The 55,807-nt window shown below is 66.8% G+C and carries 52 protein-coding genes (2 of these 52 only partly in view); 22 read left to right on the forward strand and 30 right to left on the reverse strand.

What is annotated here, in order from left to right:
* Positions 1–1,029, reverse strand: the 5' portion of a protein-coding gene (locus ACWIGM_RS15950; protein ID WP_454026887.1) for an ABC transporter substrate-binding protein. Its footprint begins 30 nt before the window's first position; only the first 1,029 of its 1,059 coding nucleotides appear in the window; it begins with the start codon at positions 1,027–1,029; its stop codon lies off the left edge, out of view.
* A gap of 113 nt (positions 1,030–1,142) precedes the next feature.
* On the opposite strand from ACWIGM_RS15950, the gene ACWIGM_RS15955 reads away from it, so the two are divergent.
* Positions 1,143–1,847 (forward strand): TetR/AcrR family transcriptional regulator, encoded by a 705-nt coding sequence (locus tag ACWIGM_RS15955; RefSeq protein ID WP_454026888.1) that lies wholly within the window; start codon positions 1,143–1,145, stop codon positions 1,845–1,847.
* Positions 1,848–1,937: 90 nt separating this feature from the next.
* Here ACWIGM_RS15955 and ACWIGM_RS15960 read toward each other — a convergent pair whose 3' ends face one another.
* Entirely contained in the window at positions 1,938–3,251 is a 1,314-nt protein-coding gene (locus ACWIGM_RS15960) for an aspartate aminotransferase family protein (RefSeq protein ID WP_454026889.1), read from the reverse strand.
* A gap of 153 nt (positions 3,252–3,404) precedes the next feature.
* On the opposite strand from ACWIGM_RS15960, the gene ACWIGM_RS15965 reads away from it, so the two are divergent.
* Positions 3,405–4,190: a TetR/AcrR family transcriptional regulator C-terminal domain-containing protein gene (locus ACWIGM_RS15965; protein ID WP_454026890.1), complete on the forward strand. Its 786-nt coding sequence runs from the start codon at positions 3,405–3,407 to the stop codon at positions 4,188–4,190.
* A 9-nt stretch (positions 4,191–4,199) separates the two neighbouring features.
* Here the strand turns inward: ACWIGM_RS15965 and ACWIGM_RS15970 are convergent, their stop codons facing one another.
* Positions 4,200–5,249 carry a phosphotriesterase family protein gene (locus ACWIGM_RS15970; protein WP_454026891.1) on the reverse strand — a complete coding sequence of 350 codons (1,050 nt, stop codon included), beginning with the start codon at positions 5,247–5,249 and terminating at the stop codon, positions 4,200–4,202.
* Positions 5,246–5,377, reverse strand: coding sequence for a hypothetical protein (locus tag ACWIGM_RS15975; protein WP_454026892.1), 132 nt, complete (start codon positions 5,375–5,377; stop codon positions 5,246–5,248). Before ACWIGM_RS15975 ends, ACWIGM_RS15970 begins: the two co-directional genes overlap by 4 nt.
* A gap of 96 nt (positions 5,378–5,473) precedes the next feature.
* Between ACWIGM_RS15975 and ACWIGM_RS15980 the strand changes: the two genes are divergently transcribed.
* Positions 5,474–7,066, forward strand: coding sequence for an ABC transporter substrate-binding protein (locus ACWIGM_RS15980; protein ID WP_454026893.1), 1,593 nt, complete (start codon positions 5,474–5,476; stop codon positions 7,064–7,066).
* A 27-nt stretch (positions 7,067–7,093) separates the two neighbouring features.
* Here ACWIGM_RS15980 and ACWIGM_RS15985 read toward each other — a convergent pair whose 3' ends face one another.
* The 4 genes from ACWIGM_RS15985 to ACWIGM_RS16000 form a co-directional block, all read right to left on the reverse strand.
* Positions 7,094–8,599 carry a tripartite tricarboxylate transporter permease gene (locus ACWIGM_RS15985; protein WP_454026894.1) on the reverse strand — a complete coding sequence of 502 codons (1,506 nt, stop codon included), beginning with the start codon at positions 8,597–8,599 and terminating at the stop codon, positions 7,094–7,096.
* Between the two features lie 6 nt (positions 8,600–8,605).
* Positions 8,606–9,079 (reverse strand): tripartite tricarboxylate transporter TctB family protein, encoded by a 474-nt coding sequence (locus ACWIGM_RS15990; RefSeq protein WP_454026895.1) that lies wholly within the window; start codon positions 9,077–9,079, stop codon positions 8,606–8,608.
* A 76-nt stretch (positions 9,080–9,155) separates the two neighbouring features.
* Entirely contained in the window at positions 9,156–10,124 is a 969-nt protein-coding gene (locus ACWIGM_RS15995; protein ID WP_454026896.1) for a tripartite tricarboxylate transporter substrate binding protein, read from the reverse strand.
* The gene (locus ACWIGM_RS16000; RefSeq protein WP_454026897.1) at positions 10,121–10,867 is read right to left on the reverse strand and encodes a FadR/GntR family transcriptional regulator; all 747 of its coding nucleotides are present in this window, start codon (positions 10,865–10,867) and stop codon (positions 10,121–10,123) included. Before ACWIGM_RS16000 ends, ACWIGM_RS15995 begins: the two co-directional genes overlap by 4 nt.
* Positions 10,868–10,968: 101 nt before the next feature.
* Here ACWIGM_RS16000 and ACWIGM_RS16005 point away from each other — a divergent pair, with 101 nt between their 5' ends.
* Positions 10,969–11,874 (forward strand): dihydrodipicolinate synthase family protein, encoded by a 906-nt coding sequence (locus ACWIGM_RS16005; RefSeq protein ID WP_454026898.1) that lies wholly within the window; start codon positions 10,969–10,971, stop codon positions 11,872–11,874.
* A gap of 152 nt (positions 11,875–12,026) precedes the next feature.
* On the opposite strand, the gene ACWIGM_RS16010 is transcribed toward ACWIGM_RS16005, so the two are convergent.
* Positions 12,027–12,797: a siderophore-interacting protein gene (locus tag ACWIGM_RS16010; RefSeq protein WP_454026899.1), complete on the reverse strand. Its 771-nt coding sequence runs from the start codon at positions 12,795–12,797 to the stop codon at positions 12,027–12,029.
* Between the two features lie 180 nt (positions 12,798–12,977).
* On the opposite strand from ACWIGM_RS16010, the gene ACWIGM_RS16015 reads away from it, so the two are divergent.
* The 7 genes from ACWIGM_RS16015 to ACWIGM_RS16045 all read left to right on the forward strand — a co-directional run bounded on the left by ACWIGM_RS16015 (position 12,978) and on the right by ACWIGM_RS16045 (position 20,764).
* Positions 12,978–13,469, forward strand: coding sequence for an RNA polymerase sigma factor (locus ACWIGM_RS16015; RefSeq protein WP_454026900.1), 492 nt, complete (start codon positions 12,978–12,980; stop codon positions 13,467–13,469).
* 9 nt (positions 13,470–13,478) lie between these two features.
* Positions 13,479–14,450 carry a FecR family protein gene (locus tag ACWIGM_RS16020; protein WP_454026901.1) on the forward strand — a complete coding sequence of 324 codons (972 nt, stop codon included), beginning with the start codon at positions 13,479–13,481 and terminating at the stop codon, positions 14,448–14,450.
* 141 nt (positions 14,451–14,591) lie between these two features.
* Positions 14,592–17,006: a TonB-dependent siderophore receptor gene (locus tag ACWIGM_RS16025; protein ID WP_454026902.1), complete on the forward strand. Its 2,415-nt coding sequence runs from the start codon at positions 14,592–14,594 to the stop codon at positions 17,004–17,006.
* 5 nt (positions 17,007–17,011) lie between these two features.
* Entirely contained in the window at positions 17,012–17,935 is a 924-nt protein-coding gene (locus ACWIGM_RS16030; RefSeq protein WP_454026903.1) for an ABC transporter substrate-binding protein, read from the forward strand.
* Complete coding sequence (locus tag ACWIGM_RS16035; RefSeq protein WP_454026904.1) at positions 17,932–18,915, forward strand: FecCD family ABC transporter permease; 984 nt, start codon at positions 17,932–17,934, stop codon at positions 18,913–18,915. The genes ACWIGM_RS16030 and ACWIGM_RS16035 overlap by 4 nt, the downstream gene beginning before the upstream one ends.
* A complete protein-coding gene (locus tag ACWIGM_RS16040; RefSeq protein WP_454026905.1) occupies positions 18,912–19,961 on the forward strand; it encodes a FecCD family ABC transporter permease in 1,050 nt (349 codons plus the stop codon). Before ACWIGM_RS16035 ends, ACWIGM_RS16040 begins: the two co-directional genes overlap by 4 nt.
* Positions 19,958–20,764 carry an ABC transporter ATP-binding protein gene (locus ACWIGM_RS16045; RefSeq protein WP_454026906.1) on the forward strand — a complete coding sequence of 269 codons (807 nt, stop codon included), beginning with the start codon at positions 19,958–19,960 and terminating at the stop codon, positions 20,762–20,764. Before ACWIGM_RS16040 ends, ACWIGM_RS16045 begins: the two co-directional genes overlap by 4 nt.
* Before the next feature lie 109 nt (positions 20,765–20,873).
* Here the strand turns inward: ACWIGM_RS16045 and ACWIGM_RS16050 are convergent, their stop codons facing one another.
* Genes ACWIGM_RS16050 through rfbF form a run of 5 tightly spaced genes read right to left on the reverse strand, consistent with a single transcriptional unit; the run spans position 20,874 to position 26,830 of the window.
* On the reverse strand, positions 20,874–23,195 hold the full coding sequence (locus ACWIGM_RS16050) for a glycosyltransferase family 2 protein (RefSeq protein WP_454026907.1): 2,322 nt from the start codon (positions 23,193–23,195) through the stop codon (positions 20,874–20,876).
* 26 nt (positions 23,196–23,221) lie between these two features.
* Entirely contained in the window at positions 23,222–23,752 is a 531-nt protein-coding gene (gene rfbC / locus ACWIGM_RS16055) for a dTDP-4-dehydrorhamnose 3,5-epimerase (RefSeq protein WP_454026908.1), read from the reverse strand.
* The gene (locus ACWIGM_RS16060; RefSeq protein ID WP_454026909.1) at positions 23,749–24,984 is read right to left on the reverse strand and encodes a methyltransferase domain-containing protein; all 1,236 of its coding nucleotides are present in this window, start codon (positions 24,982–24,984) and stop codon (positions 23,749–23,751) included. Before ACWIGM_RS16060 ends, rfbC begins: the two co-directional genes overlap by 4 nt.
* Complete coding sequence (gene rfbG / locus ACWIGM_RS16065) at positions 24,984–26,069, reverse strand: CDP-glucose 4,6-dehydratase (protein WP_454026910.1); 1,086 nt, start codon at positions 26,067–26,069, stop codon at positions 24,984–24,986. Before rfbG ends, ACWIGM_RS16060 begins: the two co-directional genes overlap by 1 nt.
* Positions 26,054–26,830, reverse strand: coding sequence for a glucose-1-phosphate cytidylyltransferase (rfbF, locus tag ACWIGM_RS16070; protein ID WP_454026911.1), 777 nt, complete (start codon positions 26,828–26,830; stop codon positions 26,054–26,056). The genes rfbG and rfbF overlap by 16 nt, the downstream gene beginning before the upstream one ends.
* 165 nt (positions 26,831–26,995) lie before the next feature.
* Here rfbF and ACWIGM_RS16075 point away from each other — a divergent pair, with 165 nt between their 5' ends.
* Genes ACWIGM_RS16075 through rfbA form a run of 5 tightly spaced genes read left to right on the forward strand, consistent with a single transcriptional unit; the run spans position 26,996 to position 31,385 of the window.
* Positions 26,996–27,829 (forward strand): ABC transporter permease, encoded by an 834-nt coding sequence (locus tag ACWIGM_RS16075; protein ID WP_454026912.1) that lies wholly within the window; start codon positions 26,996–26,998, stop codon positions 27,827–27,829.
* 7 nt (positions 27,830–27,836) lie between these two features.
* A complete protein-coding gene (locus tag ACWIGM_RS16080; RefSeq protein WP_454026913.1) occupies positions 27,837–28,610 on the forward strand; it encodes an ABC transporter ATP-binding protein in 774 nt (257 codons plus the stop codon).
* Positions 28,607–29,602, forward strand: a complete 996-nt coding sequence (locus ACWIGM_RS16085; protein WP_454026914.1) for a glycosyltransferase family protein — start codon at positions 28,607–28,609, stop codon at positions 29,600–29,602. The genes ACWIGM_RS16080 and ACWIGM_RS16085 overlap by 4 nt, the downstream gene beginning before the upstream one ends.
* A complete protein-coding gene (gene rfbD / locus ACWIGM_RS16090) occupies positions 29,599–30,516 on the forward strand; it encodes a dTDP-4-dehydrorhamnose reductase (protein WP_454026915.1) in 918 nt (305 codons plus the stop codon). Before ACWIGM_RS16085 ends, rfbD begins: the two co-directional genes overlap by 4 nt.
* Positions 30,513–31,385 (forward strand): glucose-1-phosphate thymidylyltransferase RfbA, encoded by an 873-nt coding sequence (gene rfbA / locus ACWIGM_RS16095; protein WP_454026916.1) that lies wholly within the window; start codon positions 30,513–30,515, stop codon positions 31,383–31,385. Before rfbD ends, rfbA begins: the two co-directional genes overlap by 4 nt.
* A 13-nt stretch (positions 31,386–31,398) precedes the next feature.
* On the opposite strand, the gene ACWIGM_RS16100 is transcribed toward rfbA, so the two are convergent.
* Complete coding sequence (locus ACWIGM_RS16100; RefSeq protein WP_454026917.1) at positions 31,399–32,592, reverse strand: DUF5666 domain-containing protein; 1,194 nt, start codon at positions 32,590–32,592, stop codon at positions 31,399–31,401.
* On the reverse strand, positions 32,589–33,428 hold the full coding sequence (locus tag ACWIGM_RS16105) for a DUF6502 family protein (protein ID WP_454026918.1): 840 nt from the start codon (positions 33,426–33,428) through the stop codon (positions 32,589–32,591). Before ACWIGM_RS16105 ends, ACWIGM_RS16100 begins: the two co-directional genes overlap by 4 nt.
* Before the next feature lie 381 nt (positions 33,429–33,809).
* On the opposite strand from ACWIGM_RS16105, the gene ACWIGM_RS16110 reads away from it, so the two are divergent.
* On the forward strand, positions 33,810–33,953 hold the full coding sequence (locus ACWIGM_RS16110; RefSeq protein WP_454026919.1) for a hypothetical protein: 144 nt from the start codon (positions 33,810–33,812) through the stop codon (positions 33,951–33,953).
* Between the two features lie 54 nt (positions 33,954–34,007).
* Here ACWIGM_RS16110 and ACWIGM_RS16115 read toward each other — a convergent pair whose 3' ends face one another.
* The 3 genes from ACWIGM_RS16115 to ACWIGM_RS16125 are packed head-to-tail and all read right to left on the reverse strand — an operon-like array spanning position 34,008 to position 36,971.
* Positions 34,008–35,507, reverse strand: coding sequence for a tripartite tricarboxylate transporter permease (locus tag ACWIGM_RS16115; protein ID WP_454026920.1), 1,500 nt, complete (start codon positions 35,505–35,507; stop codon positions 34,008–34,010).
* Between the two features lie 7 nt (positions 35,508–35,514).
* On the reverse strand, positions 35,515–35,964 hold the full coding sequence (locus tag ACWIGM_RS16120) for a tripartite tricarboxylate transporter TctB family protein (protein ID WP_454026921.1): 450 nt from the start codon (positions 35,962–35,964) through the stop codon (positions 35,515–35,517).
* Positions 35,965–35,978: 14 nt separating this feature from the next.
* Complete coding sequence (locus tag ACWIGM_RS16125; RefSeq protein ID WP_454026922.1) at positions 35,979–36,971, reverse strand: Bug family tripartite tricarboxylate transporter substrate binding protein; 993 nt, start codon at positions 36,969–36,971, stop codon at positions 35,979–35,981.
* A gap of 244 nt (positions 36,972–37,215) precedes the next feature.
* Here ACWIGM_RS16125 and ACWIGM_RS16130 point away from each other — a divergent pair, with 244 nt between their 5' ends.
* From ACWIGM_RS16130 to kdgD, 3 genes are all read left to right on the forward strand, one after another.
* Positions 37,216–38,208: a Bug family tripartite tricarboxylate transporter substrate binding protein gene (locus tag ACWIGM_RS16130; RefSeq protein ID WP_454026923.1), complete on the forward strand. Its 993-nt coding sequence runs from the start codon at positions 37,216–37,218 to the stop codon at positions 38,206–38,208.
* Between the two features lie 51 nt (positions 38,209–38,259).
* Positions 38,260–39,186 carry a LysR family transcriptional regulator gene (locus ACWIGM_RS16135; protein WP_454026924.1) on the forward strand — a complete coding sequence of 309 codons (927 nt, stop codon included), beginning with the start codon at positions 38,260–38,262 and terminating at the stop codon, positions 39,184–39,186.
* A gap of 63 nt (positions 39,187–39,249) precedes the next feature.
* Entirely contained in the window at positions 39,250–40,200 is a 951-nt protein-coding gene (gene kdgD, locus ACWIGM_RS16140) for a 5-dehydro-4-deoxyglucarate dehydratase (protein ID WP_454026925.1), read from the forward strand.
* A 41-nt stretch (positions 40,201–40,241) separates the two neighbouring features.
* On the opposite strand, the gene ACWIGM_RS16145 is transcribed toward kdgD, so the two are convergent.
* The 11 genes from ACWIGM_RS16145 to ACWIGM_RS16195 form a co-directional block, all read right to left on the reverse strand.
* Positions 40,242–41,132: an NAD-dependent epimerase/dehydratase family protein gene (locus tag ACWIGM_RS16145; RefSeq protein ID WP_454026926.1), complete on the reverse strand. Its 891-nt coding sequence runs from the start codon at positions 41,130–41,132 to the stop codon at positions 40,242–40,244.
* Between the two features lie 45 nt (positions 41,133–41,177).
* Positions 41,178–41,951, reverse strand: a complete 774-nt coding sequence (locus ACWIGM_RS16150) for a FadR/GntR family transcriptional regulator (protein WP_454026927.1) — start codon at positions 41,949–41,951, stop codon at positions 41,178–41,180.
* An 83-nt stretch (positions 41,952–42,034) separates the two neighbouring features.
* Positions 42,035–43,219, reverse strand: a complete 1,185-nt coding sequence (gene mmsB, locus ACWIGM_RS16155; protein WP_454027017.1) for a multiple monosaccharide ABC transporter permease — start codon at positions 43,217–43,219, stop codon at positions 42,035–42,037.
* Positions 43,220–43,230: 11 nt separating this feature from the next.
* Complete coding sequence (gene mmsA, locus ACWIGM_RS16160; protein ID WP_454026928.1) at positions 43,231–44,760, reverse strand: multiple monosaccharide ABC transporter ATP-binding protein; 1,530 nt, start codon at positions 44,758–44,760, stop codon at positions 43,231–43,233.
* 99 nt (positions 44,761–44,859) lie between these two features.
* A complete protein-coding gene (chvE, locus tag ACWIGM_RS16165) occupies positions 44,860–45,921 on the reverse strand; it encodes a multiple monosaccharide ABC transporter substrate-binding protein (protein ID WP_454026929.1) in 1,062 nt (353 codons plus the stop codon).
* 114 nt (positions 45,922–46,035) lie between these two features.
* Positions 46,036–46,782 (reverse strand): siderophore-interacting protein, encoded by a 747-nt coding sequence (locus tag ACWIGM_RS16170; RefSeq protein ID WP_454026930.1) that lies wholly within the window; start codon positions 46,780–46,782, stop codon positions 46,036–46,038.
* Positions 46,779–47,888 carry an ABC transporter substrate-binding protein gene (locus tag ACWIGM_RS16175; protein ID WP_454026931.1) on the reverse strand — a complete coding sequence of 370 codons (1,110 nt, stop codon included), beginning with the start codon at positions 47,886–47,888 and terminating at the stop codon, positions 46,779–46,781. Before ACWIGM_RS16175 ends, ACWIGM_RS16170 begins: the two co-directional genes overlap by 4 nt.
* Before the next feature lie 35 nt (positions 47,889–47,923).
* Positions 47,924–50,404 carry a TonB-dependent siderophore receptor gene (locus tag ACWIGM_RS16180; protein ID WP_454026932.1) on the reverse strand — a complete coding sequence of 827 codons (2,481 nt, stop codon included), beginning with the start codon at positions 50,402–50,404 and terminating at the stop codon, positions 47,924–47,926.
* 107 nt (positions 50,405–50,511) lie between these two features.
* Positions 50,512–51,477 (reverse strand): FecR family protein, encoded by a 966-nt coding sequence (locus tag ACWIGM_RS16185; protein WP_454026933.1) that lies wholly within the window; start codon positions 51,475–51,477, stop codon positions 50,512–50,514.
* Between the two features lie 111 nt (positions 51,478–51,588).
* Complete coding sequence (locus ACWIGM_RS16190; RefSeq protein WP_454026934.1) at positions 51,589–52,113, reverse strand: RNA polymerase sigma factor; 525 nt, start codon at positions 52,111–52,113, stop codon at positions 51,589–51,591.
* Between the two features lie 124 nt (positions 52,114–52,237).
* Positions 52,238–53,566, reverse strand: coding sequence for an NAD(P)/FAD-dependent oxidoreductase (locus tag ACWIGM_RS16195; RefSeq protein ID WP_454026935.1), 1,329 nt, complete (start codon positions 53,564–53,566; stop codon positions 52,238–52,240).
* 326 nt (positions 53,567–53,892) lie between these two features.
* On the opposite strand from ACWIGM_RS16195, the gene ACWIGM_RS16200 reads away from it, so the two are divergent.
* Both ACWIGM_RS16200 and ACWIGM_RS16205 read left to right on the forward strand, forming a co-directional pair.
* A complete protein-coding gene (locus tag ACWIGM_RS16200) occupies positions 53,893–54,744 on the forward strand; it encodes a VOC family protein (RefSeq protein ID WP_454026936.1) in 852 nt (283 codons plus the stop codon).
* Between the two features lie 99 nt (positions 54,745–54,843).
* Positions 54,844–55,807 carry the 5' portion of an ABC transporter substrate-binding protein gene (locus ACWIGM_RS16205; RefSeq protein ID WP_454026937.1) on the forward strand. Its footprint extends 641 nt past the window's final position, so the window shows 964 of its 1,605 coding nt (coding positions 1–964); the start codon lies at positions 54,844–54,846; the stop codon falls past the right edge of the window.

A 55,807-nucleotide genomic window follows, 5' to 3' on the forward strand; every position in this document is an offset into this window, starting at 1 on the left:
GGTCGCCTGGTCGCGTGTCCGCGTCCAGAAATCGACGTCGACGAGGATCGCGCTCGCCTTGTTGGCCGGGAAGGTCGGCATGGTCTTCGCCACGGCGGGTTCGATCTTGTCGAGCGCGGCCGGCACCGTCGGTCCGTAGCCGGTGGCCCTGGCGAAGATCGCCTGACGCTCCGGCGCCAGCGCGAACTTGATGAACTCGCGGCAGAGATCGGCCTTGGGACCGCCCTTGAGGATCACCCAGCCTTCGGATTGCCAGAGCGCCTGCTCCCACATGATCGCCACTGGCGCACCGGCGTTGATCGCGGCCTGGATGCGGCCGTTCCAGCTCGGGCAGAAATCGACTTCGCCAGACTGCAGCAGCTGGGTCGACTGAGCTCCGGATGTCCACCAGGCGGAGATGTCTTTCTTGACCGCATTGAGCTTGCGGAAGGCGCGGTCGAAGTCGAGCGGATAGAGCTTGTCCGGCCCGGCACCATCAGCGAGCAGCGCCTGCTCGACGCTGTCGACCGGCGAGCGGCGCATCGCGCGGCGGCCTGGGAATTTGGCGACGTCGAGGAAATCGGCCCAGCTTTTTGGAACCGACTTCACCCGGTCGGTGCGGTAGCCGAGGACGGTCGCGACGACGTCGTTGCCGGCATAGAACGGCGAGCGGAAGGTGTCCGGCAGCGCCTGCCAGCTCGGCTCGCTCTCCAGCTTGAGCGGCTCCAGATAACCCTGCCCGTCGGCCGCGAGCTGATTGGCGACCTGGCGCGCCACGATCGACATGTCCCAGGTATAGGTCCTGCTGTCGACCATCTGCTTGATCTGGCCGATCGGGTCGTTGGCCCCGGTGATCGGCAGCACATCGATGCCCGTGGCCTTGGTGAACTCGCGACCATAGGCATCGTTGAACGAGGTGCCGATGCCGAGATCGCGGACGACGATGCGGCGTGCCTGCGCCCGGCCGATGTTCGGCATCGCCAGTGTCGAGGCAACGCCACCAAGCCCGGTGACGACATGACGGCGCGTCGGCTGCACAAGCTTTGGCATTGGTCGGATCCCCGTTTTATATTTTATGACATCGGTGTCAGTTTTTGAAAGCTGACACGTACGTTAGTTTTTGGCAAGATGCCTCATGACCAAAAAATCGAGACGAACCTGAGATGGCCAAGAGCGCCACAGCGGCCAGTCCGGCGATCGAAGCCTTGGGCAGGGATGGAAAGCCGGCGCCGCGCCTGACCGAGCTGCTCAAGGCCGAAGCGTCCGAAATCGGGCTGCGCAAGGGCGAGCGGACGCGCCGCCGGATCGTCTGGGCGAGCGCGGTTGCCCTGGAGCAGGCTTCCTTCGCGCAACTGTCGATGGACCGCATCGCCGAGATCGCCACCGTCTCGCGCGCAGCGCTCTATCAGTACGTCGCCTCGAAGGAGGAGGCCGTGCGGCTCGTCCTCCTCGCGCTGCAGGACCTGACGCTTGCGATGCCCAGTGGAGGGACCGTCGGACGCTCGCCACTCGAGGCAATCATCGCCACCAACCGCTACTACATCGACTATTTCGAGAAGAACGCTGTCTTCATGGAGCGTGTCCGCGAGCTTCGCGAGGTCTTGCCGGAGCTGATGGCGGAAAAGCAGCGCGTCAACCGCCGCTGGGCGGAGCGGGTCCTGGCGCATGCCGGGCTGCACCGCCCCTCACCGCTCGATCCAGTCCGGCTCAAGCTGCGCATCTTCGCCATGGAATGCATGGTCGACGACATCCTGCGCGAGATCTTCGTCATCCGGAATCCGGACATCATTGCAGCCGCGGCCGATCGCGAAGCGCTGATCCAGGAGCTGTCAGCGATCTGGTTCAAGGCCCTGTACGAGGCCGACTGAGGCGAACCATCGGCATGATCGCCGGCAATTCGATTTCAACGCGGCTCTCCCGGGAGGAAACCGCCCTGCCATAAACAAGGCCACACCCGCTCAGGTGAGCACATGCCTGCGCTCCGTGACGATGTCCTGCAATGCGGCCAGGAACTGCTCCGTCGCCGCATCGTCGACGGCCAGAGACAAGGCGATGAAGCCGCGACGGGCGAGATAGAAACCGCGCTCGAGCAGATCCAGGAAGACGAGCTCCTTGATGTGATCATCGCTGCCGGCGAGGTCGTCCGGCGTGTTCACAGGGCCGCGAAGGCCATGGATATTCATCAGCGAGCCCTGCCCGCTCGCCTGGAGCGCGACATCGGCCTTGCGAAAGACCTCGTTCAGGCGTTCTCGCAAACGCTCGCCGCGCGCGTGCAGCGCCTCAGCGATCTCCGGCGTGAAAACCTGCGTCAGTGCAGCGATGCCGGCCGACATGGAGAGCACGTTGTTGTTGAAGGTTCCCGCATGCGGCAGGGAGCCCGGCCTCTCGGGATCGTACATCGCCATGATATCGGCCCGGCCGCCAAAGGCCCCAAAGGACATGCCGCCCCCGATCCACTTGCCGAGCGTCACGAGATCTGGGTCGAGGCCGAGCAGGCCATGGGCGCCGCTGCGGCCGAAGCGTGAGGTCATCACCTCGTCGAGGATGAAGAGCCCTCCCGCAGCGCGCGTCTCTTCGCGCAGCATGGCGAGGAAATCCGGATGCGCGGGGATGCAGCCGCCCGATCCCATCATCGCCTCGGTCAGCACGCAGGCGAGTTCCGATGCGCTCTCCCTGATCAGGCGCACCGTTGCCTCGGCGTCGTTATAGGGCGCGACGATGAAATCGTAGGGCGCGTTGATCGGGATGCCGCCGCCGCCGAAATAAAGCAGGCCGCCATGGTAGCCGCCCCGGAACACCAGGACTTTCGATCGCTTGGTGAAGGCGCGGGCCGTAGCGATCGCCATCAGGTTCGCCTCGGTGCCGGAATTGGTGAAGCGCACCTGCTCGATCGCCGCAAAACGAGCGACCACATGCCGGGCAAGCTCAGCCTCGAACATATTGTGCCCGCCGAGATTGACGCCGCCGTCGAGCGCCGCGTCGATCGCGGCTCGGATAAGTGGATGGGAATGGCCGAACAGGCCAGCAGTGTATTCGCCGAGCAGGTTCACATAGCGGTGGCCGTCGGCGTCGGTCGCGACCGCTCCTTCGCCATGGGCCAGGCGCAGCGGGAAAGGGCCGTGGTAGAGCACGGTGCGGGTATTTCCACCCGGCATCACCTCGCAGGCACGCCGGTGGACGGCCAATGATTTCGGCCGCCGCTCCGCATAGCGCGTCCGGGCTTCCGCCAGCTCGTCCTCGACCGTCCTGTTCCGCCGCGCCGTATCCATCATCTGCCACCCGCCGATTTGCCTGACATGCCGCCTTCGTGGCGGCGCGGTCTCTTCGCGAGATAATTGTACGATGTACAATTTATTTGTCGAGAGCCTCCAACGAGGATTTGTCGTGCAAGGTATCGCGGCTTCGGTGCGGCTGCTAATTGCGAGATGCAGAGGAGCGGAGCCGGCTCGACCGCAGCGAGCGACGGGGAGGACATGCAGGAAGCCGAGCAACGCAAGCGACGGGGCCGCCCCAGGCGCGACGAAGTCGTCGCGCTCGATCGCGCACAGATCGTGGCGGAGGCGTTGCGGCTGATCGACGAGCGGGGGCTGGAGGCCTTCAGCCTGCGCGAGCTCGCGCGAGCGCTCGGCGTGTTTCCGACGGCGCTGTATTGGCACATGCCTGGCGGCCGCAATGCCGTACTCGGCGCGGTCGCAGCCACGGCGTTCACCGATGTCGTCCCTCCTGCCGAGGACGCGATTGGCAACTGGGAGAACTGGGTCCGCGCGCTTTTCACCCACTATCGCGACTCCCTACGCAAGCACCCCAATATCGCACCACTGCTCGGCGCCCAGATCGTCTCGAACACCGGCGTCGATATGGAACTCGTGGAGCGCATCCTCACGGCCCTGGAATCCGCGGGCTTTGGCGGCGAGCGGCTGGTCGATGCCTACAATACGGTGGTCGCGGGCCTGCTCGGCTATGTCACGCTGGAGCTCGCCCCCGGCCCGGCCGAGGATGCCAGCGAATGGGCCAAGGCCTTCGAGGCGGAGATTCGCGGCGTCGACGCCGGCCGCTTCCCGCGGCTCGCGCGCAATCTCGATGCGCTCGCCAACCGCGCTTTCATCGTGCGTTGGCAAGGCGGCGCCGAGAAGCCGATGACGCACAGCTTCGACTTCTATGTCGAGACGATCATCGCCGGGTTGCGCACGCTCTCACGCAACCCCGTCTGAGCTGCCCGGTCAGACGAAGGTCAGCAAGCGGCGCGGATTGCCGACCAGGATCGCCTCGATCTCGGCCTCGGTGAAACCGCGCGAGCGCATCAGCGGAACGATGTTCTCGAAGATGTGGGTATAGCCGTGCCCGCCGAAGCTGGCCAGCCGCGTCTTGTAGCAGATGTCGTGGCTGATCACGACGCGATCGAGATGGCCATGGTCGATCAGGCTGCGGATGAAGCTCAGGCGGCCGGCATCGTTCGGCATGTCGATATCGGCCCAGGTGTAGAAGGCCTGCTCCTGACCGAAGAGGTCGAACTCGATCACGCAGCCGGTATCGGCGAGCCGCAGCAGCGTGGCCTCGTCGAAGATCGTCCGGTCGATATGGCTGAAGATCACGCGGCCGATATCGCCGCCATGCGCCAGGACGAAGGCGGCGATCTCCTGCGGCTGCTCGACCGCGCGGCCGGGATGGATGTTGACGGCAGCGCCGGTCTCCTTCTGGGCGATCAGGGCGCCGCGCAGCACACGCTTCTCCAGATCGGTCCACGGCACCTGGCAGCCGATTTCGCCGATGATGCCGGCCCGCACCGAGGTGCCCCAGGCGCCCTCGAAGACCTGATCGATCATCTCTGCTGCGAAGCTGTCGATGTCGCGGTCGTCATTGGCCCGGTCCTGATAATCGTGGACGTAGTGGCCGCAGCCCATGACGATGGTCGCGCCAGTCCTGCGGGCGATCTCGGCTAGCCCGTCGGGATCGGGCCTCAGCCCGCCATTGCTGAGTTCGACGATGGTCCGCCCGCCGGCATCGACCATGGCCTGCACTTCCCTGGCGGCCGTATCGCGGCAGCGCAGGACGAGATTGCCAGGCACCTTCCAGCGCCCGTAGTTCATGCGGAAGCAGTTGCAGAGCGAGATCTCGGGACCCTGATCGGGATCGGCGGCCATCGCGGTCGTGCGGATGTCCCAGATCAGGTGCTCATGCATCAAGGTGGCGCCAAGACTCGCCGGATCGACGAGTCCGAGCACGCTCTGTGCCTTGCCGCGCAGGGCGGTGCGATCGAGACGCGGTGTCATGCGAGCTGTCCTCGGTTGAAGAGATCGACAGGGGGCCCGCTCATATGCGCCCAGGCAGCGCCTGCGAGGCCGGTGGCAGCGTACCCCGCGGCAAGGTCCTCGCGGGTGATCCCGAATTCGCCGCTCATATGCCCTCCCCGGTCTCGAATTAATTGTACGATGGACAATTAATTCGATGCATGTCAACCTGATCGACAATCGAGAGCAAAAAAGAGGGGGTGGAGATGAGACGGCGCGACTTTCTGGCCGCTTCGGCGGGGTTCCTTTCGGCCGGGATCGCCGGCAACGTGCGAGCGCAGCGCCGCGACCCGAAGGTTCTCAAATTCGTTCCTCAGGCGAATTTGACCTCGCTCGATCCGATCTGGACAACGGCGCAGGTCACGACGAACCACGGCTATGCCGTCTTCGACACGTTGTACGGCCTCGACAACGCGCTGCGACCGCAACCGCAGATGGCCAAGGGACATTCTGTTTCGGCCGATGGCCGCGTCTGGACGATCGAGCTGCGCGAAGGGCTGACATGGCATGACGGCCAGCCCGTGCTCGCGCGCGACTGCATCTCAAGCCTGCAACGCTGGGCCAAGCGCGATGCCTTCGGCCAGTTGCTCGATGCCATGGCGGACACATGGGAGGCGCCGGACGACCGGCATCTGCGCGTCGCGTTCCGGGCGCCCTTCCCGCTCTTTCTCGAAGCGCTCGCCAAGCCTCTGGGTCTCACGCCCTTCATGATGCCGGAGCGCGTGGCGAAGACCGATCCCTTCAAGCAGATCACGGAAATCGTCGGCTCGGGACCCTACCGCTTCCTGCAGGACGAGTACGTCTCCGGGAGCAAGGCGGCTTATGCCAGGTTCGGCGCCTATGTCCCGCGGCCCGAGCCCGCCGAGCGTACGGCCGGCGGCAAGGTCGCGCACTTCGAACGGATCGAATGGATCGTCATGCCGGATGCCGCAACGGCCGCGGCAGCCTTACAGACGGGCGAAATCGACTGGTGGGATCAGGCACTGCCGGACCTGATACCGGCCCTGCAGGCCAGCAGGAACGTCAAAGTCGCCATTCACGACCGGGCCGGCTTCATCGGCATGATGCGCTTCAACACGCTGCATCCGCCGTTCGACAATCCGGCCATACGCCGGGCGATCATGTATGCCGTGGAGCAGGCCGACTACATGCGCTCGGTCACTGGCGGCATCGACGACAACTTCCGCAGCTGCTTCTCGATGTGGCCATGCGGCACGAGCTATGCCGGCGAAGCCGGTGCCGAGGCGCTCAAAGGCCCGCGCGACCTCGATAAGGCCAAGACCATGCTGCGCCAGGCCGGCTACAAGGGCGAGCGCGTGGTCATCATCAGCCCGACCGACATCGCCAGCATCGGGCCGCTCGGGCAGATCACCGACGACCTCTTCCGCAAGCTCGGGATCAATGTCGAGCTGGTGGAAACCGATTGGGGATCGGTCGTTCAGAGGCGCGCCTCGCGCGAACCGGTCGAGAAGGGCGGCTGGAGCGTCTTCCACACCTGGTGGCCGTCGCTCGCCGTCGACAATCCCGCCATCAATCAGACGCTGCGCGGCCAGGGCGCCAAGGGCTGGTTCGGCTGGTACGAGAACGCGGCGGCAGAGGAACTGGCTGCAAGATGGCTGACGGCGAAGGATTCGGCCGAGCAGAAGGTGATCGCGGAGACGATCCAGCTCGACGCGTTCAAGCAGGCACCGATCATCCCGCTCGGCCAGTTCTTCATCCCGACCGCCTACCGCGCCGATCTGACCGGCTTTCTCGAGTCGACGATCCCGAGCATGTGGAATGTTCGCCGTATCGGATGATGCGCTGCTGTCAGTCTCTGGAGCAGCTCAGCCGCGGGGCACGTTCTCAAGCGTCCTGGTGCCTCTCATGGACGCAATGATCGTCCAGCCCACGATGGTGACCGTGATCGCCGCCAGCACCGCAGCGATCGGCCGATCGACCAGGCCGATCAGCCGGCCGTCCGACTTGATCATCGAGTTAATGAAATACTCCTCCAGCAATGGCCCGAGCACGACGCCGAGGATCACCGGCGCGACCGGAAAGCCGTTCTCCTCGAGCACGAAGGCCAGCACACCGAAGGCGAGCATGACGCCGACATCGAACAGCGAATTGTTGATCGCGTAGGAACCGACGATGGCGAAGAGCAGGATGATCGGCATCAGCACGCGCCGCGGCACGGAGAGGACGCGTGTCGCGATCTTGATGATCGCCCAGCCGAGCGGCAGCATCATCAGGTTCGCGATGACGAAGACCAGGAAGAGCGCATAGACGTTCTCCGGGTTGTTGACGAAGATCGTCGGCCCCGGCGCCATGTTCTTCATCATCAGCACGCCGATGGCGATCGCCGTGATCGAGTCGCCGGGGATGCCGAAGACCAGGGCCGGGATCCAGGCACCGGCGAGCGAGGAGTTGTTGGAGGCGCCGGCCTCGATCAGCCCCTCGGGATGGCCGGTGCCGAACTTCTCCGGCTCCTTCGAGAAGCGCTTGCTCATCGCATAGGACATCCAGGCGGCCATATCGGCGCCGCTGCCCGGCTGGATGCCGATGATGGTGCCGAGCGCGCTGCCGCGGATGAGCTGCCAGGGGTATTGCTTGGTCAGGCACCACATATTGGCGAAGATCGGGCCGATCTTCTGGACCACGGCATGCGGGGCGCTGCCGTCCGAGACCATGTGGCGCATCACCTCCGAACAGGCGAACATCCCGACCATCATCGGGATCAGCGAGACGCCGCCGAGCATCTCGGTGGATTCGAAGGTGAAGCGCGGCTGGCCGGCGGGATTGTTCATGCCGATCATCGCGATCAGCAGGCCGATCAGCAGCGAGATGCAGGCTTTCAGCGGCGTCGAGGAGCCGATGAAGACGGCGCCGCCGAGGCCGAGCATGACAATCCAGAAGAACTCGACCGAGCCGAAGCCGAGCGCGAAATCGGCGATGGCAGGAGACGCCACCATCATCACCGCCGTGCCGAACAGGCCGCCCAGCACCGAGAACCACAGGCCGATGCCGAGCGCGAGCTCGGGCTTGCCCTTCAGCGTCATCTGGTAGGAATCGTCGACATAGGCCGCCGAGGCCGGGGTGCCGGGGATACGCAAAAGGCAGCCCGGGATGTCGCCGGAGAAGATCGCCATGGTCGAGGTGGTGACGATCGCGGCGATCGCCGGCACCGGCGGCATGAAGAAGGTCAGCGGCACCAGCAGCGCCGTCGCCATGGTGGCGGAGAGGCCGGGGATGCAGCCGACGACGAGGCCGTAGATCGCCGAGGCGGTAATGACGAAGATCACATAGGGATCGAGCACCATCCCCAGCGCAGTGACATAGGCATCGAGCATGGCGGCTTACCAGCGGAATGGTTCGAGCGGGCCCCAGGGCAATTGCACGCCGAGGGCCAGATAGAAGATCGAGTGGATGACGAGCGCGGCCGCGAGCGAGAGCCCGATGGCCTGCAGCGGCCTGGTGCCACCCGCGAGGAAGAGCACGACGAGGATCAGTGGCGCACAGATCAGGAAGCCGAGCGTCTCGGCGAAGAGCATGTAGAAGATCACCGCTGCCGGCACGAGCAGCAGGCGCGGTAAAGCGCCGCCATTGCGTGCCCAGTCGGCGAGGCCGACCAGCGGACCGGCCTGCGTCGCGCGGGCGCCGTTGACGGCAAGGATCGCGGCGCAGAGCGCCAGCAGCCCGGACAGGATCAGCGGGAAGGCTGAAGGGCCGAGCGGCTGCTGCGACGGGTTCGGCAGGTTCCAGGAGGCGAACGCGACCAGGCCCGACAGGACAAGGAAGACGAGGCCTCCGAAGAGATCGTTGAACTTCATGGCGTGCTCGGCGTGCGCGATGGAAACGGGACGCGGCGAAGCCGCCGCGTCCTGAAACAGTCCGAAGAGCGATCGACTACTGGCGCAGGCGCAGTCCGAGCGCGCCCATGATCTCGCCGTTGTTCTTGTGCTGGGTCGCGAGGAAGCTGCCGAAGGCCGGGCCCTTGGCGAAGGCGTAGCCGAAGCCACGCTCGGCCAGGAAGGATTTGTAGGCTTCGGAGTTCGCGACCTTCTCCGTCGCTTCGACCAGGCGGGCGGCGACGTCGGCCGGCAGGCCGGCCGGAGCGGCGAGGCCGCGCCAGGTGCCGCCCTCATAGTCCTTGCCGATCGCGTCCTTGACGGTCGGCACGCTCGGGAAGGCGCCGATCTTCTCCTTCGACATCACCGCCAGCGACTTAACGCGGCCGGCATCGAACATCGGCTTGCCCTCGGGCAGGGAAGACGGGACGATCTGGACGCCGCCCGACGCCAGTTCCTGGAAGCCGGGCGCCGCGCCCTGGCTCGGCACCACGACGACTGCCTTGGGATCAATGCCCTCGAGCTGCATCAGGCCGGCGAAGGCAAGGTGATAGGCTGCGCCAGCCGCCATGCCGGAGAGCTTGTACTTGCCCGCCGGCTGCTTCTTGATGTCGTCGAGGGCGGCGCGCAGATCGGCCCAGGGCGCGTTCGCGGCAACGTTGAAGGCGGCGGAATCGAAGTTCACCAGCGCGATCGGAGTGAGCTTCTCATAGGTGAAGGGCGCGGTGTTCGACCAGTAGAAGGTCGTGACCTCCGCCGTGGCGAGGCCGATCGTGTAGCCATCCGGCTTGGCGTTGACGATCTCGGTATGGCCCACCACGCCGCCGCCGCCGGTGCGGTTGACGACGTTGACCGGCTTGCCGAGCTCCTTCTCAAGCCCGGCCGCGAGGATACGGGCGACCGCATCGGTGCCACCACCGGCGGCCCAGGGCACGACCAGGGTGATCGGGCGCTCGGGCCAGGCGGCGAAGGCGGGCATCGACACCGACGCGACGGTGGCGGCGAGCAGCAGTTTTGCGAGTTTCATGGCGTTTCTCCCGAGACGGTTTTCTTTTTGGGGCTGTTTCCATCCGCGAGAGCGGAGCTGGAAAGCATGTGACCGCGCGTGTAGCCGAGCACCTGCCGCATCGCCTGGCGGGCGTGTTCGGGCTGGCCGGCGGCAATCGCGTCGACGACCGCGGCGTGGTTGGCGAGGTTCCCGGCGAAAACGTCGACGGTAAAGTCGAACATCGCGCTCAGGATCGTGTCGATCGCGCCGCGGAAGCTGCGCAGGATCGGGTTGTTGGTGGCGTCGAGGATCGCGAGATGAAAACGCTTGTCGGCGGCGATGGCGGTTTGCGGATCGTCCTGGCCAGTTTCCATCTCGGCCAGTGCCGCGCGGATGCGGGCGAGGTCCTCCGGCGTAGCGCGTGTCGCGGCCAGGGCGGCGGCTTCCGGCTCGATGATCTCACGCGTTTCTTCCAGAGCGAGCAGCAGCGCACGGTCGAGCCCATCCTCGCTGCGCATCCAGCCGAGCACCTCGCGGTCGAGCAGCGTCCAGTCATGCTGCGGGCGCACCTGCGTGCCGTGGCGCGGGCGCACGGTGAGCAGGCCCTTGGCGACGAGGATCTTCACGGCTTCGCGGACGACACTGCGGCCGGCGCCGTAGCGCTCGGCCAGCTCCGGCTCGGGCGGCAGCACGGTGCCCGAGGCGATCTCGCCACGCACGATCGCGGCGCCGAGCGCCGCAACCATCGTGCCGATCTTTCCTGGCTTGCTGCCCCGCGCCATGACCCGTTTTCTCTCCCGCGGCAGGAAACTGTCACGTCCGGGGCTTGCATGCAAGCATTCATCTGATGTTTAACATCTGATCATTGAAGCGAGGCATGACCATGACCACTGAGACCGCGTTCACCGGCATCCATGCGATCCTCTACGCGCTGTTCGACGAGCAGGAGCGGCTCGACCGGCAGGCGATGCGGCGGCAGGCCGAGATCTGCCTGGAACACGGTGCCCATGGCATCGCGGCGCTCGGCCTGGCGACGGAAGTCTCGAAGCTGACCGTGCCGGAGCGGCGCACGGTGATGGAGTGGACCTCGGAGGATGTCGGGGGCGCGAAGCCGCTCGGCTTCACCATCTACGGGACCTCGGTTGGCGAGCAGGTCGAGCTGGTCAGGGCAGCGGAGGCAGCGAAGGCCGATTGGGTCATCCTGCAGCCGCCGATGGTCGGCAGCTTCGCGGCGATCGAATACATCCGCTTCTTCGGCCGGGTCGCGGACGCGACGAGCCTACCGGTCGCGATTCAGAACGCGCCGGCCTATATGGGCCGCGGCCTGTCGGCGGAGGATATCCGCAGCCTCGTCGCGCAGCATCCCAACATCAAGCTGGTGAAGGGCGAGGGAGCGGCAACCGAGATCCGGCAACTGATCGAGACCACCGAGGGCCGATTGCCGGTGATGAACGGCCGCGGCGGGCTCGAGCTGATCGAGAACCTGCGCGCCGGCTGCGTCGGCATGATCCTCGCGCCCGAGCTGATCGACCTGACCGTGACGATCTATGAGCGCTTTATTGCGGGGGATGAAGACGGGGCGGAACGCATCTACCGCGACGTGCTGCCGGCCATCGTCTTCATCATGCAGTCGCTGGAAAGCCTGATCTGCTACGGCAAGCGCATCTACGGCGCGCGTGCCGGCGTCACGATCCATGACCGGGCGCCTGCCATGAGGCCGACCGCCTTTGGGCTGGAACTCGTCCGCCGCTATGCAGAGCACCTCGGATCCTATGAAATCCGGGGCTGATCGGTCGTACCCAATGAAAATCGTATGAACGGGCCATGCTGCTGCCCGCTCACGCACGCTGGCAGGCTTGAAAGCCCGCCTGTTGCCAGCGCTGAAGCGCCGCGCCACCGGCGCGAGGCCACCGAGCGCTCGCGCCGCAGGAGCTCCCTGAGCTACCCAGCCATGTCCTGCGACCGGCTCCAATAGGCGACTAGCTTCTGGCGCCCGTCGACGAAGCAGGGCAGCGCTCGCGCCTGTTCACGCAGCTCGCGGACCGCCGATTTCTCGGCGGCGCCCCAGAGATAACCGCCCTCCCGTGTTCGCGGCGCATGCGCAAGCAGGCCGCCGATCCGGCTGTCGGCGATGCCATTGCCGCTGCCGGTGAGCCAGGTCACGCGCGCCCCGGGATGGTCCGGCAGGTCCTGGATATGCGCCTCGTCGGCAAGCTCGACGAAGATGTCGCTGAAGATCTCCGCCGGCGTCTGCTCAAGGATGCGGGCGACTGCCGGCAGGCCGGTCGCATCGGCGATCAGGAGTTGCCAGCGCAGATCGGACGGCGGCAGATAGAGCCCGCGCGGGTTGTTGATGACGATGCGCTCGCCGATTGATGCAGTCATCGCCCAGTCGCTGGCCTGTCCGCCGTCATGGACGACGAGATCGATATCGAGCTCGCGGCTCTCCGCATCGAAGCGGCGGACCGTGTAGGTGGAATAGCGCACGCGGTGCCGCTCCTCCGGGTAGGTCCAGCGGCCCTCGGAGTCGATCGCCGGCAGGACGAGTTCGCCGCTCTCCGGATCGGGAAAGAACAGGCGGATATATTCGTCCGGGATGCCGGTAGAGTGGAAATTCGCGAGACCTTCGCCGGAGAAGCTCAGCCTGACCATGCCGGGCGTCAGCATCTCGCGCCGCACCAAGGTCGCTTCATGGAAAGGGCTGCTGCTCATGCTCTCGCGGGTCTGGCTGGCGCTGGTCGTGGCGCTGCTTCTTCCATGTCGCGCGCCCGGGGGCAAGCGACTTAGGCATTTGATTTCTTTAGATTATCTCTAAATCATCGTCGTTGCTGCACACCGTATCCGCTGTTATGGACGCTTCCGGTGATGGCGTCCGCGGAGCCCTTTTCGGCCATGTCCACGAGCCTCGATGACATCGGGAGCCTCTATGCGCTGGAGCAACGCCGGCTCGAACGGCTGGCGGCACGCCGCGTTGGAGCGGCCAACGCCGCCGATGTCGTGCAGGACGTCTTCATCACGCTGTGGACGCGGGCACGCGAGCAGATCGGCTGCTCCTCGGCCTATCTGACACGCGCGACGCATTACACCGCGATTAGCCATTTGCGCGCTGAGCGTCGGCGGGCCAGCCTGCCGCAGCGCATTACCGAAGAGCAGTATGTCGCTCCCGCGGTTCTGCCCGATCAGGTCGTCGCGGCGCGGCAGGAGCTCACGCGGCTGAACGACACGATCGCGGCCCTGCCGGAGCGGACCCGTCAGGTCTTCCTGCTGAACCGGCTGCACGCCTGTTCCTATGAGGAGATCGCGGCGGCGCTCGGGCTGTCCTACAGCACGGTCGAACGCGAGATCGCGCGCGCCCTGCTGGCCTGCCGCGACGGCCTGCGCTAGTTCCGGACGATGTCCGACGAGCGGCAGATCGAGAAGCAGGCCATCGCCTGGTTCACGCGGATGAACGGCAGGCCGTCGGCAGCCGACCATGAGGATTTCGCGCGTTGGCTTGCCGCCTCGGCAGCCCATGAGCAGCACTACGCCAATGTGCAGCGGCTCTGGACCGATCTCGGCCCGCTCGCGGACGCCGTCGCGCCGCACGATGCGACAGCACTTGCAGGCCCCCTGCAGAAGATCGAGGAACTCCGGCGTCAGCGCCGAAGCAGCAAGGTCGCGGCGGGAGTGGTGCTCAGTCTGCTTCTGTGCGTGGCGATGGGCTGGCTCTGGCTGGAGCGCCCGCATCTTTTTCAGGATTGGCAGGCGGACTATGCGACGGCACGCGCCGAGCAGCGCAATCTGACGCTGGCCGACGGCTCGACCGTTCTGCTCGACGCCGACAGCGCGATCACGGTCGACTTCACCGCAACGGAGCGCCGGGTCGAGCTCCTCCGTGGCACCGCCTTCTTCAATATCACCCCGGGGCAAGTGCCCTTCGCTGTCGCGGCCCGTAATGGCGAAGCGCGCGTGCTTGGCACCCGCTTTGAGGTCGCTGCCGAGGATCGCGAAGTTAGCGTGACGCTGGACAGTGGCAGCGTCGAGGTTGCCCTGCGCGATGGCGGCGGCCGCCTTGTGCTGAAGCCGGGCGAAAGCGTCGCCTATGGCGCCGGTGGCCTTGGCGGTGCCCATGCCGTCGATCTCGCGGAGACCACGGCCTGGCGGCAGGGCCGCTACATTTTCACCAATGCCCGGCTCGCCGACGTACTCGAGCGGATCGGGCGCTATCGTGGCGGCCGCATCCTGGTGACCAGCGGCGCGCTCGCCGACCAGCGCGTCAGCGGCAATATCGCGCTGCGCGACGGCAATGCGGCGCTGGCGGCGGTGCAGTCCTCTGTCGGCTTCCAGGTCACCACGCTCGGGCGGCTGACGCTGGTCAGCCCCTGATCTGGGCGGCGCCTGAGTCCCGCAAACTTTTTTCTCGAAACGGTGAGGGTAGCGCCCGCTCCCGGACGACTAGGAGATGAGGGCAACGCGCGACGGGTGCGCGCAGCTGCCGACATCACCGGGTTTCGGGAAGGCTGGGGCATGAGCAAGGCAAGGCTGGGCAGGATGGGGCTCCTGCTGGCGACGACGATGCTGGCCGGCGCGGGTGCCGTGAGCACCGTCCGCCCGGCGCAGGCGCAATCGGCCTACAGCTTCGACATTCCGGCCAAGCCGGTGCGTGCCGCGATGAACGATATCGTCCGGGTGACCGGAATCGATGTCGTCTTCGCCGAGACTGCCGCCGCCTCGCGCCGGGGCAATGCGGTCCGCGGCTCGCTGACGACCGGCCAGGCGGTTGCGGCACTCCTGTCAGGTACCGGCCTGTCCTATCGCTTCAGCAATGCGACAACGGTCGAGATCTTCGATCCGGCAAAGCCGCAGCCGGGCGTCGGGAACGTGCCGGCCGGGGCCATCCCGCTCGATACGATCAACGTCACCGGCGCGGGCGTGCCGGGCCTGGCAGCGGTCTATCCCGGCGGCCAGATCGCCACCGGCGGGCAGCTCGGCGTGCTCGGCGCCAGGAGCGTCATGGACGCGCCCGTTACCGTCTCGAATTACACCGCCAAGCTGATCGAGGATCAGCGGGCGCAGTCGGTCGCCGATGTCGTGAAAAACGACTCGGCCATCCGCAATGTCGAGTCGACCAATGTCGGCAACGCCAACTATTTCGTCATCCGCGGTATCCAGATCGGCAATGCCGCAGTCGGCTTCGGCGGTTTGTTCGGTATCGCACCGAACGCACAGACGACGCTCGCCGGCATCGAGCGGGTCGAGATCATCAAGGGGCCCGGCGCCTTCCTCGGCGGGCTCTCGCCGAGCGGTGTCGGCGGCGTCATCAATCTGATCCCGAAGCGCGCCGGCGACGAGCCATTGACCCGCTTCACCACGACCTGGATCAGCAATACGCAAGTTGGCGGCCATCTCGATATCGGCCGTCGCTTCGGCGCGAACAAGGAGTTCGGCGTCCGGGCGAACCTGCTCTATCGCGACGGCGGCACACCGATCAGCCAGCAATCGCAGACCCTGCTCAATGGCACGCTGGGCCTCGACTACCGCGGCGAGGCGCTGCGGATAGCGCTCGATGTCGGCCACCAGATCCTGAACACCGACCGGATGAACAATACGGTGACGCCGCTCGCAGGGCAGCCCGTGCCGCGGCCGATCAGGCCCGACAAGAGCTATGTCTCGCCTTGGAACTACAGCAAGTTCGCCGACACCTACGGCATGCTTTCGGCCGAGTACGACATCACCCCCGATGTCACCGTCTACGCCAAGGGCGGCGCCAGCCGGATGGACTGGGACCAGGCAGTCGAGGCCGGCACGCGGCTAATGCCGAACGGCAATTTCACCGCAACCAGCGCGATCTACCAGATCGACATCAACCGCCATTCCGGCGAGACCGGCCTGCGCGGACGCTTCGTCACCGGGCCGGTCGAGCACGAGGTCGTGGTTTCGGCCAACACGCTTTATTCGGCCCGCGCTGGCGCGCCGCAGCCACCTTCCGTCGTGACACAGTCGAATATCTACAGCCCGCGATTCTCGGTGATGCCGTCGATCGGATCCCCGATCCGCTACAAGCAGAACGAAAGCACCTTCAGCAGCGTCTCGGTGTCCGACACGCTCTCGATCCTCGACAAGCGTGTGCAGCTCACCCTCGGGCTGCGCCAGCAATATGTGGAAGCCAAGACCTTCGCAGCGGTGACCGAGGCCGTGACCTCGCGCAACAAAAGCAACGCGCTGACGCCGATGGTCGGCCTCGTCGTCAAGCCGCTCGAGAACGTCTCGCTCTATGCCAGCTATATCGAGGGGCTGACGGTCGGCACCGTCGTCGCCAACACCTTCGCCAATGCCGGCCAGATCCTGCCGCCCTTCGTCACCAAGCAGTACGAGGCCGGCGTCAAGGTCGACTGGGGCACGATGCTGACCACGCTCAGCGCCTTCCACACGACGCAGGCCTCCGGCATCGCCGACACCGTGACCAACACCTTCAACGACAATGGCGAGACCCGTTATCGCGGCATCGAGCTCAACGTTGCCGGCGAAATCACTCCGGGCGTGCGGGTACTCGGCGGCATGACGCTGCTCGACGCCAAGCTGACGCGCACGCAGGACGGTCTCTACGACGGCAACACCGCGCAGGGCGCACCGCGCGTGCAGGCCAATCTCGGCGTCGAATGGGATCCGGGCTTCGTCCGCAACCTGACCCTGTTCGGGCGGATGATCTACACCGGCTCGAACTATGCCGACGCCGCCAACCTGCAGAAGCTCAAGGCCTGGACGACCTTCGACATCGGGGCGCGCTACAAGATCGAGCGCGCCGACGGCAAGCCGATCACGCTGCAGGCCAATGTGACCAACCTGTTCAACAAGGCCTACTGGACGACCTATCCGGGCTTCAACCTGCTCTATCCGAGCGAGGCGCGCATGGTCTCGGTGTCCTCGACCTTCGAGTTCTGAGCGGAGTGCGGGGCCGGAAGCTCTCGCGGCGTGCCTTCGCGGCCGGGGCGGCAGCGCTGCTAGGCGCACCCGCTGTAGCGGCCGCGCCAATTCGCCGGCAGGTCGAGACCCCGCTCGGCCGGCTCGATATCCCAGCCGTGCCGCAGCGGGTGGTCGCGATCGACTCGCGCATCGGACTGGAGCAGGCGCTGGCCTTCGATCTGCCGCTGGTCGGCTACAGCCATAGCCGGGCGCGGCCCTGGGTTCCCGTGCCGCCGAACGTGCCCTTCCTCGCCGCCCCGCCCGATCTCGAACAGATCCTGATGCTGGCGCCGGACCTGATCCTGTGCCCGGACAGCGCACCGAACTCCGATTGGTGGCCGCTGGCACGGCTGCCGGCGATCGCTCCCGTCCTGCCGAGCAATCATCGCACTACCTGGCAGGAGAACCTGACACGGCTGGGCGGCTGGCTCGATCGGCTGGAGGAGGCGGCACGGATCGTCGCGGCCCATGCAGAGACAGTTGCCGCGATCCGGCAGCGACATCGGCCAGCGATCGAAGGTTCGCTCGTCGCCGCTGTCCACTACGACGCGATCAAACGCCGCCTGCTGGTGCGTAGCGCCGGCACCCGCTACGGCCTCGTCATGCCGGCCCAGGTGCTGGCCGAGCTCGGCGGCCGCGAAGTCGCCGCCGACCGGCTTGGCCCCAATGGCGAGGTCGCGCTCGATTCCTTCGGCGATGTGCTCGGCGCAGTCGACGGCATCCTGCTGATCGACTTCGGCGATGGCGGGCCGCAGGCGCTGGCACGCGAGCCTCTCTGGCAGCGGCTGCCGGCGGTGAAGGCCGGCCGGATCGAGATCGTTGCCGGCAACTGCACCTTCGGTTCGCTCTATACGGCGCGCTATCTCGCCCGCGCCTGGGGCGGCCTGTTTGCGCGGCTTTCGGCATGACTGGCCACTGGCGCAGCACTCTCATCGCCGGCTTGCTGCTTGCGGCCGCGATGCTGGCGAGCCTGCTCGCCGGAGCAAAGCTGCTACCGCCGTCGAGCCTGCTCGACTTGGCGCAGGGGCGTGACGGCGAAACGGTGCTGATCCTCTGGCAATTGCGCCTGCCACGGCTGGCGCTTGGGCTCATCGTCGGCGCCGCCCTCGGTACGGCCGGCGCGATCATCCAGGCGGCGACGCGCAACCCGCTCGGCGATCCCGGCCTGCTCGGCATCAATGCCGGCGCGAGCCTTGCCGTCGTGACGGGCTCGGGCCTGTTCGGTCTTGCCCCGGCGATGACGGTCTGGCTCGCCTCCGGCGGAGCCGCGCTCGCCGCGCTCGCCGTGCATGCGATTGCCGGCGCGCCGCGCGGCCCTTCCGCGCCGATCAGGCTCACGCTAGCCGGCGTCGCTGTCACCGCCTTCTGCCTTGGTATCGGGCAGGCGATCGCGCTCGCCGATCCCGAGCGCTTCGACCTCGTCCGCAACTGGCGCGTCGGCGCCCTGTCCGGCGATGGGCTCGCGCTGTTGCCTGCGATCGCCCCGCCATTGCTTGCAGGGGCGGTGCTCGCGGCATTGCTCACGCCGCGGCTCAACCTGCTGGCGCTCGGCGAGGATCGCGCTGCGGCCCTTGGGCTCAATGTCGGCTGGACGCAAGCGGGCTGCCTCCTCGCCGTCGTCCTGCTCGCGGGCGCGGCTGTCGCGGCTGCCGGTCCGATCGCCTTCATAGGCCTCGCCGCCCCACATATCGCGCGTCGGCTCGGTGGCGTTGACCAGCGCATCGTCCTGCCCGTCGCGGCTCTCGTTGGTGCCGCACTTCTCGCCGCCGCCGATGCGCTCGGGCGCGTGGCCGCACCGCCCGCGGAGCTACCCGTCGGTATCGTCGCCGCCCTGGTCGGTGCGCCCATCTTGGTCGTGCTGGCGCGGTCAAGGCAGAGCCAGGCATGACGATGCCGCTCATCGCTCAGGTTCCAGCGCAAGGCGAGACACCTCGTAATGGGCGTCCCGCCCGCCGCTCGCTCGCAGTCGACCTTGGCCTTGCAACGGCCTGCATTGGCCTGGCGCTGCTCGCGCTTACGCTCGGCACCATGCCAATCTCACTGGCGGATGCCGCCCGCACGCTGGCAGGCGAAGCGGCTGGCCCGGTGCAGCTCGTCGTGCTCGAATGGCGCCTGCCGCGCATTCTCGCGGCGCTTTCGGCAGGCGCCGCGCTCGGCATGGCCGGCGCCCTGTTCCAGACCCTGCTGCGCAACCCGCTCGGCAGCCCGGATGTGATCGGTTTCGACGCTGGCGCCTTCTCCGGCGCGATCCTGGCGATGCTGGCAGGCGCCGGCGCCTCGATCGTCGCGCTGGCCTCCGTCACCGGAGGGCTCCTCGCCGGGGTGCTCGTCTATGCGGCGGCCGGCGGCGGCCATGTCGAGCGCAACCGGCTGATCCTGATCGGCATCGCCGTCGGCGTCGGCTTCACCGCCCTGAACGACTGGCTGATCTTCACCGCCCCGCTCGATTCCGCGCTGATCGCGGCGAGCTGGAAACAAGGCGCGCTCGCCGGCATCGACCGGGGCCGGCTCGCGATCGGAGCGACCATCCTGCTCGTGCTGCTGCCGCTGGGGCTCGCCTGCCGCCGCACAATGGATGCGCTCGCGCTGGGCGACGACAAGGCGATGGCGCTGGGCGAGCCGCCCGGCGCCGCACGGCTGCGCCTCGGTCTCGTCGGGCTCAGCTTGACCGCCACCGCGACCCTGATCGCGGGACCGGTCGGCTTCGTCGCGCTGATCGCGCCGCATGCGGCGCGGCGGCTCGCCGGCAGCACGGGACTGCCGCTTTCGACTTCGGCCCTGTTCGGGGCGCTCTTCCTGCTCGGCAGCGACTGCGTGGCGCGGACCCTGTTCGCACCACGCTCGCTTCCCGTCGGAGCGGTCACCGCCTGTCTCGGCGGCCTCTATTTCGTCCTGCTGCTGCGGAGCAGGATGCGAAGCGGTGCGGGTTCATGAGTGAAGTCCATCCCCTCGAAACCCGTGCCCTGCGCGCCGGCCACGGCACCAGGGACATTCTGTGCGGGCTCGATCTCGCTTTTCCACGCGGCGGCTTCACGGTCATCGTCGGCCCCAATGCCTGCGGCAAGTCGACCCTGCTGCGTACGCTCGCCCGTCTGCACGAGCCATCCGGCGGCAGCGTCCTGCTCGACGGACGCGCCATCGCCGATTTCAGCCCTCGCGAACGCGCCCGCAGGCTCGCCGTGCTGCCGCAAGGCGCCGAGACACCGGACGGGATCACCGTCGTGGATCTCGTCTCGCGCGGACGCCACCCGCATGGCGGCCTGTTCAAGCGCTGGTCGGCCGATGACGAGGCCGCTGTCGCCAAAGCCATGGCGGCGGCCGGCGTCACCGCTCTCGCCGCGCGACGCCTCGACGAATTATCGGGCGGCCAGCGCCAGAAGGCTTGGATCGCCATGGCGCTCGCCCAGGAAACCGACCTGCTGCTGCTCGACGAGCCGACGACCTTCCTCGACCTCGCCCACCAGATCGAGGTCTTGGAGCTCTGCCGGACGCTGAACCGGGCGGGAAAGACCATCGTCGCCGTTTTGCACGATCTCAACCAGGCCTGCCGCTATGCGAGCTGCCTGATCGCGATGAAGGGCGGCAGGATCCAGGCTCAGGGCACCCCGGCGGGGATCGTGACCAGCGAGCTGATCGAAGCGGTCTTCGGCGTCGCATGCGTCGTCATCCCGGACCCTATGGCCGAGACTCCGATGATCGTGCCGCGCTTCAAGATGGAACATCCGTCGCGGAGCTAGGCCGTGTCAGCGTCAGCTCCTAGCGCGCAGATGGTACAGGTCGCCGGGGTGGCCCAGAATGCGGAAGATGCGCCCTCTGCCTCCAATGCGGGCTTGGGATCGGCTCCATCTACAGCCCGTATGTCTCCTGCAGCGATCGAGGATCAGCCGCGAGCGCAAAGCAGGCCGAGTTCTGCGACAGGTTGAGATTGTAGAACGGATCACGGCCGACGATTGCCGACCACTGCCGGTTGATTTTGTCGAGATCGCCGCGCACGGGCTCCGGCCGGCTGACCGACTCGTAATGTTCCAGACAGGCATAGGGCGTGAAGACGAAATGCCCGCCGGTCCAGGCATTGAGCCGCATGCAGAAATCGACGTCGTTGTAGTTGATCCGATAGGCTGGATCGAAGCCGCCGACCGCCAGGAAATCCGCACGCCTCACCATCATGCAGGCGCCAGTGACGGCGCTGTAGTCGCGCGGGACGATGGCCGAGCAGACCTGCCCGATCTCCGATCCGTGATGCAGGTAGTAGGGGTGCGAAGGTCCCTGGCCTAGCAGCAGCACGCCGGCATGCTGGATCCGCCCGTCCGGGAAGAACAGCTTCGCGCCGACACCGGAGACGCCATCCTGCTGGCACCACATCAGCATCTCCTCGATCCAGCCCGGCGAGATGATGCGCATGTCGTCGTTCAGGAGCAGGAGGTAGTCGCCACGCGTCGCGCCCGCCAGCCGGTTGATCTTGTCGGAGAGGTTGAACTCCCCGCTCTCATAGCGGACCAGGCGAACGCCGAGTTCGAGGAGGGCCTGCGTGAGCTCGGGCGCGAGGTCGCCATTCTCCGAGACCACGATCTCGATGTCGGGATAGGTCGTGCGCTCGCGAATGGAGCGCACGAGATCGAGCACGTACCACCCGCCTCCATGCGCCTCGTTGCGATAGCCCGCCGTGGGAATCGCGATCGAGACCAGAGGTTTGCCGGCGATGGCGAACCGGACGCGGTGTGTCCCCGGCACCGGGCCGGCTTCGACCTTGCCGCTATGGGAACCGCGGTCGACAAAGTCCTGCACCGCACGGCGCGCCGCCAGCTCCGCCTGCGGCTTGGCCTCACTGCCGGACGCAGTCGACTGCGGCAGCATGCGCCAATGGTAGAGAATGTCGGGGACATGGACGATATGCGCTGTCGATGCGGCGAAGCGCAGCGCCAGGTCATAGTCCTGGGCAAAGTCGTATTCGGAGCGGAAGCCGCCGAGACGCCGCGCCAGGCTGGTGCGGTAGACGCCGAGATGGCAGCTGTACATGCAGGACAGGAAATAAGCGGGTGACCAGTCCGGCTTGAAGAACGGGCTGGAGCGATGGCCCGCCTCGTCGATCTTGTCCTCGTCGGAATAGAGCCAGTCAGCCTGCGGCGCGCGGTTGATCGCGTCGGCGAAAGCATGGAGCGCATGCGGCGCGAGCTCGTCGTCGTGATCCAGCAGCGCGATGTAATCGCCGCTCGCCTGCTCCAATGCGACGTTGCTGGCAGCGGCGATTCCGCCATTCGCGGGCAGGAATGTCGGCCTGATCCGCGGGTCGCGAGCGGCGAAATCGCGGAGGATGGCAAGAGCTGATAAATCAGTGGAACCATCGTCCACGGCGAGCAGCTCCCAGTCCGGATAGGTCTGGGCCCGCACCGATTCGAGCGCCTTCACGAGATAGACAGGCGGCGAATTATAGGTCGGCATGATGATGGAGAAGCGCGGCCGTAGCTTGAACCTCTGGCTCCGGGCGACGAAGCGCTGGCGCAGCGCTGGCGTCATGGTCCGGCTCCGCACCCAGCGATGATAACCCGCCGCGTCGGTGCCTGCCCCGGACACAATGCGTTGCCGCAGGACGCGCCAGTCGCCACGCAAGACGAGACGGGCCCCCGTCATCGCTGCCCGCAACAGCGCACGCCGCCGATGCAGCTCTGCGATCCGATGCAGAGCGCCGTTCGCAAGCGGCAGCGCCGGGGCGGGAGCGGTAAGCGCCAGCTTGTGCAGCACGAACCGCCCGCTTCGTTCGCAAGGGTCGATGCGGAAAGCCCGCACTGGCGCCGGCAGGTCGATCATGGTTTCGATTTCGATCCGGGGGCCGCGGCAGTCGATGACGAGGCTGTCCTCCTCGCGAAAGCCCTCGCCGATATCGAAATAGAGCCGCCAGCGATCACGGTGATCGGTACCCGCATCCAGAATGGTCGCCTCGAACCGGACGCGCAGCAACCCGGCCCGGCATCGCATCGGCACGTAGAAATAGGAGTCGAAGCCCTGGCTTCGCCAATGCCCCGCCATCGGCTCCGGCCGGAGCTTCCCGGCGGGGTGAAACGGTGTCCCTGCGCGGCGCTTCAGGATGGCGCCCAGAGCCCAGAAGGGGCCGCGCGCGACGCTCTCGGCAGCATGCCCTTCGGCAGCCGCGCTGTCTTCGATGCCTGTCATTACCTGATCATGTCCGGCGAGAGGTTTCAGATGCGCTGGTCCGGATAGGTCGCATCGCGCGTATTCAGGCGGGGGCCCGGAGCTGGCCAGCGGATGTCGAATGCCGGGTCGTTCCAGCGTGCACCACGCGCCAGGTCGGGCCGATAGGCTGCGCCCATCAGATAGAGGATCTCACTCCCTGCCTTGATCGTCTGGAAGCCATGGGCGCAGCCTTCCGGGACGAAGAGTGCCTTCCCATTGTCCGCGGAGAGTTCGACGCCCACCCATTCGGCATAGGTCGGAGAGTCCGGTCGCAGATCGACCGCAACGTCGAAGATCGCGCCGCGCGTACAGCGCACCAGCTTCGCATCCGGCACCGGCTTTGCCTGATAGTGCAGGCCGCGCAGCGTGCCGGGATGCGGGTTGAACGACAGGTTGCACTGGACCGGCGTGAAGTCGATGCCGTGCCGGGCAAAGACCTCGGCGCAGTAGCAGCGGGCAAAGTGCCCACGATCATCGGCATGCGGCTCGATCTCGACGATGAAGACACCGGCGATGCGGGTTTCGGTGAGGATCATGCCAGCACCTCGATCTCGGGGATCGGCACGACGAAGCGCCCGCCCCAGGCGCGTACGGGCGCCATCTGCTCGATGATCTCGGTCTTGAGGTTCCAGGGCAGGATCAGCAGGTAGTCTGGCTGCGCCTTCAGGATCGCGTCCGGCGCCCTGATCGGGATACGCGTGCCGGGCAGCAGCCGGCCCTGCTTGTGCGGGCTGCGATCAACGGTGAAATCGATGAGCTCCGGCCCGATGCCGCAATAGTTCAGCAGCGTGTTGCCCTTGGCCGGGGCGCCGTAGGCGGCGACCCGCTTCCCGGCTCGCCTGGTGCCGATCAGGAAATCCAGCAGCGCGAACTTGGTGCGCGCGATCCGCTCGGCGAAGTCTGTGTAGGCGCCGAGACCATCGAGCCCGAACGCCTCCTCCTCCCGGCGCAGCGCCATCACCGCGTCGGTGCATTGCCAGATCCCGCCCTCGGCATGCCCGGCGAAGACACGCAGCGAGCCGCCATGCGTCGCCAGCCGCTCGACATCGAAGACGACGAGACCATGCGCCAGCAGGACACGCTCGATCGCCAGAAAGGAGAAATAGGAAAAGTGCTCGTGGTAGATCGTGTCGAACTGGTTCTCCTGCAGCATCCGCAGCAGATGCGGGAATTCCAGGGTCAGCACGCCGCCCGGCTTGAGCAGCAGCTCGAAGCCGGCGACGAAATCGTTCAGATCCGGCACATGGGCGACGACATTGTTCGCAGCGATCAGATCGGCGCGATGCCCCTGCGCCGCCAGGTCACGCGCCGTGGCGCGGCCGAAGAAGCGCACTTGCGTCGGAATGCCGAGACGCTGCGCCACAGCCGCGACATTGGCCGCCGGCTCGACGCCCAGCACCGGAATGCCGGCGCGCTGGAAGAACTGGAGCAGGTAGCCGTCATTGCTCGCGACCTCGACCACCTTGCTGGTATCCGAGAGGCCGAAGCACTCGATCATCCGCGACGCATAACGTTCGCTATGCGCCAGCCAGCTCTGCGAATAGCCGGAGAAATAGGCGTAGTCGCCGAAGATCGCGTCCGGCGCCTCGACATCGCGCGTCTGCACCAGCTTGCAGGCATCGCAGACATAGACCTGCAGCGGAAAGAAGGTCTCGGGCTCGCAGGCGTCTTCCGGTGGCACGAAGCTGTTGGCGAGCGGGCTCATGCCGAGATCGGCAAAGATGGTAGTCAGGGGCGCGCTGCAGAAGCGGCACTTGCACAGGTTCATCAGCGATAGGCTCCGTGTTCATAGGTTTCGATATCGGCGGCGATGAGGTCGGCAGCGGGGGCCCCGAGGTGATGAGCCCGGTACCATTGCGCCGTCAGCGCCATTGCCGCCTCGAAGTCGAGTCGTGGACGCCAGTCGAGGCGCTGGCGCGCCTTGCTGGAGTCGAGGGCAAGCCGGCTCGCCTCGTGCGGGCCCGGTTTCGCGTCGTGCCGCCAGGAGGCGCTCTCGCCCCAAAGCCGGACGAGGCTGTCGAGAACCGCCGAGACCGGGCGCTCGGCAATGGCATCGGGCCCGAAGTTCCAGGCTTCGGCAAAGCCCGCCTGGTCCGCATGGAGGCGCTCAGCCAGCAGCAGATAGCCACACAGTGCATCGAGCACATGCTGCCATGGCCGCGCCGCCGCCGGGTTGCGCGCGATGACCGGCTCGCCGCGGGCAAAAGCCCGGATCGCGTCCGGCACGAGCCGATCCAGCGCCCAGTCCCCGCCGCCGATGACATTGCCGGCACGAGCGGTCGCGATCGCGATCGTACGCGCCGGCGTGATGGCGAAGGAGCTGCGCCAGGATGCGGCGAGCAGCTCAGTGCAGGCTTTGCTGGCGCTGTAGGGGTCGTGCCCGCCGAGCGCGTCGACCTCGCGATAGGGCCAGGACCATTCGCGGTTCTCGTAGCACTTGTCGGTGGTCGCGATCAGGACGGCCTGCACGCTCGGCTGGGCACGAACCGCTTCGAGCAGGTTCAGCGTGCCCATGACGTTCGTCTCGAAGGTCAGCCGTGGATCGCGATAGGACTGGCGCACCAGGGGCTGGGCCGCCAGGTGCAGGACGATCTCCGGTGCGAGTTGCGCAAGGGCTTCCCGGGTCGCCTGCGCATCCCGCAGATCGCAGGGCGTGCCCGTCACCGTGCCGTGCAGGATGGCCAGCCGCTCCTCCTCGTCCAGATCCTGTGCCGGCAGTGACAGGCCGAGCGGGACGGCGCCGAGCCGCGCCAGCCACAGGCTGAGCCAGGCTCCCTTGAAGCCGCTATGCCCGGTGACGAGGACGCGCCGACCACGCCAGAAGTCCGGATCGGGATTCACCAGACCCGCCATGGCGCCTCGCCGTTTTCCCAGAGCTCCTCAAGGCGACGCTTGTCGCGCAGCGTGTCCATGGGCTGCCAGAAGCCGTCATGGGGGTAGGCCATGAGCTCGCCGTCGCGGGCGAGGCCCTCCATCGGGCCGCTTTCCCAGACAGTGTCGTCGCCGGCGATATGGTCGAGCGCGCGTGGCGACAGCACGAAGAAGCCGCCATTGATGAAGCCCGCGTCGCTCGCAGCCTTCTCGCGGAAACCGCTGACGCCATTGCCGTCGAGGTCGAGCACGCCAAAGCGCCCCGGGGGGCGGACTGCCGTCACCGTGGCGGCGCGGCCATGGCTTTCATGGAAGGCGACCAGCCGGTCGATCGGCACGTCCGAGACGCCGTCGCCATAGGTAAGGCAGAAGCTCTCGTCGTCCAGATAGGGCTTCACGCGGGCGATGCGGCCACCGGTCATCGTCTCCTGCCCGGTGTCGACGAGCGTAACCTTCCAGGGCTCGGCGCGGCCGGCATGAACGGTCATCCCGCCCAGAGTGAAGTCGAATGTCACGTCCGATGAGTGGAGCAGGTAGTTCCCGAAATACTCCTTCAGGAAATAACCCTTGTATCCGAGGCAGATCACGAACTCGTTGATGCCGTAGCGCGAATACAGCTTCATGATGTGCCAGATGATCGGCCGACCGCCGATCTCGATCATCGGCTTGGGCCGATATTCCGATTCTTCCATGATCCGCGTGCCACGCCCGCCGGCCAGGATCACTGCTTTCCTGATCTTCATCATTCGCTTCCGTAGTCCCGCGTCTCGTCATGTGCGGCGATAGAGGGAGAAAATTTCCCACTTGATATTGACGTGGGAATTATTCCCACTTATTCAGCCTGTCAACCCGCTACCGCGTCGTTTCCTGCGCTTCGCGACAGGGACCTCGCTCAAGGAGATTGGCAGATGTCGCTGGCCGCGATGCTTGTTCACGACGCGCCATCGCGCGACCGCCACCCGTGGCGCAGCGCGATCGCCGATGCTGCTCGCGCCGTGGGCCTCGCCGAACTGTGGCTGACCATGGGCTGGTACGATGTGCGCCAGCGCTACAGCCGCTCGGTGTTCGGGCCGTTCTGGGTGACGATCAGCCTGGCCGTGTTCGTCGCGGGATTGGGGATCACCTACGCGGCGCTCTTCCGCGTGCCGGTCGCCGCCTACCTGCCCTATGTCACTGTGGGCATGGTGCTGTGGTCGCTGATCACCGCCCTATTGAACGAGGGCGTCGCCACGTTCACGGCAGCCACGGCGGCAATCAAGCAGATGCCCGCGCCGATCGGCATCCATGTACTGCGCGTCATCTGGCGCAACCTGATCATCCTCGCCCACAACGCCGCGATCGTCCTCGTCGTCCTCCTCGCCTGCGGCGTCAGGCCCGGCTGGGCCGGGTTCGCCGCCCTGCCGGGGCTGGCGCTGCTGCTGCTCAACGGCATCGGCTGGGGTGTGACGCTCGGCCTCGTCGGCGCACGCTTTCGCGACATGATGCCGCTCGTCGCCAATGCGACGCAGATGCTGCTCTTCATCACCCCGGTGCTCTGGCGCGCCGAGGATCTCGGCGACCGGCGCGCACTGGCGCAATTCAACCCGCTGTTCCACCTGATCGAGATCGTGCGCTCCCCCCTGCTCGGCGGTGGCGTCCCGCTCGAGAGCTTCGCCGTGGCGCTCGTCGTCACCGCCCTCAATCTCGGCCTCGCGCTCGCCTTCTACACGCGGCTGCGCTGGCGCGTCGCCTATTGGCTGTGAGGCGGCGGTGAGCTCGATCCACCTCGATCGCGTCAGCGTGCAGTTCCCGCTCTACGGCGGCAGTGCCCGCTCGCTGCGCAACCGCCTCGTCAGCAGCGCCACCGGCGGACGCATCGGTTCCGATGCCCGCTCGCGGGCCTGCATCGAAGCCCTGCGCGACATCGACGTCAGCATCGCCCATGGCGAACGCGTCGCCCTGGTCGGCCATAACGGCGCCGGCAAGACGACGCTGCTGCGTGTACTGGCCGGCATCTATGTGCCCCAGGCCGGCCGCGTCGTGGTGAGCGGCAAGATCGCGCCGCTCTTCGACATCGGTCTCGGCATGGATGGCGAGGCGAGCGGCTATGACAATATCCGCCTGCGCGGCCTCTATCTCGGCCTGAGCCGGCGCCAGATCGAGAGCCGCATCGACGAGATCGCCGACTTCACCGAGCTCGGCAGCTTCCTCGACATGCCGATCCGGACCTATTCGGCTGGCATGCAGACGCGCCTGTCCTTCGCGATCTGCACCAGCGTCGATCCCGACGTGCTGCTGCTCGACGAAGGCATCCTCGCCGGCGATGCGGCCTTCATGGCGAAGGCACAGGCCCGGCTGACCGCCTTCGTCGCCCGCGCCGGCATCCTCGTCCTCGCCTCGCACAGCGACAGCCTGCTCGCCAGCCTCTGCACGCGGGCGCTGCGCCTCGAACATGGCCGCCTCGTCGCCGACGGGCCGCTCGGCGAGGTGCTGGCCCCCACCCCTACCCCGTTACCATCGAACCTCTGGAGCATCCCGGCATGACCGCCCCGGCTGAAAGCCCGACATCCTGCCTTGCCGGCATCGTGATCTACCGCCCCCATTTCGCAGCACTGCGAAGCCTCGTCGCGTCGCTCGCCGACGATGTCTCGACCATCGCCGTCTACGCCAATTCGCCCGTCAGCGGAGAACAGCAGCAGGCGCTCGAGGCGGCGGCCGGCGGGGCCGAACTGGCCATTCTGAGACCAGGCCTCAATCGCGGCCTCGGCGCGGCCTACAACGCGTTTCGCCATCTGGCCAAGGCACGCAACAGCGACTTCCTGCTTCTGCTCGACCAGGACAGCACGCCCGAGCCCGGAATGGCCGGAGCGCTGATGGCGACCCATCGCCGTCTCTCCGCCTGCGGGGAGAAGCCGGCAGTCGTCGGTCCGCAGCCGATCACCTCCGAAGGCGGGAAGATGCGCCTGGCGACCGCGGCCGGGCAGGACGACGAAGAGCCATTGCGGACGAGCTTCGTGATCTCGTCCGGCTCGCTGATCCGCCTCGATGCTCTGGCCGCCATCGGCGACTTCCGCACGGATTACTTCATCGATGCCATCGACATCGAATGGTGTCTGCGGGCCAATGCCGCCGGGTATTCGATCTGGGTCGACCCCGCGGTGCCGATGCAGCACCAGCTCGGGCGGGGCATCATCCGGCTACCCCTCGGCCTGCTGCTGACCGACCAGCCACCGCGGCGGCTCTACACCTATATCCGCAACCAGCTCGCCATGCTCCGGTTGCGGCATGTTCCAGCCCGGCACAAGGTCAAGTTCCTGGCCTCGCTGCCCGTCAGGCTCGTCGTCCACCTTGCCCATCACCGCTTCTCCTCCGATTGCGTCACCGCACTGGTCAACGGTCTCGTCGACGGCGCGCTCGCTCGACTGGGGCCGCCCGACCGCGCGCTCATTCCGTGGTGGAAGCCCGGCCTGTACGCGCGCCGGACGCGGGCTGCAGCAGTGGCGAGTGCAGCAGCCAATGGGCAGCGGGCGACATGAACGATCCGGACATCCTGGTGCTGGGACGCAGCGGCCTGCTCGCCAGCGCGCTTGCCGAGCGCGGCCGCGGAGCCGTCGTGACCGTCGGCCGGCCGGATTTCGACTTGGCGTCGTCTGACGCGCCCGCCCGCCTTCTCGATACGCTCCGCCCCGCAGCGGTCATCAACGCCGCAGCGTATACTGCGGTCGATCGCGCCGAGAGCGAGCCTGAGCTCGCCTTCGCCATCAACCGGGACGGCCCTGCCGCTCTGGCGAAGGCGTGTGCGCGGGCCCGCGTTCCACTCATTCACGTCTCGACCGACTGCGTTTTCGACGGGACGAAGGTCGGCGCCTATCACGAAGCCGACACGCCGCGCCCCCTCAACATCTACGGGGTCTCGAAACGGGCGGGCGAGCGCGCCGTGCTGGACGCGATGCCGTCCGCGCTGGTCGTCAGGACCTCCTGGACCTTCGGGCCGCAGGGCGAGAGCTTCGTGACGCGGCTGCTCGACTGGGCGAAGGGGCGCGACAGCCTGACGATCGTGGGCGATCAGCGCGGCAAGCCGACCTATGCACCGGCTCTGGCGGAGGCATTGCTGATCTTCGCGCACGGCATGATCGCCGGCAGCACGACCGGCGGCCTGATGCATCTGGCCGGCGAGACCGCCCTGAGCCGTGCCGAGCAGGCGCAGATCATCCTGGACCTCGCCCGGGATCGCGGCGGGCCCTGGGCCAGGGTGATCCCGATCCCGTCGAGCGCTCATCCGACCGCAGCGAGGCGACCGCTCAATGCCGTCCTCGACTGCACGCTCGCTGCGCGGCGGGGCATCGCGCTCGGAGCTTTCCGTCGCGACATCGAGATCGTGCTGGATTGCCTGCTCGGCCCGCCCCTTTTGCGCGGGGCGATACAGCCTGAACTCTCGAGGACCTCATGAAAGGCATCGTTCTTGCCGGTGGCAGCGGATCGCGCCTCCACCCCGCGACGCTCGCCGTAAACAAGCAGCTCGTCCCGGTCTACGACAAGCCGATGATCTACTACCCGGTCTCGGTCCTGATGCAGGCCGGCATCGACGAGATCCTGATCATCTCGGCGCCGGAGTATCTCGATAACTACGTCGCCCTTTTCGGCGACGGCTCGGGCTTCGGCCTCACGATGAGCTATGCCGTGCAGCCGCGCCCCGAGGGCCTCGCGCAGGCCTTCGTCATCGGGCGCGATTTCATCGGCGAGGACAGCGTCGCGCTGGTGCTGGGTGACAACATCTTCTTCGGTGCGGGCCTGACCGACATGCTGGCTCGTGCCCGCTCGCGTCAGAGCGGCGCGACCGTCTTCGCCTATGCCGTCGACGATCCGGAGCGCTACGGCGTCGTCACGCTCGACGCGGCGAACCGGCCGCTGCACATCGTCGAGAAACCGCGGTCTCCGCAATCACGCTGGGCCGTCACCGGCCTTTATTTCTACGACAACCGGGTCGTCGAGATTGCCGCCGGCATCCGGCCTTCGGCTCGCGGGGAATTCGAAATCACGGACGTCAACGAGGCCTATCTGCGAGCTGGCGAGCTCCATGTCGAATGCATGTCGCGTGGTTACACCTGGCTCGACATGGGCACGCATGACAGCCTGCTGGAAGCGGGCGAATTCGTTCGCACCATCCAGAAGCGCCAGGGCCAGCTCGTCGCCGGGCTCGAGGAGATCGCCTTCCAACAGGGCTTCATCTCGCACCAGGAGCTCTGCGCCCGCGGCCGGGCGCTCGACAAGACCGACTACGGCCGCAAGCTCCTGGCGATCGCTGCGGAGCACGCATGACGATCCCCAGGGGCTAGCGACCTGGTCCGCCGCCTCCTCCAGGACCACCACCGCCGCCCGGACCACCGCCGCCAGGGCCGCCGCCGCCTCCCGGGCCACCGCCCGGCCCGCCGCCAGGACCACCGGGGCCGCCGCCAGGACCGCCACCGATGCCACCTCCCGGCCCCCCGAAGCCTCCACCGGGACCAGGGCCGAACCCGCCAGATCCGGCAGGACCGGGCCCGAAACCGCCGGGTCCGAAGCCGCCCGGTCCGGCAGCGCCACCGGAATGTCCTTCGCCTTCCCCATTCGTCCTGGCGAAGCGGATATTGTCGATGCTGAGCGCGCCATCGAGACCGAAACGCCCGTCGAGCACCGCCCGGAATTCCTGCCATGGAGAGAGGTCATACGCGAACGCGTCGCTGCGCACGGAGAGGCCGGAGCCGAGCAGCAGGTGCCCGTCACGGGCTCTGACATAGCTCTCGATCGAGACCGAGCCCGCCGCCGGAAGCGCAGGCGCGACGTCGATCCGGGCAGGAAGGAAGCCAGTACGTGCGAGGCGCCCCGTCACTGCCACGCGGCGGCCGACAAGGGCCTCGTCGGCTTCGATCAGCTTGAGGCCGCCGATCCAGAAGCCGTCTTCGTCCCGTTCGACAACGCCCAGGACCCGTGACGAAGCGCGCTCGCCGCGCTCGATCAGACTGGCGGCGATCGTCCCGTCAAGCCGGCGCAGGCCGCTGACGGCCACCTGCTGGCCCTTGCGCCATGCGCCCGGCGGCCTTGTTCCTGCGACCTGAACCCTCTGCCCGAGGACTTCGATGGCATCGGTGGCAATGGCGGTGACCGGGCCAACGACCTCGCGCTCCACCCGGATCGCTTGCGTGACGAGCCCGGCGGAAGCCGCCTGCGCCACGACACGCACGACATGGCCGATGCGCAAGTCGCGGGCGCTGCGCTCCCGCCCGTCGATCGTCACCGGCACATCCGGCCCATAGGCGATGCGCCGGTCGTTCACGAAAATACTGCCGAAGCGCTGGATCGTCCCGACGAAGCCGGTGCCGCCGATGCCGCGGTCGCCGCCGCCCTGTACCTCCGGCGCGAAGCCGGTGCCGCCAATGCCGACGTCGCGCGGCTTCTCAGGCGCGGCGATCGCGGGATGCAGCGACGCGACGCTTGCAGCCAGCGAGGCGAGAACCGCCCGGCGTGTCAGTACGGGCCGCGAGCTCATCCCTGCCCGCTTTCGTCGTTTGCGCGGCCGTCCCGCTCCCGGAAGACGTAGACCCCGCAGTTCCAGCGATGCTCACCGCCGCGATCGGTCTCGCTGGCCGCATGTGCCTCCCGGTTGATGCGTTGCAGCATCTCCAAAGCGAGTTCGCGCGAGCGGGCTTCGAGCTTCTCGGCAAGCTCGGCCGACAGGCCGTCATAGTGGACCGAGCGCTCCAGGAAGGCGGGCTTCAGCCCGAGCACGTTCTCCGTCGCGGCGGCAACGTGATCGTGCAGGTTCCTGCCGAAATAATAGAGTTTCTCGTCGTCGCCGTGCTGCGGGATGAAGGCAGCCTCGGCCAGCACGATCCGATCTTCCCCGTCGATCGAGACGACCCGGCGATCGAGCCACTCGTCGAGCACCGCACGCGGCCGCACATCGCGCGTCACGGATGAGACCAGCTCCTCGAAGGACGGGCCCGCCCCCTCCGTGCTGCGCGGCAGCGGCAAGGGTGTTCCGGTTGCGTCGCAGAAGCGCGGCGAGGCGAGCCAGCGGGCAATGATGGCGCCGGTTCGGGACACCGCCGCCGGCACCGCGTTGACCGGGGCGCCGGCGCCGCGCAGGCGGCTGACCTCCTTGCGATGGATGCCGGTCAACAGGCTCACACGGCTGTCGGTCTGCTCCTTCCCGGGCAGGGCGAAATCGTACTCCGCCACGTTGACATATAATTCCCGAAGCAACTGGCACAGCGCCGGAAAGGTCATGCCGGCCCGGATGCACAGGCGAACGAGTGGCCGCAGCAGTCGTGCCAGCGGCGGATAAAGCTTCTCGGCAGTGGGGCCGGGCGCTGCGTCCGTCATGACGCTTCTGTTAGCCTCAATCGAAGTGGGACACAATCCCACAAATTTCAGCGCAGCTCTTGCGTCGCCCCCGTCATCCATCTATGTGGGAATAATTCCCACATAGATGGATGACATGCATACCCTGCCATCGAGCCAGCCACGCCTTCGGCCAGCCGCGCACGATCTCCTCGATTATGTCGCGCGGCGTTCTGCAACCGCTGCAATGCTTCGGCGGATCCTTTGCTGCGCCCTGGCACTGTCGACGCCCTACGCGATGTTTCTGCTGAATGGCGCGTTGGGATCATGATCCCTGCTCGCCCTGTCCCCGCAGCGGACTCCCAACGCGGTGGCGAGAGCGTGGCACATGGCGGCCGCGGGGCTCTCGCATGTCTGCGCCAGGTGCTGATCATCCTGAACATTCTGACGGGATTGGGCCTCTCCTGGCTCCTCGTGTCGTCGGAGCTGGCCTGCGAGCAGAACGAGGGCTGCCTGCATCGGACCTATCGCGATCCCGTCACGGGAAGGGTCGGCCGGATGCAGTGATGAACGAGCGGCTAAGAGCCTTGGCTCCGGGTGATCCGGTGCCAGCCAGTGGCGCTACTCCGCCAGCGCCTGCTTGCGCCCTCGGACGACCATCGGCGACAGCATGGCGACGAGCAGCAGCGCGACGACGGCGAGCAGGCCGGCGCTGATCGGGCGTGTCAGGAAAACCGAGAAATCCCCGTCGGAGAGCAACATGGCGCGACGGAAATACTCCTCCATCTGTGGCCCGAGGACCAATCCGAGGAGCAGCGGCGCCGGCTCGACCCCGACCTTGATGAAGAAGTAGCCCACCGCAGCGCAACCGAGCATCAGCCAGACGTTGAACAGGCTGTTGGCGATGCCATAGGTGCCGATGCAGCAGAACAGCACGATCGCCGGGAACAGCAGCCGATAGGGTATCCGCAGCATCGAGACCCAGAGGCCGATCAGCGGCAGGTTGATCACCAACAGCATGAGGTTGCCGACCCACATCGAGGCGATGACGCCCCAGACGAGCTGCGGCTGCTCGCGCATGATCTGCGGGCCGGGCTGGATGCCCTGCATCATCAGCGCGCCGATCATCAGCGCCATCAGCGCATTGGCCGGGATACCGAGCGTCAGCAGCGGGATGAAGCTGGTCTGGGCGCCGGCATTATTGGCCGCTTCCGGCCCGGCGACGCCTTCGATGGCACCATGGCCGAAGCGCGAGGGGTCCTTGGCGAGCTTCTTCTCCAGCGCATAGGAGGAGAAGGGTGGCAGTGCCGCCCCGCCACCCGGCAGCACGCCGAGCGCCGAGCCCAGCGCCGTGCCGCGGACCATGGCGGGAAAGGCCTGCTTGAGGTCGGCCCAGCTCGGAATGAGGCCGCGCACGGCCTGGCTCACCACGTGCCGCTCGGCCGGGCGCTCCAGATTGGCGATGATCTCGGCGAGTCCGAACATGCCCATCGCGACCGGCACGAAATCTAGCCCGTCCGACAGTTCCGGGATGCCGAAGGCCATACGCGCCGCGCCGGAGCTGACGTCGATGCCGACCAGCCCGAGCAGCAAGCCGAGCAGCACCATCGAGAGCGAGCGCGCGACCGAGCCATGCGCCAGCACCACCGCGGCGATCAGCCCGAGCACGAGCAGGCTGAAATACTCGACAGCGGTGAACTTCAGCGCCAGCGCCGCCAAGGGGACGCTGAGCAGAGCGATGACGATGGTCGCGACCGTGCCGGCAAAGAAGGAGGATAGCGCGGCGATCGCCAGAGCCAGTCCGGCTTTGCCTTGCCGGGCCATCTGATGCCCGTCGAGGCAGGTCACCACCGAAGAGGTCTCGCCGGGAACGTTGACCAGGATCGCCGTGGTCGAGCCGCCATATTGCGCGCCATAGAAGATGCCGGCGAGCATGATCATGGCGCCGGCCGGCTCCATGCCGAAGGTGAACGGCAGCAGCAGGGCGATCGTCGGGATCGGCCCGATTCCGGGCAGAACCCCGATCGCGGTGCCGATCAGCACGCCGATCAGGCAGAAGCCGAGATTCTTGAGCTCCAGAGCCGTCGACAGGCCGATCAGCAGATTATCGAAGAGTTCCATAACGTGCTCAGCGGGGCCAGAGCGGAACCGGCAGGGCCAGAACCTTGATGAACAGCAGCGCCGCCAAAGCCGACAGCAGAAGCGCAAAGCCGATGCTTTCCAGCGGCCTCGTCTCGCGGGTTGCCAGCCCCGCCAGCAGGACGGTCAGGACCGAGGCGATGGCGAGGCCGAGCCGTTCCGCCGTCAGGGCGAAGACCCCGACCGCAGCCAGCACGGCGAGCAGCGGCCGCAGGCGCACAGCTTCGATGGTTACTGCCACGCCTCTGGCGCTGCGGGCGAGGAAGAACAGGCCGAAGCCGAGCAGGGCCAGCGCCACGACGCGCGGCATGTAGCCCGGCCCCATATCGGCGGCGTGACCAACCGATAGCGTGCGGGTGGCGTAGAGCGCCCCCGCCGCCACCGCGACAAGGAAAGCGCCCAGCAGGACGTCCTGCCAGTCGAGCCGGAGCCGGGTCATCGGCCGCGCCACGGTCAGTTCGTGCCCTTGATGCCGGCTTCGCGGATGATGCTGCCCCAGCGCTCGGTGGCGCTCTTCAGCCAGTCGGCGAACTCGGCGGGTGTGCCGGGCTTCACCACGCCGCCCTGCTCGGCGATCTTGGCCTTGATCTCCGGGTCCTGCAGGATCTTGCCGATCTCGGCATTGAGGCGCGCGACCACCGCCGGCGGGGTCTTGGCCGTCGTCAGGATGCCCTGCCAGGTGCCGGCATCGCCGCCTGGCAAGCCGGCTTCCTTGAAGGTCGGGATGCCGGAGATGCGCTCCTCGCCGGTGACCGCGAGGCCGACGAGCTGCTTGTTGGCGACAAAGGGCAGCGTCGCGGTGGAGCCGTTAATGATAACGCCGCTCTCGCCAGAGACGACGGCGCGCGAGGCGGCCGCGCCGCCCTTGTAGGGCACGTTCTTCCAGGTGATGCCGAGTTCCTTGGCCATCGACACCGCCGTGATGTGGTTGGCCGCTCCGACGCCGGAATTGGCCACGGCGAGCTTGCCCGGATGCGCCTTGGCATAGGCGACGAGTTCCTGCGCGGTCTTGGCCGGAACCGATTCATGCACGGCAAGGACATATGGGCCGAACATCACCATGCCGACCGGCGCGAGATCCTTGGCCGGGTCGTAGGTGAGATCGGAGAACAGGCTCGGCGCGGTCGCCAGCGAGCCGACATCCATGAGCAGGAGGGTATGGCCATCGGCGGGAGCCTTGGCGACCGTGTCGGCGCCGAGATTGCCGGCGGCGCCCGGCTTGTTCTCGATCACGACCGGCTGGCCGATCGCAGCCGAGAGCTTGGGCCCGATCAGGCGGGCAAGGATGTCCGAGGTGCCGCCCGGCGCGAAGGGGACGATAACGCGTACGGGCCGTTCGAAATTCTGGGCTGCTGCAGACCCTGCTGCGAGGCCAAGGCCCGCGAGCGCAGCAAATACAAGCCCCTTTGCGAGGGCCGATGACGGACGGAACGAAGATCTGGACATGGTCGCTCTTTCCTCCGGATGCAGCCGGGCGGGGCCTGGCCGGCACGTGCTGGCGGGCAGTCTCGGTGCTGCCCTGTGAGGCGGAGGATAGGTCAGGCACGATGCTGCAATGAATTAGTTTGGCAATGGAACGATACCGTTTTTGGATTGTGCGATAGCGCCGGAAGCCTTGCCGGCGCCGGCCATCCCCCTAATCTGAGGTTGCAGACGGCAAAAGCCGCGGACCATCTCGGGGAGGACCAGCATGACCCAATCGATTACGCGCCGCAGAGCGCTCGGACTCGCAGGCGGCGCACTCGCAGCGCCTTTCGTCGCGCGGCCGGGTTTCGCGCAAAGCTACCCGGCAAAACCGGTCACGGTGATCATCCCGTTCGGCGCCGGCGGCACCACCGACGTGATCGGCCGGATCATCTGCGAGAAGCTGCAGCAGCGGCTGGGCAAGGCTTTCGTCATCGAGAACCGGGCGGGCGCGGGCGGCAATACCGGCGTCGCCGCGCTCGCCCACGCCACGCCCGATGGCTACACGATCGGCATGACCACGGTCTCGACGCACGGGATCAATCCCAACCTCTACAAGGACAAGATACCCTTCAAGGCGATCGAGGATTTCGAGTTCCTGTCGCTATCGTCCTCGCAGCCGAACTTCCTGTGCATCCACCCTTCCCTGCCGGCGAAGACGGTTCTCGAGCTGATCGCCTATCTCAAGGCCAATCCGGGCAAGGAGAATTTCGGATCCTCGGGGATCGGCACCTCGATCCATCTCTGCGGCGAACTCTTCATGCAGCTCGCCGGCGTCAAGATGCAGCACGTCACCTACCGCTCCTCGGCCGCGCTGGTGCAGGACGTCGTCGCCGGCAACGTCAAGCTCTCCTTCGACAACTTCACTTCGCCCTATCCACACTACAAGGCCGGAACGCTGCGCGGCCTCGCCGTCACCACGGTCGACCGGGCTAGGATCGCGCCCGAGATCCCGCCGCTGGCAGAGACGCTGCCCGGTTTCGACATCAGCTCCTGGAACGGGTTCCTCGCGCCGAAAGGCACGCCGAAGGAAATTTGCGACAGCCTCACCAGGGAGATGCAGGCGATCCTGAAGGAGCCCGGCGTCGTCTCGCGGTTCGAGGAACTCGGCGCGGCGCCGACGCCCTCGACCGGTGCCGAGGCCAAGGCAAAGTCGGTCGCCGAGCTCGCCAAGTTCAAGGACATCATTGAAAAGGCCGGGATCACCATCCAGAACTGACGCCGGCCCCACGCTGCGGCTGCACCGCAGAGGCCGCGCGGGAGGCGGGACATGTTCGAGCTGAGCCAGCTGCGCTGCTTCGTCGCCGTCGCGGAGGAGCTGCATTTCGGCCGCGCTGCGGCGCGGCTGAACATGACCCAGCCGCCGCTCAGCCGGCAGATCCAGATCCTCGAGCGAGTGCTGGACGTCGTGCTGCTCGAGCGCAGCAACCGCACGGTGAAGCTGACGCCGGCCGGCCAGAGCTTCCTCGCTGAGGCGCGCCGGCTGCTCAAGCTCGCCGAGAGCGCCGCCTTGCTCGCCAAACGCGTCGCCAACGGCAAGGCGGGCTCGATCAATATCGGTTTCACTGCAACCTCGGCCTATTCCTATGTGCCGAGGCTGGTCGCCGCCTGCCGTCGCGAATTGCCGGATGTCGAGGTCGCACTGATGGAGATGGTCAGCGGCGACCAGCTCAAGCGGCTCGACTCCGGCGAGATCGACATCGGCCTGCTGCGCCCGCCGATCCCGCGCCGCGGCCTCAGCGCCTTCCGGGTGATGACCGAGCCGCTGATCGCCGCCATCCCGGCAGGTCACGCTCTGGCGCGGGACGAGAGCGTGGCGCTGGCCGATCTCGCCGGCGAACCCTTCATCATGTATGCGCCCTATGAGGCGCGCTATTTCCACGATCTGCTCGTCGAGCTGTTCTCGCGCGCCGGCCTGGTGCCGAACTATGTCCAGCACCTGGCGCAGATTCATTCGATGCTCGCCATGGTCCATTCCGGCGTCGGCGTCGCGCTGGTGCCGGAAACAGCGGTCAACCTGCGTTTCAGCGGCGTCGCGCTGCGACCGCTCGACCTGCCACGCCATCGCCCGGCCGAGCTCTTCTTCGTCAGCCGCGACGACAACGACAATCCGCTGGTGCCGATCGTCACCGCGCTGGCACGGGAGATCGCCGAGACCAGCGAAACAATTCAACGATTGGATCGATCGATCCAGTGATTGGTCTTAACGCGCATCGATCTTGCTCTACTGCTTCGGCATCGCCAGCGAGGGATCGAGATCATGAGCAAGTTCACACCGCAGGAGATGGCAAGGCGGATCGGCGACGGCCTGCTGTCCTTCCCGGTCACGCCGTTCACCGCTGCCAACACCTTCGACGAGGCGCGCTACCGCTCCAATCTCGACTGGCTCTGCGGCTACGAGGTCGCTGGTCTCTTCGCCGCGGGCGGCACGGGCGAGTTCTTCTCGCTCTCGCCGCAGGAGGTGGTCAGGGTCGTCGCGACCGCCGTCTCTGCGACGGCCGGGCGCGTACCGGTGCTGGCCGGCGTCGGCCACGGTACGCAGATCGCCTGTGAGCTCGCCAAAGAGGTCGAGAGCGCCGGCGCCGACGGCATCCTGCTGCTGCCGCCCTATCTCGTCTTCTCCGAGCAGGACGGGCTCGCCGCCCATATTGATGCCGTCTGCAAGGCGACGACGCTCGGCGTGATCGTCTACAACCGCGACAACGCCATCCTGACCGAGGAGACGCTGGCGCGGCTCTGTGAGCGCAATCCCAATCTCGTCGGCTTCAAGGACGGTGTCGGCGACATCGAGCTGATGACCCGCATCCATCTGAAGATGGGCGACCGCCTGACCTATGTCGGCGGCCTGCCGACCGCCGAGACCTTCGCCCTGCCTTATCTCGAAATGGGCGTGACCACCTATTCCTCGGCGGTGTTCAACTTCGTTCCGCAGTTCTCGACCAAGTTCTACGCCGCCGTGCGCCGGCGCGACCGGGCTACCGTCCAGGCCGGCCTGCGCGACTTCATCTTGCCATTGATCGCGATCCGCAACCGCAAGCGCGGCTATGCCGTCTCGATGATCAAGGCTGGCATGAAGGTGATCGGCCGCGATTCCGGCCCCGTACGCGCGCCGCTGACCGACCTCACCGAAGCCGAGACGGCCGAACTCGCGGCGCTCATCGCCCGCCTCGACGCAGGCGACTTCGCAACACGCGAACTGGCCGCGGCCTGACGGGGTCGCCCGGCGCGCCTCGATCCTGATGACATCTGGACTCAATCAAGCTGGGCCCAGACGTCATCCTTGGGCCGGTAACCGATCAGCTTCTCGCTCTCCGCGAGGCTCCAGGGCATGCCCGTGTTGGCCGACATGCCGTTGACGACGACGCCGGGGGCCGGCCAGCCGGCGGCATCCGCCAGCAATGCTCTTTCCATGACGGCGGCGTAGTCGCGGTCGGACAGCCACATATTGCGGAACCAGCGAAGATCGCGTTCGGCCTCTTCGCCGGCGCCGGGCTCCTCGCCGGGCAGTCCGGAGGTATTGAGGGTGCGCGGATCGTTCGCGCCCGGCTGGCACCAGCCGATGCGCACCGATACGGTGGTGAACCTGCTGCCAGACAGGTTGGCCTTGGCGCAGCAGGCGCGCTCGCCCATCAGCTTGGAGGCGCCATAGGCGAAGCCCTGCACGATCTCGCGGCCGTTGAAGAAGCGCGTGCCAGGGCCGGGCGGCAAATCGGTGCGCAGGCCGCCAGGGCCGATCGTGCCCGCCAGCGGCTCGTCCTTGTACTGACCCATCGCGTGGTTGGAGGAGGCGAAGACGAAGCGGCGCACGCCGGCTTGGGCGGCGGCCTCGAGCAGATGCAGCGTCATGTCGAAGGACGCGCAGGAATCGCTCCATGGCGCGTCCGGCAAAGGGTTGCTGGCGGCGAGGTGGACGACCGCATCGATACCCTGCAGGGCCTCGCGCCAGCGCGCGTCTTGTGGATCTGCGAGATCGGCCTCGATCCAGACCAGCCGCGGGTCCGTCAGGTCGGAAACTGCCAGACGGTCGACGGCAACGATGCGCCGGCACCAGGAGCTGGCGAGCAGGTGAGCCGCCAGCTTGCGGCCGAGATTGCCACCGGCGCCGGTGATTAGGACGGACTGGATAGCGCTCTGCAATGTCATCGGATGTCCGGTCGAGAGGAAGCGGAATGCGTGAGAGCGCTGCGGTCAGCGGCCGAACAGTTTGAGCGAGATCGCGATCCCTGGCGCCACCTGCGTTTCCATGCTGGTCCAGCGCGTGCCCTCGATGATGACGACCGTCATGGCGGCGCTCGCCGCGTCGGCGTCGCGCGCGATGATCGCATCGAGAATGGTGCGATGCTGGCGCAGCGCCAGCGCGAAGCGTTCGGGATCGTCGACCGGCGCGCTCAGTGCGAAGGCGGCGGCGAGCGCCGTTTCGATGACCGAGCCGATCGAATGCAGGAAGGGATTGCCGGAGGCGTCGAGGATGGCGCGATGGAAGGCGAGATCGGCCGTGGTGAAGCCATCGCGCGTCTGGTCGGGCGGCCCCATGCGGCGCCAGGCCGCTTCGATCCGGCAGATGTCCTCGTCGCTGCGACGCAGCGCGGCCGAGGCGGCCGCCAGCGGCTCGAGCGCCTGCCTGATGTCGAACAGGTTCTCGAAGAAGGGCGCATCGGCGCCGCGCTGCAAGCGCCAGCTCAGGATATCGGCGTCGAACATGTTCCAGCGCTTCTCTTCGAGAATGCGCGTGCCGACCTTGGTCTTCGGTTCGACCAGGCCCTTGGCGGCGAGGGTCTTGAGTGCTTCGCGCAGGACCGAGCGTGAAACGGAGAAGCGCTCCATCAGGTCGGCATCCCCCGGCAAGGTGCTGCCGATCGGATACTGGCCAGCGACGATGCGATGGCCGATGCCGTGCACGACGAGATCATGCGCGGAGCGGGAAGGCATCGAGAGGACGAGGCCGGCTTGCGGCGAGTTCATGATGCGCTCACCCCGCCCCGTTCGGCGCGAAGCGGCTAGCCGGCCACAGCATCGCAGCGAGGCGGCTCCGTCGCATGGGGGAGCTATTTCTTCTTGTTGTAGACATCGATCGAAACCGCAGCGAGCAGAACCAGGCCTTTGATGACCTGCTGATAGTCGATGCCGATACCGAGAATCGACATGCCATTGTTCATCACGCCCATGACCATGGCGCCGATCACCGCGCCGGTGACCTTGCCGACACCGCCGGAGGCCGAGGCACCGCCGATGAAGCAGGCGGCGATGACATCGAGCTCGAAGCCGAGGCCGGCCTTCGGCGTCGCCGTGTTGAGGCGCGCGGCGAAGATCAGCCCGGCAAGCCCGGCGAGCACGCCCATGTTGACGAAGGTCAGGAAGGTCAGGCGCTCGGTCTTGATACCCGAGAGCCGCGCTGCCTTCTCGTTGCCGCCGAGCGCGTAGATGCGCCGGCCGATCACGGTGCGGTTGGTGACGAAGGCGTAGAGGGCGATCAGCAGGAACATGATCACCAGCACGTTCGGCAGGCCGCGATAGGTGGCAAGCTGATAGCAAAAGGCGAGGACCAGTAGGGCGAGCAGCGCGTTCTTGGCGGCGAAGAGCGTGAAGGGCGAGGTCTCGACGCCGTGACGGAGCTGGTTAGCCCGGCCTCTCAGGCTGAAATAGACCATCGCGACGACGCAGGCGGCGCCAAGGAAGAGCGCGGTCAGGTTGAAGCCCTCCATCCCAAACAGGTCCGGGATGAAGCCGGAGGAGAGCTTCTGGAAGGTCGGCGGGAACGGGCCGACCGACATGCCGCCGAGCAGGGCGAGCGTCAGGCCCTTGAAGACCAGCATGCCGGCAAGCGTGACGATGAAGGACGGCACGTTGAAATAGGCGACCCAGTAGCCCTGCGCCGCACCGATCAGCCCACCGACGATCAAGCAAATGATGATGGTCGGGACGAAGTGGACGCCGTAGCGCACCATCAGCACCGCGGCGAGGCCGCCGACGAAGCCGACCACAGAACCGACCGAGAGGTCGATATGGCCGGCGACGATGACCAGCAGCATGCCGAGCGCCATGATGACGATATAGCTGTTCTGCAGGATCAGATTGGTCAGGTTGAGCGGCTTCAGCAGCGTGCCGTCGGTCATGACCTGGAAGAACAGCATGATCGCCAGGAGCGAGAGCAGCATGCCGTAGTCGCGGAAATGCGACTTGATGAAGCTCAGCGAGGATGCGCCCTTCGAGCCGCGCACATCGTCGGTCAGGCTCGTATCCATCAGCGTCTCCCCGATCTCATGATGGCCTGCATGATCTTTTCCTGGGATGCTTCGGCGCCATCGAACTCGGCGACGAGCGCACCCTCGTTCATGACGTAGATGCGGTCGCACATGCCGAGCAGCTCGGGCATTTCCGAGGAGATCATCAGCACCGCCTTGCCGGCCTCGGCCAGCTGGTTGATGATCGTATAGATCTCGTATTTGGCGCCGACATCGATGCCCCGCGTCGGCTCGTCGAGGATCAGCACCTGCGGGTCGGCGAAGAGCCATTTGCTCAGCACGACCTTCTGCTGGTTGCCGCCTGAGAGGTTGACGGTCTGCTGGTAGACGCTCGGGCTGCGGATCCTGAGCTTGGCGCGATAGTCGTTGGCGACGGCGAGCTCGCGCATGTCGTCGATCACGCCGCGGCTGGCGACACCTGCCAGGTTGGCGAGGGTAACGTTCTTGCAGATGTCCTCTTCGAGGACGAGGCCGAGGGACTTGCGATCCTCGGTCGCATAGGCGAGGCCGCTGGCGATGGCGCGTTCCACCGTGCCGACATCGATCTCCCTGCCGCCGAGCATCGCAATGCCGCTGATCTTCTGGCCGTAGGAGCGGCCGAACAGGCTCATCGCGAACTCGGTGCGCCCGGCCCCCATCAACCCGGCGATGCCGACGATCTCGCCGCGCCTGATGCTGAGATCGACGCCCTTCACCACCTGCCGCTCGGCATGGATCGGGTGATGGGCCGTCCAGCTCCGGACTTCGAACAGGACCTCGCCGGGACGGCTCTCGCGCTTGGGATAGCGGTCGGCCATCTCGCGCCCGACCATGCCCTTGATGATGCGGTCCTCGCTGATCGCCTGCGCGCGGCAATCGAGGGTCTCGACCGTCGCACCGTCGCGCAGCACGGTGATGGCGTCGGCGACCTTGGCGATCTCGTTGAGCTTGTGCGAGATCAGGATCGAGGCGATGCCCTGCTTCTTGAATTCGAGCAGCAGCTCGAGCAGAGCGTCGCTGTCGCGCTCGTTCAGGCTCGCAGTCGGCTCGTCGAGGATGAGCAGCCTGACCCGCTTCGACAGCGCCTTGGCGATCTCGACCAATTGCTGCTTGCCGACGCCGAGCGTGGTGACCAGCGTCTCCGGCGCCTCCTTCAGCCCGACCTTGGCGAGCAGCTCCTTGGCCCGGGCCGAGACCGCCGACCAGTCGATGACGCCATGGTTCGCCTGCTCATTGCCGAGGAAGATGTTCTCGGCGATCGAGAGCAGCGGTACCAGGGCAAGCTCCTGGTGGATGATGATGATGCCGAGGCTCTCGCTGTCTGCGATGCCGCGAAACTGGCGCTCCTGCCCGTCGAAATGGATGGCGCCGGAATAGGAGCCGTGCGGATAGACGCCGCTCAGCACCTTCATCAGCGTCGACTTGCCGGCGCCGTTCTCGCCGACGAGGGCGTGGATCTCGCCCGCTTCGACGGTAAGGTTGACGTTGTCGAGCGCATTGACGCCTGGGAACGTCTTGGTGATCCCGCGCATCTCGAGGATTGTCTGCATCGCTTCATCCCGCAGCGGAGAGCGCGCGGGCTACTGCGAGCCCGCGCCCGGAGGGGCGTTGCGGCCAGGCGCGTGTAGTGCCCGGCCGTCGCGGCGCGCTTACTTCACCTGGTTCTCGGTGTAGTAGCCGCTGGCGATCAGGGTCTCCTTCCAGTTGGAAGCGTCGACGCTGACCGGCTTGAGCAGGTAGGACGGCACGGTCTTGACGCCGTTCTCATAGGTCTTGGTGTCGTTGACCTCGACCTCCTTGCCCGAGAGCGAGGCGTCGACCATGTTCGCCGCGATCTTGGCGAGCTCGCGCGTGTCCTTGAACACGGTCGAGGTCTGCTCCTTGTTGAGGATCGACTTGACCGACTGGACCTCGGCGTCCTGCCCGGTGATCACCGGCATGGCCTGCTTGCCGCTGCCATAGCCGACGCCCTTGAGCGAGGAGATGATGCCGATGCTCAGCCCGTCATAGGGCGAGAGCACGGCGTCGACGCGCTTGTCGGCGTAGTAGGCACTGAGCAGGTTGTCCATGCGGGCCTGGGCGACGGCGCCGTCCCAGCGCAGGGTCGAGACCTTGTCCATGCCGAGCTGGCCGCTGCGCACCACGAGCTTGCCGCTCTTGATGTAGGGCTCCAGCACCGACATCGCGCCGTTGTAGAAGAAATAGGCGTTGTTGTCGTCGGGCGAGCCGCCGAACAGCTCGATATTGAACGGGCCCTTGCCTTCCTTCAGGCCGAGCGCCTTCTCGATATAGCCGGCCTGCAGAACGCCGACCTGGAAGTTGTCGAAGGTGGCGTAGTAGTCGACATTCTTGGAATTTCGGATCAGGCGGTCATAGGCGATGACCTTGATGCCCTTGCTCGCGGCCTGCTGCAGCGCGTCCGACAGGGTGGTGCCATCGATCGCGGCGATGACCAGGACCTTGACGCCCTTGGTGATCATGTTCTCGATCTGGGCGAGCTGGTTCGGGATGTCGTCGTCCGCATATTGCAGATCGACGCCGTAGCCCTTCTCCTTCAGCGACTTCACCATGTTGTCGCCGTCGGCGATCCAGCGCGCCGAGGATTTGGTCGGCATCGAGACGCCGATCGTGCCCTTCTGCTGAGCCTGCGCCATCGGCGCAAAGGCGAAAGCGCCAAGCGCAAGGGCCATCATCCATTGGACTGCCTTCATGCGTCTCTCCCATGATTGATCAGTGGCCTGCTCTCCGGCAGGCCTGCCTATTAGTCATATAATATACCAACAGGCGCTCGCAGTTGGGCAGAGCCGGTGTGGCTTGTCAATCAGCTAGTCGTCGACGTGGTCGTGACCGCCGACGCGGCCCGGTCGCCAATAGCCTTCGGAGGCGATCGCCGCCTTTGGCATCCCCGCTTGCACGAGATGATGCCGCCAGGAGCGGACATTGCTCGTTTCACCCATCAAGTAGGCTTGCCCCTTGCCGGCGGAAAGCGGCAGGGCGCGCAGGGCTTCCAGCACCAGCGCGTTCGGTCCGGCAGGGATGCTGCCACGCGCGAGCCAGCGGCTGGTCAAGGCCGCAGCGGTTTCGATGGCGGTCTCGTCCTGCGCGAAGGCGTTCTCGATCAGGGCATGGACTCTCGTGCCGGCGGGGATCGTTTCCAGCATATGCCGCAGTGCCGGCATCCCGGTCTCATCGACGCAGAACAGGTGCCACTCCGCATCCGGGACGACGACAGTGCGGCCACGCGGACCATGAGCGAGCAAGGTATCCCCAGGGCGCGCAGCTTTGGCCCAGCTCGGTGCCGGCGTCGCCCCGTGCAGCACGAAATCGATGGCGAGCCGCTTCGCGTTCCGATCGAGCCAGCGGATGGTGTAGTCGCGCCGGCCGGTGCCGCCCTCCGGCAACGGCATGCGCAGCACCAGCGCCTGGCCCGGCCGGTAGTCGAGCTGGTCCAGCGTATCGGCGGTGAAGACGACGCGGCGAATGCGCGGCGCGACGTCGAGGGCCTCGACGACGGAAAGGTGCCATTCTTCGAGGGCGGGACGGGAGGCGGGCGCGGCAGGCATATCGGTCATGGCAGTGAGGTCCAGTAGACGCCGTCGAGGGGGAAGGGCTGGAAGCGCTCGTGCAGCTGGCGGAGCAACCCTTCGGGATCGAGATCGGCGAAGAGCGCGGGGTGCAGCCATTTGGCGAAAGCCTGCACCGCCGCGACGTTGAAAGGCGAATTGTAGAAGTGGTGCCAGACCGCGTGCGCCCTGCCAAGGCGTACCGCCTCGAGCTGCGCAATGCCGGGGCGCGCCAGCGAGCGCTTGAGGCTCGCCTGCGCGACATCCGCGGAAACCCCGGCGCCAAGCGCGAGCCAGGGCTTCCTCTCAGCCGACGCGGCACCGCCGATCGCGGTGCCGACATAGACCTGCGGCGGATGGGCGAGGAGCCATTCCAGGCTGACGGTTCCGGCCTCGCCCGGCACCATCGCCTCGGCGACGTTGAAGCCGCCCGCCGCGGTGACGAAGCGGCCGATCATGCCGCGCGTCATCGTCTCGCAGCAGCTCGAATCGAGCCCGACACGGCTTTCGACGAAGACGCCGACGGGTGCCGGTTTCGCCTGCTTCAGCCGGCCCTCGACCTCAGCCAGCGCCACGCGCCAGAGCGTGAGGAACTCGGCAGCCTCCTTCTCGCGGCCGAGTACCTGGCCGAGCAGTTCCAGCGATTTCGGGGTGTTGACCAGCGGGTCGCTGCGGAAATCGATGAAGATGATCGCCGTGCCGGTTTTCTCCAGCGCCGCGATCACCTCGCCGGAGCGCGTGTCCGGGCCGTGGCCGCCGAGGCCGAAGATCGCGACCTGCGGTTTCAGCGCGATCGCCTGCTCCAGACTGAAGCTCTCCTTGGCGGCGCGGCCGATCCGGGCGATCCCGGCGATCTTCGGGAAGCGCGCATGGTAGCGGGCATAGCTTGCCGGATCGACGGCCTCGTAGTCGCCCATCATGCCGACCAGGCGCCCGACGGGGTCATCCCGGTCGAGGATGGCGAGGGCCGGAACATAGCGGCCCTCGCCGATGATGATGCGCTCGACCTTGTCGGGAACCGTCACCGTCCTGCCGGCGAGATCGGTCACCTGCTTCGCATCCGCCATGGCGGGTGGAAGCAGGAGGGACAGGCTGAGCAGGGCCGCGCGCAGCATGGCGTCTGGTCTCCGGGTCGGCATGAGGCGATCGGCTAGAAGTCGACCTGGGCGGAGAGCACGTAGGTCCGGGGCGCCCCGACCGCCAGGAAGCCGCGCGCGGCGGATGCCCAATAGGTCCGGTCGAAAGCGTTCTCGACGCTCGCTCTCAGCACCACCGGCTTGCCTGCCGGGCCGGTGAAGGCGTAGCGCAAGCCGAAATCGAAGCGTGTCCAGTCGGGGACCGACTGTGTATTCGCCTGATTGTAGAACATCTTGCTCGTGTAGATCATCCGGCCGGTGAGCGTCAGCCCGCGCACCCAGGGAAGATCGTACTCGCCATAGAGGTTGATCGCCGTGGTCGGGATGCCGGGAGCGGTCTTGCCGTCGAACTGAGCGCCGGCCGTGCTGGCGAGCTCCGCGTCCATGAAGGTGACACCACCGAGCAACCTCACGCCTTCGAAAGGCTCGCCGAACACGGTGAACTCGGCGCCGCGGTTGACCTGGAGGCCGCTGACGGAGAAGCGGTTCGTCGCCGGATCGGTGAAGGCGTTCGGCTGCCTGATCTCGAAGAGCGAGGCCGTGACAGCCACTGTACCGAAGTCATATTTGACGCCGACCTCCGTCTGCTTGTTGACGACGGGCGCGAAGACCTCGTTGGCGTTGACGGCCGTGGCCGGGGCGCTCGGTCCTTCGGTCAGGCCTTCGATGTAGTTGGCGTAGATCGAGAGCTTGTCGGTCGGGCGCACGACCGCCGCGATCGCGGGGCTGAACCGCCCCTCCTTGTAGGTCGATGCAAGCGTGCCGAAGGTGGGCACCGGGCGCGTGACATAGCTCTTCAGCACGATGTCCTGATAGCGCCCGCCGACCGTCACCTGGATCCGGTCGCCGGCGATCGAGAGCGTGTCGGCAATCGCGACGCTGCGCAGTATCAGGCTGGTGAAGAGCGGCTGCCGGCTGGAGCGCGGGAATCCGAACGTATTGACGGACTCGCGCGGCAGATGGACCGGCGCGTAGATGTTGGTCTGGAAGGTAGGCAGCGCGGGTGGGAAGAAGCCGCGCGAATAGTTCTCGTTGATCGACTGCGAGGCCGAAATGTTGACCTGGTGGTCGATGAAGCCGGTCTGGAATTTCGAGCGCAGGCCGAGCTCGCCCGAATAGCCCTGCAGTTCCAGCGGCATGATGGCGAGACTGTTCGTGGCGCGGCCGTCCGCGTTGGTGATCTGATAGGACGAGGACAGGAAATCCTCGCGATAGCGGCTGGCGCCGGCAGCGGCATAGATCGTCGTGTCGGGTGTGAGGTCGAATTCGACCCGGCCGGCTGCCATGTTGTAGCGGCTGTCGTTGTATTCGAGCGAGCTCGAGGTATTCCTGCGCCCGTTCGGAGCCCGCGGGATGGCGATGTTCGGAACCGCCGCATTGAACAGCGAGGTCGGTGCCGTGGCGTTCTGGGTGGAATGAGCCAGGTCCAGCGAGGCGCGGAAGCGCTCGCCGCGATAATCGAGGCCGAGCGAGAGGTTTCCGACCTCGATGGCGTTCTTGTCGAGCGGCGCGTCGCCCTGCCGGTAGGAGCCGTTGAAGCGGACACCCCATTCCTTGGACGGCCCGAAGCGGCGGCCGAGGTCGACATGCGTCCAAAGCTGCGCATCGCTGAGATAGGTCGTGGTGACGCGTGTCAGCGGCTCGTCGAAAGCGCGCTTGGGAATGAGATTGATCGTGCCACCGATGCGGGCGACCCCGCCATTGAGCAGGGCGGTCGGGCCTTTCAGGATCTCGACGCGCTCGATGCCTTCGACGACGCTGCGGCGCGGATTGGCGATATAGGCAAGGCCGTCGAAGGACGTATCGAGATTGACGACCGAGAAGCCACGGATGAAGAACGAATCCCGCTCGCTGAATGGCGGGGCGTCGTTGCGCACCGACGGGTCGTTCTGCACGACGTCGGCGAGCGACCTCGCTTGCTGGTCCTGGATCAGCTTGGCCGTATAACCCGTCACGTTGAAGGGCGTCGTCAGGACGGAGCGGTTTCCGAAGAAGCCGAGCCGGGTCCCGGTTCCGACCTGGCCGCCTGCATAGGGGGCGGGCGGCTGCCCGATCGTTCCGGTCGGCGGCGGCAGCCCGCGCGCGCCCTCGACGACAACCTCGTCGAGCGGGATCGCGCCGGCGGGGGCCGCGCCAGCCGTGGCCCTGGCCTCGACCGTGACCGAACGCGCGCCGGTGAAGCGATAGGTCAGGCCGGTGCCGGCGAGCAGGCGCTGCAGCGCGGCTTCCGGCGATTGGGTGCCCGAGACAGCGCCGGAGCGCTTGCCGGCTGCGAGCGAGGACGGGACGAAGATCTCGATCCGGGTCTGGCGCGAGAAGGCGATCAGGGCTGAGGAAAGAGCTTGGGCAGGAATATCGATTGCGGCGCTCGTCGCCGCGGGCGCCTGTCCCAGCACCGGTTGCGTGGCGAAACAGCCGAGCGCCGTTCCCGCCAGCAGCGCGGCAATCAGCGCCGGCCGGACCGCCTGCTGTCCGACCTTGTTCCTGCTCTTCATCGTCCGATGCCCCTGTCCGCGATCATGCGAAGCGCCGTTCTGGCGCTCCCCCGTTGGGGAAGACGCTCGGGGGAAGAGAACTAATTAAGCGCCGGCGCGATTTTTCTTCACCTGGCAACGAGAGCGACGAGGTAGTCGCTCATGCGCAACAGCCGCAGGTCGAGATTGTGGGCGATGGTCTCGAGCGCCGCATCGGGGCGTTTGGCGTCGAACACGGCGGTGATGCGTCGCTTGCCGAGCTCGCCGCCCAGCAGCTGGATATGGCCGCGGCGATAGCGGCCGAGTTCGCTCAGCACCGTGTCGAGCGGTGTATCGTGGAAGACGAGCTGGTCCTGCCGCCACGCCTGGGCGCTGTCGAGATCGGCCGGGCGCACCGCCGAGACGCCATTGCGGTCATAGCTGACCTCCTCGCCGGCGATGACGCCGACGGCCTGGCTTCCGGCGGCACTGACCGCGACCTTGCTCTCGGTCACGACGACCGAGACGGCCTCGCTCTGGCCGAGCTTCACATCGAAGGCGGTGCCGAGTACGGCGATCTCGCCCTGGCCGGCGCTGACCACGAACGGCCTGGCTGTGTCGCGGGCCACCGCGAAGAAAGCCTCGCCGGCGACCAGTCTGACGCTCCGCCGGGCTCCGGTGAGGTCGACATCGATCGCGCTCGCCGGGCCGAGTTCGACTCGTGAGCCATCCGCCAACGCGACGATGCGGCGCTCGCCGATGCCAGTGCGGTGGTCGGAGAGCAAGCCGGCCGGGGAGAGGCGCCAGGTGGCGGTCATCGCCAGCAGAAGCATCGCCGCGGCAGCCAGCGGCCGCCATGAGGTGCGGGGCCGGTGCCGGGCCGCGTTGTGCGCGAGGATGTTCGGCGCAGCTGTGGTCGTCAGCTTCGGTGCGGCGGCCTGATCCAACGCGCCCCAGACGGTTTTGAGCTCGCGCCAGGCCCGTGCGTGCACTGGGCTGGCCTCCAGCCAGACGGCAAAGGCGGACCGGTCCGCTTCGGACGCCTCCTCGTCACGCAGCCTGACAAACCAGGCGACGGCTTCGTCGTCGACGGTGCCAGTGGGGGCCGTCTCCATCAGCGCGTAGGCCCGAGCCGCAATGCCGGTTTTCGCAGACGCATGGTGCGCCAATGCTCCATCTCTCGGCCTGCCGGCCGCCCTGTTGTTTAGACGATCCCGAGCAGAAAACTAATTAGTGCCCGCGCGATTTTTCTCGCGCATATGCTTCCTCAGCAGGGTCATTGCGTTGGCGAGATGAACCATGACGGTATTGCGGGAGATGCCGAGGCGCTGCGCGATCTCGGCATAGCTGAGCTCTTCGAACTTGTGCAGCAGCAGCACCTCGCGACAGCGCGGCGGCAAAGCGGCGAGCGCTTGATCGAGATCCAGGGCCTTGTCGCGTTCGACGAGCCTGGCCTCGGCCGACGGGGCGGGATCGGCGATCAGCAGCGCATCCGGCGGCTCGGCCTCGAACAGGCGGCTCGCGCGGTGTTCACGCCGCCAGTGGTCGATCGCGATGCTGTCAGCCGCGCGGCTGAGATAGGCGCTCGCATCGCGTACATCAGTACGTGGCGTCCTTAGCAGCCGCAGGAACAGCTCCTGTACCGCGTCAGCCGCCTGCTGAGCGCTGAGCCCACGCCCGACCAGCCGCCGCCGAAGCCGGTCCTGCTCGGTTGCGTAGAGAGCGGCGACGCTGAGCGCCTCGTCGGACATCGATCCTCACTGCACAGCACCGGTCGGTGCTGCGCTGCTATCAGACATCAGGCGCAGTAAAGTCAATGAAAACAATAGTTTATATACCCTCTAATGTGCGCACAGCAGCGCTGCAACGCGAGGGTCAGATCTCCTGCGCGTCCAGCCTGCGGTAGAGCGGCAGGGCCAGCGGCGCGATGCGCCGGATCAGGCCCTGGAAGGGCTGCGGCTTCGGCGTCGAGAGCGGCAGACCTAGCGTCTCCAGCGCTGTGCCTTGTGTGGCCTTGGCCAGCTCGCGGCCGAGCGAGATCGACAGCGCGACGGCGCGGCCATTGCAGCCGACCCAGCCAAAACCGTTCGGCCCTAGCTGGTGGATGCGCGGATAGCCCGGCACCTGCGGCTGCAGCAGGTTGTCGGGGGTCATCCCGACATAGCCGGACCAGACATAGTCGAACTCGACATCGCCGAGCTGCGGCCAGAGCCGCTTCAGCCGCGCCGCGACCGTCGGGCGCAGATTGGCGCCGCCGGCTCCCGGCAGGATCGCGGCGCCGCCGGTGACCAGGCGGTTGCGGGCGTCCCAGCGGGCGAAATAGAGCTCGCGATGCGTGTCCGACATCGCCTGCCGGCCCGGGATCACCGTCTTGGCGATGTTATCGCTGACCGGCCTGGTCGCCATCTGCCAGGACAGGACGGGGATGACTTCATTGGCGATATCCGGCGCGAGGTCGCGCGCGAACTCGCCGGTATAGGCGTTGGTCGCCAGCACGAGCGCGCGCGCGGTCACCGAGCCCTTTGCCGTCGTCACCACCCAGCGGCCGCTCTGATGCGTCATGCTCACCGCCGGCGAGCGCGCATGGATCGTCGCGCCGAGCCTGAGCGCGACCTCGGCGAGCCCGCGGGTCAGCGCCAGCGGATTGATATGGCCACCGGTGCGATTCCAGAAGCCGCCGAACCAGGCATCCGAGCCGAGCATCTCGGCCGCTGCGGCACGATCGAGGAGCTCTACCGGTGCGCCGATCGCCGACCATTCCCTGACGCGCTTCTCGGCGAGCTTGAAGCGGCCGGGCGAATGGACGGGCTGAACCCAGCCGGCCTGCTCGGCCTCGGCTGGGATCTCGTACTTTCGCACGAGGTCGAAGAGATATTGCGCGGCATCGCGCAGCACCGCGTTGAAGCGCTCGCCGGCCTCGCCATGCCGGGCGGTCATTGTAGAGGGATCGTGGCCGGCTAGGGTCGGGATGACCTGTCCGTTATTGCGCCCCGAGGCGCCCCAACCCGGTTCGGCAGCCTCCAGGATGGTGACGCCGACCCCGCTCTCGCGCAGATGGATCGCGGTCGACAGGCCGGTGAAGCCGGCACCGATCACCACGACATCGCTCTCGACCGCGCCTTCAAGCGTCCCGAGCACGGGGCCGGGCTGGGCCGTCGCGGCCCAGAGCGAAGGCGGCCAGGCGACGGAGGAAGAGGCGGTCATCAGCGGCGGCTTTCGGCTGGGATCGGATGGGCGCAATCCCATAGGATGGGCGCGCCCATATCCTTGCCGCCAGGATCGCCGGCCCGCAAGTAGGCCCTTCCCGCCGGTTCATCTGCCGGAGAACAATTTTCTATATTTCTCGCTCAAAACGATCAGTTTCTACCAAATTTTAGCTCTGCTTCTCGGGTTCTTGAAAATACTATTCTCCCGACGCTATGTCTGCGGCGCAGCGGGGGTTGCAGGAAATGCCATCCCGGAGCGATTGCGCCCCTCTCTGCGTTCGGATGAACTCTCCTTCCGTTGGGTTCTGATCATAAGGGGGCGTCATGCCGCTCAAGCACATTCTCGGCCTCGACCATGTCGTGGTGACGGTTCGCGATCTCGACGCTTCCGCCCGGCAATGGCAGAGCCTCGGCTTCACCGTCTCGCCGCGCGGCACGCATTCGCCCATTCTCGGCAGCGGCAACTACACGATCATGTTCGGCGACGACTATGTCGAGCTGCTCGGCATTTTGGCCGAAACCGAGCACAACAAGCCGACCCGCGACTTCCTCAAAGAGCGTGAAGGCATCGAGCGGGCCGCTTTCACCACCGATGACGCGGCAGCCGGCGCGGCCGAGCTGAAGAGCCGCGGTCTCAAGCCGCTCGGCCCGGTCCATTTCGGCCGCCCGGTCGACCTGCCCAATGGCGGCAAGGGCGAAGCCAGGTTCAACGTCTTCCGCTGGCCGCTTGACGAGAACCCCGGCAGCCTGCGCATCTTCGCCTGCCAGCACCTGACCCGCGAGACGGTCTGGATTCCCGAGCTGCAGAGCCATGCCAACGGCGCGAGCCGGATCATCCGCGTCGAGGTACTCGCTGCCGATGCCAAGGCCGCGGCAGAACATCTGAGCCGGCTTATCGACGAGCCGGTGCAGCAGCAGGACGATGGCTGGCTGGTGCCGTCCGGCGGCAAGCGCGCCGACTTCCTGTTCTACGACGCGGCCGGCCTCGCCCGGCGCTATCCGGAGGCGGTGCGGGCCGGCACGGCGCCTGCCGGGGCCGTGGCGATCGTGCTGGCGAGCTCTGATCTCGACGGCGCCACCAAGGTGCTCGGTTCCGTCGGCGTCCGGCATGGTGCTGCGCTCAGTGTCCCCGCCGCCTCCGCCAATGGCGTGATCGTGAGCTTCCTGCCGCAGTAGTGCGGTTTTCCCCGTTTCGAGAGCGGCCCCGTCGCATTGACGGGGCCTTGTGACGCCCGCATCGTGCCGAGCCTGCACGCCGGCCCCAGGAGATCATCCATGGATATCACCCGCCGCGCCGCGCTGAAGACCAGCGCCGCCATCGCCTCCAGCGTGCTGTTCCCGATGCGCTCCTTCGCCCAGGAGACGCCGCGCAAGGGCGGCGTCTTTACCGTCCACTACGGCGCCGAGCAGCGCCAGCTCAATCCCAGCCTCCAGGCCTCGACCGGCGTCTACATCATCGGCGGCAAGATCCAGGAACAGCTGGTCGACCTCGACGCCAAGGGCCAGCCGGTTGGCGTGCTCGCCGAGAGCTGGGAAGCCGCCCCCGACGGCAAGACCATCACCTTCAAGCTCCGCCCCGGCGTGACCTGGCATGACGGCAAGCCCTTCACCTCCGCCGACGTGCAGTTCACGGCGATGGAGATGTGGAAGAAGATCCTCAACTACGGCTCGACGCTGCAGCTCTTCCTCACCGCGGTCGACACGCCCGACCCGCTGACCGCCGTATTCCGCTATGAGCGCCCGATGCCGCTCAACCTGCTGCTGCGCGCACTGCCTGATCTCGGCTATGTCTCGCCGCGCCATCTCTATGAGGGCAAGGGCGACATCCGCCAGAACCCGGTCAACCTCGCGCCGGTCGGCACCGGCCCGTTCAAGTTCGTCCAGTACGAGCGCGGCCAGCATGTCATCGCCGAGCGCAATCCGAACTACTGGCGCGCCAATGCGCCCTATCTCGACCGGATCGTATGGCGCGTGGTCACCGACCGCGCCGCCGCCGCCGCCCAGATGGAAGCGGGGCAGATCCACTACAGCCCGTTCTCGGGCCTGACGATCTCGGACTCGGCCCGCCTCGGCAAGGATCCGCGCTTCATCGTCTCGACCAAGGGCAATGAGGGCAACGCCCGCACCAACACGATCGAGTTCAATTTCCGCCGCAAGGAGCTCGCCGACATCCGCGTCCGGCGCGCCATCGCTCATGCGCTCGACATTCCGTTCTTCATCGAGAACTTCCTCGGCGATT

This window comes from Allobosea sp. NPDC055332 (assembly GCF_053645455.1).

Bases quoted from the DNA above. Each gene is read 5' to 3' on its own strand.
- ACWIGM_RS15955 (WP_454026888.1), top strand. From the start codon at position 1,143: ATGGCCAAGAGCGCCACAGCGGCCAGTCCGGCGATCGAAGCCTTGGGC.
- ACWIGM_RS15960 (WP_454026889.1), bottom strand. From the start codon at position 3,251: ATGATGGATACGGCGCGGCGGAACAGGACGGTCGAGGACGAGCTGGCG.
- ACWIGM_RS15965 (WP_454026890.1), top strand. From the start codon at position 3,405: ATGCAGAGGAGCGGAGCCGGCTCGACCGCAGCGAGCGACGGGGAGGAC.
- ACWIGM_RS15970 (WP_454026891.1), bottom strand. From the start codon at position 5,249: ATGACACCGCGTCTCGATCGCACCGCCCTGCGCGGCAAGGCACAGAGC.
- ACWIGM_RS15975 (WP_454026892.1), bottom strand. From the start codon at position 5,377: ATGAGCGGCGAATTCGGGATCACCCGCGAGGACCTTGCCGCGGGGTAC.
- ACWIGM_RS15980 (WP_454026893.1), top strand. From the start codon at position 5,474: ATGAGACGGCGCGACTTTCTGGCCGCTTCGGCGGGGTTCCTTTCGGCC.
- ACWIGM_RS15985 (WP_454026894.1), bottom strand. From the start codon at position 8,599: ATGCTCGATGCCTATGTCACTGCGCTGGGGATGGTGCTCGATCCCTAT.
- ACWIGM_RS15990 (WP_454026895.1), bottom strand. From the start codon at position 9,079: ATGAAGTTCAACGATCTCTTCGGAGGCCTCGTCTTCCTTGTCCTGTCG.
- ACWIGM_RS15995 (WP_454026896.1), bottom strand. From the start codon at position 10,124: ATGAAACTCGCAAAACTGCTGCTCGCCGCCACCGTCGCGTCGGTGTCG.
- ACWIGM_RS16000 (WP_454026897.1), bottom strand. From the start codon at position 10,867: ATGGCGCGGGGCAGCAAGCCAGGAAAGATCGGCACGATGGTTGCGGCG.
- ACWIGM_RS16005 (WP_454026898.1), top strand. From the start codon at position 10,969: ATGACCACTGAGACCGCGTTCACCGGCATCCATGCGATCCTCTACGCG.
- ACWIGM_RS16010 (WP_454026899.1), bottom strand. From the start codon at position 12,797: ATGAGCAGCAGCCCTTTCCATGAAGCGACCTTGGTGCGGCGCGAGATG.
- ACWIGM_RS16015 (WP_454026900.1), top strand. From the start codon at position 12,978: ATGTCCACGAGCCTCGATGACATCGGGAGCCTCTATGCGCTGGAGCAA.
- ACWIGM_RS16020 (WP_454026901.1), top strand. From the start codon at position 13,479: ATGTCCGACGAGCGGCAGATCGAGAAGCAGGCCATCGCCTGGTTCACG.
- ACWIGM_RS16025 (WP_454026902.1), top strand. From the start codon at position 14,592: ATGAGCAAGGCAAGGCTGGGCAGGATGGGGCTCCTGCTGGCGACGACG.
- ACWIGM_RS16035 (WP_454026904.1), top strand. From the start codon at position 17,932: ATGACTGGCCACTGGCGCAGCACTCTCATCGCCGGCTTGCTGCTTGCG.
- ACWIGM_RS16040 (WP_454026905.1), top strand. From the start codon at position 18,912: ATGACGATGCCGCTCATCGCTCAGGTTCCAGCGCAAGGCGAGACACCT.
- ACWIGM_RS16045 (WP_454026906.1), top strand. From the start codon at position 19,958: ATGAGTGAAGTCCATCCCCTCGAAACCCGTGCCCTGCGCGCCGGCCAC.
- ACWIGM_RS16050 (WP_454026907.1), bottom strand. From the start codon at position 23,195: ATGACAGGCATCGAAGACAGCGCGGCTGCCGAAGGGCATGCTGCCGAG.
- rfbC (WP_454026908.1), bottom strand. From the start codon at position 23,752: ATGATCCTCACCGAAACCCGCATCGCCGGTGTCTTCATCGTCGAGATC.
- ACWIGM_RS16060 (WP_454026909.1), bottom strand. From the start codon at position 24,984: ATGAACCTGTGCAAGTGCCGCTTCTGCAGCGCGCCCCTGACTACCATC.
- rfbG (WP_454026910.1), bottom strand. From the start codon at position 26,069: ATGGCGGGTCTGGTGAATCCCGATCCGGACTTCTGGCGTGGTCGGCGC.
- rfbF (WP_454026911.1), bottom strand. From the start codon at position 26,830: ATGAAGATCAGGAAAGCAGTGATCCTGGCCGGCGGGCGTGGCACGCGG.
- ACWIGM_RS16075 (WP_454026912.1), top strand. From the start codon at position 26,996: ATGTCGCTGGCCGCGATGCTTGTTCACGACGCGCCATCGCGCGACCGC.
- ACWIGM_RS16085 (WP_454026914.1), top strand. From the start codon at position 28,607: ATGACCGCCCCGGCTGAAAGCCCGACATCCTGCCTTGCCGGCATCGTG.
- rfbD (WP_454026915.1), top strand. From the start codon at position 29,599: ATGAACGATCCGGACATCCTGGTGCTGGGACGCAGCGGCCTGCTCGCC.
- rfbA (WP_454026916.1), top strand. From the start codon at position 30,513: ATGAAAGGCATCGTTCTTGCCGGTGGCAGCGGATCGCGCCTCCACCCC.
- ACWIGM_RS16100 (WP_454026917.1), bottom strand. From the start codon at position 32,592: ATGAGCTCGCGGCCCGTACTGACACGCCGGGCGGTTCTCGCCTCGCTG.
- ACWIGM_RS16105 (WP_454026918.1), bottom strand. From the start codon at position 33,428: ATGACGGACGCAGCGCCCGGCCCCACTGCCGAGAAGCTTTATCCGCCG.
- ACWIGM_RS16115 (WP_454026920.1), bottom strand. From the start codon at position 35,507: ATGGAACTCTTCGATAATCTGCTGATCGGCCTGTCGACGGCTCTGGAG.
- ACWIGM_RS16120 (WP_454026921.1), bottom strand. From the start codon at position 35,964: ATGACCCGGCTCCGGCTCGACTGGCAGGACGTCCTGCTGGGCGCTTTC.
- ACWIGM_RS16125 (WP_454026922.1), bottom strand. From the start codon at position 36,971: ATGTCCAGATCTTCGTTCCGTCCGTCATCGGCCCTCGCAAAGGGGCTT.
- ACWIGM_RS16130 (WP_454026923.1), top strand. From the start codon at position 37,216: ATGACCCAATCGATTACGCGCCGCAGAGCGCTCGGACTCGCAGGCGGC.
- ACWIGM_RS16135 (WP_454026924.1), top strand. From the start codon at position 38,260: ATGTTCGAGCTGAGCCAGCTGCGCTGCTTCGTCGCCGTCGCGGAGGAG.
- kdgD (WP_454026925.1), top strand. From the start codon at position 39,250: ATGAGCAAGTTCACACCGCAGGAGATGGCAAGGCGGATCGGCGACGGC.
- ACWIGM_RS16145 (WP_454026926.1), bottom strand. From the start codon at position 41,132: ATGACATTGCAGAGCGCTATCCAGTCCGTCCTAATCACCGGCGCCGGT.
- ACWIGM_RS16150 (WP_454026927.1), bottom strand. From the start codon at position 41,951: ATGAACTCGCCGCAAGCCGGCCTCGTCCTCTCGATGCCTTCCCGCTCC.
- mmsA (WP_454026928.1), bottom strand. From the start codon at position 44,760: ATGCAGACAATCCTCGAGATGCGCGGGATCACCAAGACGTTCCCAGGC.
- chvE (WP_454026929.1), bottom strand. From the start codon at position 45,921: ATGAAGGCAGTCCAATGGATGATGGCCCTTGCGCTTGGCGCTTTCGCC.
- ACWIGM_RS16170 (WP_454026930.1), bottom strand. From the start codon at position 46,782: ATGACCGATATGCCTGCCGCGCCCGCCTCCCGTCCCGCCCTCGAAGAA.
- ACWIGM_RS16175 (WP_454026931.1), bottom strand. From the start codon at position 47,888: ATGCTGCGCGCGGCCCTGCTCAGCCTGTCCCTCCTGCTTCCACCCGCC.
- ACWIGM_RS16180 (WP_454026932.1), bottom strand. From the start codon at position 50,404: ATGAAGAGCAGGAACAAGGTCGGACAGCAGGCGGTCCGGCCGGCGCTG.
- ACWIGM_RS16185 (WP_454026933.1), bottom strand. From the start codon at position 51,477: ATGGAGACGGCCCCCACTGGCACCGTCGACGACGAAGCCGTCGCCTGG.
- ACWIGM_RS16190 (WP_454026934.1), bottom strand. From the start codon at position 52,113: ATGTCCGACGAGGCGCTCAGCGTCGCCGCTCTCTACGCAACCGAGCAG.
- ACWIGM_RS16195 (WP_454026935.1), bottom strand. From the start codon at position 53,566: ATGACCGCCTCTTCCTCCGTCGCCTGGCCGCCTTCGCTCTGGGCCGCG.
- ACWIGM_RS16200 (WP_454026936.1), top strand. From the start codon at position 53,893: ATGCCGCTCAAGCACATTCTCGGCCTCGACCATGTCGTGGTGACGGTT.